53 protein-coding genes (1 of these 53 only partly in view) are annotated in these 56,649 nt (G+C 72.6%); 24 read left to right on the forward strand and 29 right to left on the reverse strand.

Features of this window, described 5'->3' with window-relative positions; genetic code table 11:
* Window positions 1-403, forward strand: a 403-nt coding sequence (locus EJK16_RS20065) for a sigma-70 family RNA polymerase sigma factor (RefSeq protein WP_240645822.1), incomplete at its 5' end; no start/stop codon positions are given.
* A 36-nt stretch (window positions 404-439) separates the two neighbouring features.
* On the opposite strand, the gene EJK16_RS06665 is transcribed toward EJK16_RS20065, so the two are convergent.
* The 3 genes from EJK16_RS06665 to EJK16_RS06675 form a co-directional block, all read right to left on the reverse strand.
* Entirely contained in the window at window positions 440-1,480 is a 1,041-nt protein-coding gene (locus tag EJK16_RS06665) for a GNAT family N-acetyltransferase (RefSeq protein WP_127127546.1), read from the reverse strand.
* Window positions 1,481-1,488: 8 nt separating this feature from the next.
* Complete coding sequence (locus tag EJK16_RS06670) at window positions 1,489-2,307, reverse strand: DUF1206 domain-containing protein (RefSeq protein ID WP_164737214.1); 819 nt, start codon at window positions 2,305-2,307, stop codon at window positions 1,489-1,491.
* 144 nt (window positions 2,308-2,451) lie between these two features.
* Window positions 2,452-2,667 (reverse strand): hypothetical protein, encoded by a 216-nt coding sequence (locus EJK16_RS06675; protein ID WP_127127550.1) that lies wholly within the window; start codon window positions 2,665-2,667, stop codon window positions 2,452-2,454.
* Between the two features lie 197 nt (window positions 2,668-2,864).
* Here EJK16_RS06675 and EJK16_RS06680 point away from each other — a divergent pair, with 197 nt between their 5' ends.
* The 3 genes from EJK16_RS06680 to EJK16_RS20505 all read left to right on the forward strand — a co-directional run bounded on the left by EJK16_RS06680 (window position 2,865) and on the right by EJK16_RS20505 (window position 7,347).
* Window positions 2,865-5,000 carry a type IIA DNA topoisomerase subunit B gene (locus EJK16_RS06680; RefSeq protein ID WP_127127552.1) on the forward strand — a complete coding sequence of 712 codons (2,136 nt, stop codon included), beginning with the start codon at window positions 2,865-2,867 and terminating at the stop codon, window positions 4,998-5,000.
* A 145-nt stretch (window positions 5,001-5,145) separates the two neighbouring features.
* Window positions 5,146-6,189: a GNAT family N-acetyltransferase gene (locus EJK16_RS06685; protein WP_127127554.1), complete on the forward strand. Its 1,044-nt coding sequence runs from the start codon at window positions 5,146-5,148 to the stop codon at window positions 6,187-6,189.
* 96 nt (window positions 6,190-6,285) lie between these two features.
* Complete coding sequence (locus EJK16_RS20505; RefSeq protein ID WP_127127556.1) at window positions 6,286-7,347, forward strand: GNAT family N-acetyltransferase; 1,062 nt, start codon at window positions 6,286-6,288, stop codon at window positions 7,345-7,347.
* Window positions 7,348-7,467: 120 nt separating this feature from the next.
* Here the strand turns inward: EJK16_RS20505 and EJK16_RS06695 are convergent, their stop codons facing one another.
* Window positions 7,468-9,939, reverse strand: coding sequence for a DNA topoisomerase (ATP-hydrolyzing) subunit A (locus tag EJK16_RS06695; protein WP_127127558.1), 2,472 nt, complete (start codon window positions 9,937-9,939; stop codon window positions 7,468-7,470).
* Window positions 9,940-10,056: 117 nt separating this feature from the next.
* Between EJK16_RS06695 and EJK16_RS06700 the strand changes: the two genes are divergently transcribed.
* From EJK16_RS06700 to EJK16_RS06715, 4 genes are read left to right on the forward strand one after another with little or no spacing between them, the layout of a single operon-like run.
* On the forward strand, window positions 10,057-12,897 hold the full coding sequence (locus EJK16_RS06700; RefSeq protein WP_127127560.1) for a GNAT family N-acetyltransferase: 2,841 nt from the start codon (window positions 10,057-10,059) through the stop codon (window positions 12,895-12,897).
* A gap of 4 nt (window positions 12,898-12,901) precedes the next feature.
* Window positions 12,902-13,483 (forward strand): DUF5998 family protein, encoded by a 582-nt coding sequence (locus EJK16_RS06705; RefSeq protein WP_127127562.1) that lies wholly within the window; start codon window positions 12,902-12,904, stop codon window positions 13,481-13,483.
* 50 nt (window positions 13,484-13,533) lie between these two features.
* Entirely contained in the window at window positions 13,534-14,649 is a 1,116-nt protein-coding gene (locus EJK16_RS06710) for an alkaline phosphatase family protein (RefSeq protein WP_127127564.1), read from the forward strand.
* A complete protein-coding gene (locus tag EJK16_RS06715; protein WP_127127566.1) occupies window positions 14,650-15,318 on the forward strand; it encodes a thymidine kinase in 669 nt (222 codons plus the stop codon).
* 69 nt (window positions 15,319-15,387) lie between these two features.
* Here the strand turns inward: EJK16_RS06715 and sepH are convergent, their stop codons facing one another.
* Entirely contained in the window at window positions 15,388-16,584 is a 1,197-nt protein-coding gene (gene sepH / locus EJK16_RS06720; RefSeq protein ID WP_127127568.1) for a septation protein SepH, read from the reverse strand.
* 150 nt (window positions 16,585-16,734) lie between these two features.
* Between sepH and EJK16_RS06725 the strand changes: the two genes are divergently transcribed.
* Together EJK16_RS06725 and EJK16_RS06730 are read left to right on the forward strand one after the other, a co-directional pair.
* Window positions 16,735-17,598 (forward strand): inositol monophosphatase family protein, encoded by an 864-nt coding sequence (locus EJK16_RS06725; RefSeq protein WP_240645823.1) that lies wholly within the window; start codon window positions 16,735-16,737, stop codon window positions 17,596-17,598.
* A gap of 174 nt (window positions 17,599-17,772) precedes the next feature.
* Window positions 17,773-18,072 carry a DUF4193 domain-containing protein gene (locus tag EJK16_RS06730; RefSeq protein WP_127127570.1) on the forward strand — a complete coding sequence of 100 codons (300 nt, stop codon included), beginning with the start codon at window positions 17,773-17,775 and terminating at the stop codon, window positions 18,070-18,072.
* An 18-nt stretch (window positions 18,073-18,090) separates the two neighbouring features.
* On the opposite strand, the gene EJK16_RS06735 is transcribed toward EJK16_RS06730, so the two are convergent.
* The gene (locus EJK16_RS06735; protein WP_240645824.1) at window positions 18,091-18,585 is read right to left on the reverse strand and encodes a DUF3093 domain-containing protein; all 495 of its coding nucleotides are present in this window, start codon (window positions 18,583-18,585) and stop codon (window positions 18,091-18,093) included.
* Window positions 18,586-18,771: 186 nt separating this feature from the next.
* Here EJK16_RS06735 and EJK16_RS06740 point away from each other — a divergent pair, with 186 nt between their 5' ends.
* The 3 genes from EJK16_RS06740 to EJK16_RS06750 are packed head-to-tail and all read left to right on the forward strand — an operon-like array spanning window position 18,772 to window position 20,689.
* Window positions 18,772-19,509, forward strand: coding sequence for a DUF3710 domain-containing protein (locus tag EJK16_RS06740; protein ID WP_127127572.1), 738 nt, complete (start codon window positions 18,772-18,774; stop codon window positions 19,507-19,509).
* Window positions 19,506-19,880 carry an OB-fold nucleic acid binding domain-containing protein gene (locus tag EJK16_RS06745; protein ID WP_127127574.1) on the forward strand — a complete coding sequence of 125 codons (375 nt, stop codon included), beginning with the start codon at window positions 19,506-19,508 and terminating at the stop codon, window positions 19,878-19,880. The genes EJK16_RS06740 and EJK16_RS06745 overlap by 4 nt, the downstream gene beginning before the upstream one ends.
* Window positions 19,877-20,689 carry a DUF3159 domain-containing protein gene (locus EJK16_RS06750; protein WP_127127576.1) on the forward strand — a complete coding sequence of 271 codons (813 nt, stop codon included), beginning with the start codon at window positions 19,877-19,879 and terminating at the stop codon, window positions 20,687-20,689. The genes EJK16_RS06745 and EJK16_RS06750 overlap by 4 nt, the downstream gene beginning before the upstream one ends.
* Here EJK16_RS06750 and EJK16_RS06755 read toward each other — a convergent pair.
* Both EJK16_RS06755 and EJK16_RS06760 read right to left on the reverse strand, forming a co-directional pair.
* Window positions 20,631-21,323, reverse strand: a complete 693-nt coding sequence (locus EJK16_RS06755) for a TrkA family potassium uptake protein (protein WP_127127578.1) — start codon at window positions 21,321-21,323, stop codon at window positions 20,631-20,633. The genes EJK16_RS06750 and EJK16_RS06755 overlap by 59 nt on opposite strands.
* The gene (locus EJK16_RS06760) at window positions 21,323-21,973 is read right to left on the reverse strand and encodes a TrkA family potassium uptake protein (RefSeq protein WP_127128019.1); all 651 of its coding nucleotides are present in this window, start codon (window positions 21,971-21,973) and stop codon (window positions 21,323-21,325) included. Before EJK16_RS06760 ends, EJK16_RS06755 begins: the two co-directional genes overlap by 1 nt.
* A 138-nt stretch (window positions 21,974-22,111) precedes the next feature.
* Between EJK16_RS06760 and EJK16_RS06765 the strand changes: the two genes are divergently transcribed.
* The 6 genes from EJK16_RS06765 (at window position 22,112) to EJK16_RS20580 (ending at window position 32,693) form a co-directional block, all read left to right on the forward strand.
* Window positions 22,112-24,097, forward strand: a complete 1,986-nt coding sequence (locus tag EJK16_RS06765) for an APC family permease (protein ID WP_205739653.1) — start codon at window positions 22,112-22,114, stop codon at window positions 24,095-24,097.
* Window positions 24,094-25,362 (forward strand): class I SAM-dependent RNA methyltransferase, encoded by a 1,269-nt coding sequence (locus EJK16_RS06770; RefSeq protein WP_127127580.1) that lies wholly within the window; start codon window positions 24,094-24,096, stop codon window positions 25,360-25,362. Before EJK16_RS06765 ends, EJK16_RS06770 begins: the two co-directional genes overlap by 4 nt.
* Window positions 25,363-25,700: 338 nt before the next feature.
* On the forward strand, window positions 25,701-28,502 hold the full coding sequence (gene acnA, locus EJK16_RS06775) for an aconitate hydratase AcnA (RefSeq protein WP_127127582.1): 2,802 nt from the start codon (window positions 25,701-25,703) through the stop codon (window positions 28,500-28,502).
* 656 nt (window positions 28,503-29,158) lie between these two features.
* The gene (locus EJK16_RS06780; protein WP_127127584.1) at window positions 29,159-31,153 is read left to right on the forward strand and encodes an HNH endonuclease signature motif containing protein; all 1,995 of its coding nucleotides are present in this window, start codon (window positions 29,159-29,161) and stop codon (window positions 31,151-31,153) included.
* 161 nt (window positions 31,154-31,314) lie between these two features.
* Window positions 31,315-32,217: an ornithine carbamoyltransferase gene (locus EJK16_RS06785; protein WP_127127586.1), complete on the forward strand. Its 903-nt coding sequence runs from the start codon at window positions 31,315-31,317 to the stop codon at window positions 32,215-32,217.
* Window positions 32,218-32,396: 179 nt separating this feature from the next.
* Window positions 32,397-32,693 carry a DUF2695 domain-containing protein gene (locus EJK16_RS20580; protein WP_370275986.1) on the forward strand — a complete coding sequence of 99 codons (297 nt, stop codon included), beginning with the start codon at window positions 32,397-32,399 and terminating at the stop codon, window positions 32,691-32,693.
* A gap of 826 nt (window positions 32,694-33,519) precedes the next feature.
* Here EJK16_RS20580 and EJK16_RS06795 read toward each other — a convergent pair.
* Window positions 33,520-34,098, reverse strand: coding sequence for a GrpB family protein (locus EJK16_RS06795; RefSeq protein WP_127127590.1), 579 nt, complete (start codon window positions 34,096-34,098; stop codon window positions 33,520-33,522).
* A gap of 246 nt (window positions 34,099-34,344) precedes the next feature.
* Here EJK16_RS06795 and EJK16_RS06800 point away from each other — a divergent pair, with 246 nt between their 5' ends.
* Together EJK16_RS06800 and EJK16_RS06805 are read left to right on the forward strand one after the other, a co-directional pair.
* Window positions 34,345-34,788, forward strand: a complete 444-nt coding sequence (locus tag EJK16_RS06800; protein WP_127127592.1) for a hypothetical protein — start codon at window positions 34,345-34,347, stop codon at window positions 34,786-34,788.
* A complete protein-coding gene (locus EJK16_RS06805) occupies window positions 34,778-35,143 on the forward strand; it encodes a transcriptional regulator (protein ID WP_127127597.1) in 366 nt (121 codons plus the stop codon). The genes EJK16_RS06800 and EJK16_RS06805 overlap by 11 nt, the downstream gene beginning before the upstream one ends.
* A gap of 262 nt (window positions 35,144-35,405) precedes the next feature.
* Here the strand turns inward: EJK16_RS06805 and EJK16_RS06810 are convergent, their stop codons facing one another.
* From EJK16_RS06810 to EJK16_RS06830, 5 genes are all read right to left on the reverse strand, one after another.
* Complete coding sequence (locus tag EJK16_RS06810; RefSeq protein ID WP_164737215.1) at window positions 35,406-35,675, reverse strand: hypothetical protein; 270 nt, start codon at window positions 35,673-35,675, stop codon at window positions 35,406-35,408.
* A 374-nt stretch (window positions 35,676-36,049) separates the two neighbouring features.
* Window positions 36,050-36,490, reverse strand: coding sequence for a VOC family protein (locus tag EJK16_RS06815; protein WP_205739625.1), 441 nt, complete (start codon window positions 36,488-36,490; stop codon window positions 36,050-36,052).
* Between the two features lie 174 nt (window positions 36,491-36,664).
* The gene (locus EJK16_RS06820) at window positions 36,665-37,057 is read right to left on the reverse strand and encodes a cupin domain-containing protein (protein ID WP_127127601.1); all 393 of its coding nucleotides are present in this window, start codon (window positions 37,055-37,057) and stop codon (window positions 36,665-36,667) included.
* Window positions 37,058-37,229: 172 nt separating this feature from the next.
* Window positions 37,230-37,661 (reverse strand): hypothetical protein, encoded by a 432-nt coding sequence (locus tag EJK16_RS06825; protein ID WP_127127603.1) that lies wholly within the window; start codon window positions 37,659-37,661, stop codon window positions 37,230-37,232.
* An 85-nt stretch (window positions 37,662-37,746) separates the two neighbouring features.
* Entirely contained in the window at window positions 37,747-38,220 is a 474-nt protein-coding gene (locus tag EJK16_RS06830; protein WP_127127605.1) for a hypothetical protein, read from the reverse strand.
* Window positions 38,221-38,345: 125 nt separating this feature from the next.
* Between EJK16_RS06830 and EJK16_RS06835 the strand changes: the two genes are divergently transcribed.
* Window positions 38,346-38,591, forward strand: a complete 246-nt coding sequence (locus EJK16_RS06835; RefSeq protein ID WP_127127607.1) for a helix-turn-helix transcriptional regulator — start codon at window positions 38,346-38,348, stop codon at window positions 38,589-38,591.
* Window positions 38,591-39,136, forward strand: coding sequence for a hypothetical protein (locus EJK16_RS06840; RefSeq protein ID WP_127127609.1), 546 nt, complete (start codon window positions 38,591-38,593; stop codon window positions 39,134-39,136). Before EJK16_RS06835 ends, EJK16_RS06840 begins: the two co-directional genes overlap by 1 nt.
* A gap of 41 nt (window positions 39,137-39,177) precedes the next feature.
* Here EJK16_RS06840 and EJK16_RS06845 read toward each other — a convergent pair whose 3' ends face one another.
* The 3 genes from EJK16_RS06845 to EJK16_RS06855 form a co-directional block, all read right to left on the reverse strand.
* Window positions 39,178-41,565 (reverse strand): excinuclease ABC subunit UvrA, encoded by a 2,388-nt coding sequence (locus EJK16_RS06845; RefSeq protein WP_127127611.1) that lies wholly within the window; start codon window positions 41,563-41,565, stop codon window positions 39,178-39,180.
* Window positions 41,566-42,025: 460 nt separating this feature from the next.
* On the reverse strand, window positions 42,026-42,427 hold the full coding sequence (locus EJK16_RS06850) for a VOC family protein (protein WP_127127613.1): 402 nt from the start codon (window positions 42,425-42,427) through the stop codon (window positions 42,026-42,028).
* A 60-nt stretch (window positions 42,428-42,487) separates the two neighbouring features.
* Window positions 42,488-43,066 (reverse strand): biotin transporter BioY, encoded by a 579-nt coding sequence (locus EJK16_RS06855; protein WP_240645826.1) that lies wholly within the window; start codon window positions 43,064-43,066, stop codon window positions 42,488-42,490.
* A 304-nt stretch (window positions 43,067-43,370) separates the two neighbouring features.
* Between EJK16_RS06855 and EJK16_RS06860 the strand changes: the two genes are divergently transcribed.
* Window positions 43,371-43,721 (forward strand): RNA polymerase-binding protein RbpA, encoded by a 351-nt coding sequence (locus tag EJK16_RS06860; RefSeq protein WP_127127617.1) that lies wholly within the window; start codon window positions 43,371-43,373, stop codon window positions 43,719-43,721.
* 160 nt (window positions 43,722-43,881) lie between these two features.
* Here EJK16_RS06860 and EJK16_RS06865 read toward each other — a convergent pair whose 3' ends face one another.
* From EJK16_RS06865 to EJK16_RS06920, 12 genes are all read right to left on the reverse strand, one after another.
* Window positions 43,882-44,655 carry a polyprenol monophosphomannose synthase gene (locus EJK16_RS06865; protein WP_127127619.1) on the reverse strand — a complete coding sequence of 258 codons (774 nt, stop codon included), beginning with the start codon at window positions 44,653-44,655 and terminating at the stop codon, window positions 43,882-43,884.
* A complete protein-coding gene (gene lnt / locus EJK16_RS06870) occupies window positions 44,652-46,352 on the reverse strand; it encodes an apolipoprotein N-acyltransferase (protein ID WP_127127621.1) in 1,701 nt (566 codons plus the stop codon). The genes EJK16_RS06865 and lnt overlap by 4 nt, the downstream gene beginning before the upstream one ends.
* Before the next feature lie 361 nt (window positions 46,353-46,713).
* Complete coding sequence (locus tag EJK16_RS06875) at window positions 46,714-49,587, reverse strand: RNA helicase (protein WP_127127623.1); 2,874 nt, start codon at window positions 49,585-49,587, stop codon at window positions 46,714-46,716.
* Complete coding sequence (locus EJK16_RS06880) at window positions 49,584-50,543, reverse strand: diacylglycerol kinase family protein (RefSeq protein ID WP_240645827.1); 960 nt, start codon at window positions 50,541-50,543, stop codon at window positions 49,584-49,586. The genes EJK16_RS06875 and EJK16_RS06880 overlap by 4 nt, the downstream gene beginning before the upstream one ends.
* Before the next feature lie 35 nt (window positions 50,544-50,578).
* Window positions 50,579-51,337: a twin-arginine translocase subunit TatC gene (gene tatC / locus EJK16_RS06885; protein WP_127127627.1), complete on the reverse strand. Its 759-nt coding sequence runs from the start codon at window positions 51,335-51,337 to the stop codon at window positions 50,579-50,581.
* Window positions 51,338-51,391: 54 nt separating this feature from the next.
* Window positions 51,392-51,826, reverse strand: coding sequence for a Sec-independent protein translocase subunit TatA (gene tatA / locus EJK16_RS06890; protein WP_127127629.1), 435 nt, complete (start codon window positions 51,824-51,826; stop codon window positions 51,392-51,394).
* Window positions 51,827-52,037: 211 nt separating this feature from the next.
* Window positions 52,038-52,364: a hypothetical protein gene (locus EJK16_RS06895; RefSeq protein ID WP_127127631.1), complete on the reverse strand. Its 327-nt coding sequence runs from the start codon at window positions 52,362-52,364 to the stop codon at window positions 52,038-52,040.
* Window positions 52,365-52,368: 4 nt separating this feature from the next.
* Entirely contained in the window at window positions 52,369-53,343 is a 975-nt protein-coding gene (locus EJK16_RS06900; protein ID WP_127127633.1) for a YafY family protein, read from the reverse strand.
* Window positions 53,336-54,340 (reverse strand): YafY family protein, encoded by a 1,005-nt coding sequence (locus tag EJK16_RS06905; protein ID WP_240645828.1) that lies wholly within the window; start codon window positions 54,338-54,340, stop codon window positions 53,336-53,338. The genes EJK16_RS06900 and EJK16_RS06905 overlap by 8 nt, the downstream gene beginning before the upstream one ends.
* 61 nt (window positions 54,341-54,401) lie before the next feature.
* Window positions 54,402-54,887, reverse strand: a complete 486-nt coding sequence (gene ribH / locus EJK16_RS06910) for a 6,7-dimethyl-8-ribityllumazine synthase (RefSeq protein ID WP_127127635.1) — start codon at window positions 54,885-54,887, stop codon at window positions 54,402-54,404.
* Entirely contained in the window at window positions 54,884-56,257 is a 1,374-nt protein-coding gene (ribA, locus tag EJK16_RS06915) for a GTP cyclohydrolase II (RefSeq protein ID WP_127127637.1), read from the reverse strand. Before ribA ends, ribH begins: the two co-directional genes overlap by 4 nt.
* Window positions 56,254-56,649, reverse strand: the 3' portion of a protein-coding gene (locus tag EJK16_RS06920) for a riboflavin synthase (RefSeq protein WP_127127639.1). It continues 204 nt past the right edge of the window; only the last 396 of its 600 coding nucleotides appear in the window; the start codon falls outside the window, past its right edge; it ends in the stop codon at window positions 56,254-56,256. The genes ribA and EJK16_RS06920 overlap by 4 nt, the downstream gene beginning before the upstream one ends.

Raw genomic sequence — 56,649 nt, forward strand, 5'->3', positions numbered from 1 at the left:
CCCGGAGGAGCTGGCCAAGGAGCTGGACATGACGCCCGAGAAGGTCGTCGAGGTCCAGAAGTACGGCCGCGAGCCCATCTCCCTGCACACCCCCCTCGGCGAGGACGGCGACAGCGAGTTCGGCGACCTCATCGAGGACTCCGAGGCCGTGGTCCCGGCGGACGCGGTGAGCTTCACCCTGCTCCAGGAGCAGCTCCACGCCGTGCTGGACACCCTCTCCGAGCGGGAGGCCGGCGTCGTCTCGATGCGCTTCGGCCTGACCGACGGCCAGCCCAAGACCCTGGACGAGATCGGCAAGGTCTACGGCGTCACCCGCGAGCGGATCCGCCAGATCGAGTCCAAGACCATGTCCAAGCTGCGCCACCCCAGCCGCTCCCAGGTCCTGCGCGACTACCTGGACTGATCGGCGAGCGCGGCCGCGCGCCGGGCTGGCGCGCCCTCAGCGCCGCAGGTCCCGGTGCCAGGACTGCGTGACGTAGGCGGTGTCCCAGCCGAGCGCGCGGTACAGGCCGTCGGCGTGGGTGGGGGAGTCGGCGTCGACCTCCAGGCCGAGGCGGTGGCGGCCGCGCGCGGCGGTGTCCGCGATGACCGTGCCGAGCAGCGTCTTGGCCACCCCGCGGCCACGGGCGCGGCGGTGGACGCCCAGGTAGTCGACGTAGCTGCCCGCCACGCCGTCGGCGTCCGGCGGGAGCACCGTGCTCACCAGCGCGCCGCCGGGCAGCTGCGCGCCGTCGACCTCGACGAACGCCAGCCACCAGTGGTCCCAGGTGTGCCCGGGGTTCTCCATGAGCCGGTGGACGAACTCCGGGAAGCTCTCACGGTAGGAGTTGAAGTGGTCCGCGAACGACTCCTCGAGGACCCGGTGCGCCAGCTGCACGTCCCGGGCCACGGGCAGCCCGTTCGCGCGGCGCTCCACGCGCCGGACGCTGACACCCGGACGCGGCGCGGGCAGCGCCCCGGGCTCCAGGTCCCGGGCGGTGACGGGGCGTCGCATCTGCAGCCAGCGGCGCGCGAGCACGTACCCCGCGGCCGCGAGCCACCGGGACTGGCGCGGGTCGTCGGCGTAGGCGCCGGCGTCGAGCTGGGTGACGTCCAGGTGCCGGACGGCGAGGATGCCGTGGCTGACCTCCTCGACCCAGGTCAGCAGGGCGGCGGCGACGGCGTCCGCGTCGCCGTCGTCCAGCGCGGGGTCGACGGTGAGCTGCACCAGGGCGCGGCCCGCGGCGCGGTCGTGCGCGGACGCCCACGCCCGCACCCGGCCCGACGGGTCCAGGGCCACGCGCTGCCGACGCGTCCACGAGCCGGCCTCGGTGACCTCCGAGAGGACCGGCGCGACGTCAACCGCGCCGAGGCCGGTGGCGCGCCGCGTCACGGCGGCCCGGAGCTCCGCGAGGACGGCGATGTCGCGCTCGTCGGGCACGCGCGACGCCCACCCACCGGTGAGGCGGACCTCGGGGTCGAACGTTGCCTCCGCGGCCATGCCGCCGCTCACCCCTCCACGAGGTGGCGGGCGGCCAGGACCTGGAAGACGCCGAAGAGCATCAGACCGAGCGCCACGGCGCCGAGCAGCAGCTGGCCGGCGGGAAGGGCCAGCAGCGCGGTGAGCGCGGCGTCGATACCGCCCGCCTCCTGGGGGTCGTGGCGCACGGCCGCGAGGATGACCAGGACGCCCAGGACCCCCACGGCGAACCCCTTGGCCACGTGCCCCACGCGGCCGAAACCGATGACCCGGCGGTCGACGCCCGGCTCGAGCTTCTCGCGGAACGACGCCGTGACCCCTTTGGTGACCCAGTACCCGCCGAGGACCACCAGCACCACGCCCGCCGCGCCGACGAGCAGCGCACCGCCGGGGGCGCCGAGCACGCGCGCGGTCACGTCCTCCTCCGCGCCGCCGCCGGCATGGTGGCTCGACAGCAGCTGGACGGCGGTGGCGGCGAAGCCGGCGGCCACGAGGGCCTTGACGAAGGAGCCCACCCGCTTGCCGACGCGCCGGCGCCCCTCCTTGCCGCGGTGGCCCCAGATCGCCTCCACGAGCTGCCACAGGGCGTAGGCGACCAGGCCGACGACCATGACGACGAGCAGCACCCGGCCGGGCCCGCTCGCGGCCAGCTTGCCGAGCGCGCCGCGCTGGTTCGGTTCCGCCCCGCCCGAGGAGCCGAGCGCCAGCTGGAGGGCGATCCAGCCGAGCAGGAACCACAGGACGCCCTGGGCGGCGTAGCCCGCCTTGCCGAGGGTGTGCAGCCACCCGCCGCTGGCCGAGGCGCGCGCCCGGTCCGCGGCCCCGCGGGCCGTCGGTGCTGGTGTCATGGGTTCACGGAACCATGCCGACGCCCGGTCGGCACGTGCAGGGCGTGGCAGGAGCATGCCGGCGCCCGGTCGGCACGTGCGGGCGCCGTGGCGCACAAGGAAGGCCGCCACCCGGTGGGGTGGCGGCCTTCCTCGCTGAGGCGGTCAGCGCGTCTCGCTGACCTTGTCCTCGTACAGTCGGTCGGTCTCGTCCTGGATGGACGTGGCCACCCCGGCGAGAGCCTCGGCGTGCTTGCGGGCGTGGTGGGCGCAGAACAGCAGCTCGCCGGACTCGAGCTGCACGCGCACGTACGCCTGGGCGCCGCACGCGTCACATCGGTCTTGGGCGGTCAGGGTCGGGGCAGCAGTCGTAGCAGTCACATCAGCATGTAACCATCCCGAGCGCGAATCGGTACCACGAGGGACGCCCGGTTCGCTGCCGGCGTAGTTTCGGGCCCGCCCGGACAAGGGCCCAACGTCCCGTCCCCGGCGCCCCGGGAGTGCGGATCTTGCCCACATTTTCCCCAGGGAGCGGGTCGGTGCACGAGACGGAGCCCGAAGAAACCTAAGATCGCCGGGTGTCGACTGCTACCGCGAACGCCGCATCGAGCTACACCGCCCGCCACCTCTCCGTGCTGGAGGGGCTGGAGGCGGTGCGGAAGCGCCCCGGCATGTACATCGGCTCGACGGACTCCCGCGGCCTCATGCACTGCCTGTGGGAGATCATCGACAACGCCGTCGACGAGTCGCTCGAGGGGCACGCCAGCACCATCGACATCGTCCTGCACCCGGACAGCTCGGTCGAGGTGCGCGACGACGGTCGCGGCATCCCCGTGGACACGGTGGCGTCCGTGGGCCTGAGCGGCGTCGAGGTGGTCTTCACCAAGCTGCACGCCGGCGGGAAGTTCGGCGGCGGCTCCTACGCCGCCTCCGGTGGCCTGCACGGCGTGGGCGCCTCGGTGGTCAACGCCCTCTCCGCCCGGCTCGACGTCGAGGTGGACCGCGGCGGCAAGACCTACCGGATGACGTTCATGCGGGGCGAGCCCGGCACGTTCGACGACCGTAAGGGCATCTCCCCGGACGCCCCGTTCGAGGCCTTCGAGAACGCCTCCGAGCTCGCCGTCGCCGGGAAGGTCCCGCGCACCCGCACCGGCACACGGGTGCGCTACTGGGCGGACCGGCAGATCTTCCCGGCGTCGGCCCAGTTCTCCTACGACGACCTGATCGACCGGGCCCGCCAGACCTCCTTCCTCGTCCCGGGACTCACGCTGCGCGTCCGTGACGAGCGCCGCCTGCCCGGCACGCCGGGGGAGCAGGGCACCGTCGAGGAGGTGTTCCGCCACGACGGCGGGGTCGCCGACTTCGCCGACTTCCTGGCCATGGACGCCTCCGTGACGGACACCTGGCGCCTGCGCGGCACCGAGACCTTCACCGAGGTCGTCCAGCAGCTCGACGGCAAGGGCCACCTGCGCCCGCAGGAGGTCCTTCGCAGCTGCGACGTCGAGGTGGCCCTGCGGTGGGGGATCGGGTACGACACCACCGTCCGCTCCTTCGTCAACATCATCGCCACCCCCAAGGGCGGCACCCATCTCGCCGGCTTCGAGCAGGGTCTCCTCAAGACGCTGCGCAAGCAGATCGAGACCAACGCGCGCCGGCTCAAGGTCTCCGCCAAGGAACCGAAGATCGAGAAGGACGACGTGCTGGCCGGCCTGACCGCCGTCGTCACGGTCCGGTTCCCCGAGCCTCAGTTCGAGGGGCAGACGAAGGAGGTGCTGGGGACCGCGCCCGTGCGCGGCATCGTCGCCAAGGTCGTCGAGCGGGAGCTCACGGCGCTGCTGACGTCCGCGAAGCGGTCGGAGAAGACCCAGGCCGCCGCCGTCCTGGAGAAGGTCATCGGTGAGATGCGCGCCCGCGTCTCCGCGCGCCTGCACAAGGAGATCTCGCGCCGCAAGAACGCGCTGGAGACCTCGACGCTGCCGGCCAAGCTCGCCGACTGCCGCAGCGAGGCCGTCGAGCACACCGAGCTGTTCATCGTCGAGGGGGACAGCGCCCTGGGCACGGCGAAGCTCGCGCGCTCCAGCGACTACCAGGCCCTGCTGCCCATCCGGGGCAAGATCCTCAACGTCCAGAAGGCCTCGCCCGGCGACATCCTCAAGAACGTCGAGGTGGCCTCGATCATCCAGGTCATCGGGGCGGGCTCCGGGCGGACCTTCGACGTCGAGGCAGCGCGCTACGGCAAGGTCGTGCTCATGACCGACGCCGACGTCGACGGCGCCCACATCCGCACGCTGCTGCTCACCCTCTTCTTCCGGTACATGCGGCCCCTCGTCGAGGCCGGCCGGGTCTTCGCCGCTGTCCCGCCGCTGCACCGCGTCGAGATGGCCGGCTCGGGCGGGAAGAAGGGGGAGGTCGTCTACACCTACTCCGAGGCGGAGCTGAACGCCCTGCTCAAGAAGCTCGAGCGCAGCGGCCGGCGCTACAAGGAGCCGATCCAGCGGTACAAGGGCCTGGGGGAGATGGACGCCAACCAGCTCGCCGAGACGACCATGGACCCGTCCCGGCGGACGCTGCGCCGGATCTCCATGGCCGACGAGGCCTCCCTCCTCGAGGCGGAGCGCGTCTTCGAGCTGCTCATGGGCAACGACGTCGCCCCCCGCAAGGACTTCATCGTCGCCGGCGCCGACCACATCGACCGCGACCGCATCGACGCCTGACAGGGACGCTGGTGGGTGGCGGTTCCCGGTCCGCGCCTGCCTTACCGCCTGACCCCGCAGCGTTCCGGGCCGGGGCGAGAAGGTTCACACCCGGCGGCGTCCGCGGACACGGAGGCCGCCTGGGTCGGGCCCCTAGGATCGGGTCATGCCCACCCCCGTCAGACCACAGGGGCCGCTCGCCGAGCGACTCCATGTCCCGGCCACCGCGGAGCTGCCCGCCCCCCACCTGGGCCTGACCTGGCGCGCCCTGACGCCGGCGGACGCGCCCGCCGTGCTGGCCCTCGCGGAGCGCAGCGCCGCGGTCGACCGGCCCGTGACCGAGCTCAACCCTGCCAAGGTCGCCGACGTCCTGGGGGACGAGCGCGAGAGGGTCACCGACTCCCTCGGGGGTTTCGCCGTCGACGGCGAGCTGAGGGCGATGGCGGTCGTCTACCTGCCCCAGGGCGACGTCGACATCCTGCGCGCCTTCCTCACCGCGTCCATCGACCCCGCCTGGCGCGGCCGGGGCATCGGCCGGGCGCTGCTCGACTGGCAGGACGCCCGGGCACGCCAGCTGCTGGCGGCGGACGGTCGCGACCTGCCCGCCCGCATCGGCGCCTACGTGGACGAGCACCTCACCGACCGGCGCAAGCTCTACGTCGCCGCCGGGTTCAGCCCCAAGCGGGTCTTCCAGGAGATGCGCCGCCCGGTCGCCGCGCCGCTGCCCGAGACCGCGGTGCCCGAGGGCGTGCGCATCGTGGACTGGGCCCCGGACCTCGACGACGCCGTCCGGCACGCCCACAACGAGGCCTTCGCGGACCACTGGGGCTCGCAGCCGCTGACGCCCGAGAGCTGGGCGATCCTGCACCGCGAGCTCGCACCGACCTGGTCGAAGGTCGCGCTGGCCACCGGGCCCGACGGCGACGTCGACGTCGCCGGCTACGCCATGACCTGCCGGCACGAGCACGCCTGGGCCCGGCTCGGATTCACCGAGGGCTACACGGAGGTGCTCGGTGTGCGGCGGCCGTACCGGGGGCAGGGGCTGGCCCGGGCGCTGCTCGTCGCCGTCATCGAGTCGCTCGCGACAGACGGGATCGAGTCCGCGGGCCTGGACGTGGACACGGTCAACCCCTCCGGCGCGAACCACTTCTACGAGCGGCTCGGCTACGAGCACCACGGCGCCCAGATCCTCTACACCATCGAGATCTGAGGTGCCGGCCACCCGCCACACGCGCGGCGCGCCCTCGCCGTGCACCCGGCCGGGCCGACGTGACGCCCGCGCCGGCGACCACGTAGGGTCACAGCCATGTCCACCCCCGCCCCCCGGCCTGACGGCGCCGCGCCCTCCGGGGCCCGCGGCCCGCTGGCCGAACGGGCCCAGGTGCCCCTGACGGTGCCCGTGCCGGACGGCGTCGCCGGGCTCCGGTGGCGCGCCCTGGGGGAGGAGGACCGGCGGGGGCTCACCGCGCTGGTGGACCGCATCGAGGAGGCTGACAACCCGCCGTACCGAACCTCGGCGGAGGAGGTGCTCGAGTACTTCGACACGAGCCACGCCTGGAGCGCGATGGGCGCCTGGGACGCGGACGGCGTCCTGCGGGCCTTCGGGTTCGTGCGCATCCCCCACGGGGACGTGACGCTGCTGCGCGCCTTCTGCTCCGGGGGCGTGGACCCCGGCTGGCGCCGGCACGGCGCCGGCTCAGCCCTGATGGACTGGCAGGTGGCCCGGGCCCGCACCATGCTCGTCGAGACCGGCAAGGAGGCCCCCGCCCGCATCGTCGTGCACGTCGACGACGGCATGGACACCCTGGAGGCGCTCCTCACCGCGCGGGGGTTCAGCCCGCGCCGCTGGTACATGGAGATGCGCCGGGACCTCAGCGTGCCGATCCCGCAGGTCTCCCTCGACGGTCAGCTGAGCATCGTGCCGTGGTCCCCGGACCTCGACGACGCGGTCCGGCGCGCGCACAACAAGGCCTTCGGCGAGGAGTGGGGCTCGCAGCCGCACACCATCGAGAGCTGGCAGCAGGGCCGCACCCACTTCGCCCCGTCCTGGAGCTTCGTGGCGCTGGACCGCAGCTCTGACCGCGCCCGGGTGGCCGGTTACCTCATCTCCGGGCGCTACGCGCAGGACTGGCCGGCGCTGGGCTGGTCGGAGGGCTACACGGAGATGATGGGCGTGCTGCGGGAGTGGCGTGGCCGGCACCTGGCCACGGCGCTCCTGACGGAGGCCATGCGCGCCTACGCCGCCGACGGCATGCAGTACGCCGGCCTCGACGTGGACACCGACAACCCCACCGGCGCGGTGCCCCTGTACGCCCACCTCGGGTACGAGCGCACCCGGGGATCGGCGATGTACACCATCGAGATCTAACGCGGCGAGCGGTCAAGTCCTCGCACCCTTGGGCTCGAGCGGTCAAGTCCTCGCAGCTCCAGCGGAGGCGGAGGCGGGTTTGCTAGGACTTGACCGCTCACCGGCTTTGGGTGGGGCCGGTCAGCCGATCGCGGCGACGGGGACCGGCAGCGCGTGCCCGGAGCCGTCGCGACGCTCGTCGATCGCCGGCAGGGAGACCGCCTGGCCGCCGGAGCCCACGGCGCGGGCCGGCTCCGTGCCCACCCAGGCGAGCTGGAGGCAGTCCTCGCCGCGCACGAAGCGGTGCGCGCGCACCCCGCCTGTCGCCCGGCCCTTGGCGGGATAGCGGTCCAGCGGGGTGACCTTGGCGCTGCCTGGGACGGTGCCGGGCAGGGCGCCGGAGGTGCCGGCGACCGTGACGACGACGGAGGCCGAGACCTCGTCGGCCGGGATGACACCGAGGTAGATCACCGCGGCCCCCTCGGCGAGGCGCACGCCCGCGACGCCCTGGCCGGCGCGCCCCTGCGGGCGCACGGCGTCGGCGTCGAACCGGAGCAGCTGGGCGTCGGAGGTGACGAGGACGAGCTTGTCGGTGTCGTCCGCGTGACCCGCGCCCACGAGCCGGTCGCCGTCGCGCAGCGCGATCACGTCCCAGGCGTCCTTGTTGCCCGGGTGCTCGCCGCCCACGCGCTTGACGACGCCCTGCGCGGTCGCGAGCACCAACGGGGGCGCGGCGGCGTCGAGCCGGGCCAGGCCCACGACCTGCTCGTCCCGCTCGAGGGTGACGAGCTCGGTGACCGGCACCCCGCCGGACAGGCCGGGTGCGGCGCCGGTGGACGGCAGGGCGGGAGCGTCGAGGACGTCCAGGCGCACGAGGCGCCCCGCGGACGTGACGACCGCGACCTGTCCCCGCGCGGTGGCCGGCACGGCGTGGGTGATCGCGTCGTGGGCGGAGCGCGGTCCGCTGCGCAGTGGGGCGTCGCCGTCGGACGTGCGGGCGAGCAGGCCGGTGCCCGAGAGGAGGACCCAGGACGGGTCGTCGGAGACCTCCAGGGGCAGCGCACCGCCGGAGCGCCCGGTGGGCTGGCCCGCGGTGGCGCTGGTGGCCGGGCCGCCGGCGTGCTCGAGCAGGACGGTGCGGCGCGGGGTGCCGAACTGCGCCGAGACGTCCGCGAGCTCGTCCGAGACCACGCCGCGCAGCCGCTCCTCGGAGTCGAGGATGGCCTGCATCTGGAGGATCTGCGCGGCCAGCTCGTCCCGCTCGGTCTCGAGCTCGAGGCGGGAGAACTTCGTCAGGCGGCGCAGGCGCAGGGCGAGGATGTACTCGGCCTGCGGCTCGGACAGGTCGAACACCGACATCAACCGGGACCGGGCCTCCTCCGCGTCGTCCGAGGAGCGGATGACGGCGATGACCTCGTCGATGTCCGCGATCGCGATGAGCAGGCCGGCGACGAGGTGGGCGCGCTCGGTGGCCCTGGCCAGGCGGTGCTCGGTGCGGCGGCGCACGACGACGAGGCGGTGGTCGACGTAGACGACCAGCATCTCGCGCAGGCCGAGCGTCCGCGGCTGCCCCTCGACGAGGGCGACGTTGTTGATCCCGAAGGACTCTTCCATCGGCGTGTACCGGTAGAGCTGCTCGAGGACCGCCTCGGGGTTGAACGCGTTCTTGATCTCGATGACCAGGCGGAGGCCGTGGTGGCGGTCGGTGAGGTTCTGCACGTTGGCGATGCCCTGGAGCTTCTTCGCCTGGACGGCGTCCTTGAGCTTCTCGATCACCCGCTCGGGCCCGACCATGTAGGGCAGCTCGGTGACGACGATGCCCTTCTTCCGAGGGGTGATGTTCTCGATCCGCGCGGTCGCGCGGGTGCGGAAGCTCCCGCGCCCGGTGGCGTAGGCGTCGCGCACGCCCTCCAGCCCGATGATCTTTCCGCCCTCGGGGAAGTCGGGGCCGGGGACGAAGCGGACGAGGTCCTCGAGCGTGGCGTCCGGGTGGGCGATGAGGTGCCGGGCCGCGGCGACGACCTCGATGAGGTTGTGCGGCGGCATGTTCGTGGCCATGCCCACCGCGATGCCGGTGGCGCCGTTGACGAGCAGGTTCGGGATGGCCGCGGGCAGGACCGAGGGCTGGGTGAGCTGGTTGTCGTAGTTCGGGACGAAGTCGACGACGTCCTCGCCCAGGTCCGCCGTCATCGCCAGCGCCGCCGGGGCCATCCGGGCCTCGGTGTACCGCGGCGCCGCGGGGCCGTCGTCGAGCGAGCCGAAGTTGCCGTGGCCGTCCACCAGCGGCAGGCGCAGCGAGAACGGCTGCGCCAGGCGCACCATCGCGTCGTAGATCGCGGTGTCGCCGTGCGGGTGCAGCTTGCCCATCACGTCGCCGACGACGCGGGCGGACTTCACGTGCCCGCGGTCCGGCCGCAGGCCCATCTGGTCCATCTGGAAGAGGATGCGCCGCTGCACCGGCTTGAGGCCGTCCCGGGCGTCGGGCAGCGCCCGCGAGTAGATGACGGAGTAGGCGTACTCCAGGAACGAGCCCTGCATCTCCGCGGACACGTCGATGTCGACGATCTTCTCGTGGACGAGGGCAGGTGGTGTCGTCGGGGTCTTCCGGGCCATGGGGGCGATTGTCCCCGATTTTCGGCCCGTCGCGGACCAGTGGCGCGCGTGTTGTTGGCCTCGTCGCCGGGGATGCCCCCGCCGGCCTGTGGGACCGTGCCGCTAGGCTCGGCGGGTATGGAGGCCGGCGCGGTGGGCACGGACGAGCACTACCCCTGGAGCTGGGTGGCGGACGTGGCGCTGCGCGACGGCGCCACGATGCAGATCCGGCCGATCCGGCCGGACGATGCCGATGCATTGCAGCGCATGCACCTGGGCCAGTCGGAGCAGTCGGTGTACTTCCGTTTCTTCGCCCCGCTCAAGCGGCTCGCCGAGAAGGACCTTTACCGATTCACCCACGTGGACCACCACGACCGCGTGGCCCTCGTGCTCGTGCACGGCAGCGAGATCCGCGCGGTGGGCCGCTTCGACGTCGTCACGCCGGGTGAGGCCGAGGTGGCGTTCTACGTGGCGGACACCGAGCAGGGCCGCGGGCTGGGGTCGGTGCTCCTGGAGCACCTGGCCGCCGCCGGCCGCGAGATCGGTGTCGACCGCTTCGTCGCGGACGTGCTGCCGTCCAACGCCCGGATGATCCGCGTCTTCTCCGACGCCGGTTACGACGTCGAGCAGCGCCTCGAGGACGGCGTCATCCGCGTCGAGTTCAGCATCGAGGAGACCGAGCGGTCCTGGCGCGTCATGGCGGAGCGCGAGCGCCACGCCGAGGCCCGGAGCATGCGCGGGCTCATGCAGGCCGGGTCGGTGCTGCTCCTGGCCCTGGGGGAGCCCGGCGGGGAGGGGCAGGTGCTCGCCCGGCAGGTGGCCCGCTCGCTCTCCGGCGGCTCGTTCTCCGGGCCCGTCCACCTCGTGGGGCTGGCCGAGGACCCCGGCCCCCACGACGCCGGTCCCCACGACGCCGGTCCCCACGCCGCGGCGGCCGTGCGCCGTCACGCCGCGCTCCCCGACGTGCCCGGTCCCGTCGACCTGGCCGTGGTGGCAGGGCCGCCCGACGACGTCGTCGGGTCCGTGGCCGGCCTCGCCGCGCTGGGCGTGCGCGCCCTCGTCGTCCTCTCGCACGGCTTCGGCGAGTCCGGGGCCGCGGGCATGGCGCGGCAGCGCGAGCTGCTGACCCGCACCCGTGCCGCGGGGATGCGGCTGGTCGGGCCGGCGTCCTTTGGGGTCGTGGGCCACGGCCCGCACGGGCGCTACAACGCCTCGCTGTGGACGGAGCAGGACGACCCCGTCGTGCCGAGCCCGCCCGGCCGGGGCCTCGGCCTGTTCGCGCAGTCCATGGCCGCCGGGCTCTCCCTGCGCTCGACGGCGGCCCGCCGCGGGCTCCCGGTGGCCACGTTCCTCTCCTCCGGCAACCGCGTGGACGTCTCGGGCAACGACACGCTGCAGTTCTGGTCCACCGACGACGCGACCGCCGTCGGCGCCGTCTACCTGGAGTCCATCGGCAACCCGCGCAAGTTCTCCCGGGTGGCCCGACGGCTCTCGGCGAGCAGGCCCGTCGTCGCCCTGATCTCCGGCCAGACGGGGCAGGCGACGCCACCGGGCCATGCCGTGCGCACCTCCCGCCAGCCGCAGCGGGTGCTCACCGAGATGCTGCGGCAGGCCGGGCTGGTCCGCGCCCGCACCGTCCGCGAGATGCTGGACGTCGCCGCCCTGCTCGTCACCCAGCCGCTGCCGGCCGGCCCGCGCACGGCCATCGTGTCCTCCTCGCCGTCGTTGGCCGCCCTCGTCGCCGAGGTGCTGCGCGCCCACGGCCTTGAGATCGCCGGCGCGCCGGTCACCCTGACCCCGCTGGCCGGCGCCGCCGAGTACACCGAGGCGCTGGGTGACCTGGCCGCCCGCGACGACTTCGACTCGGTGATCGTGGCCCACACCTCACCGCTCGGCGTGACCGACGCGGGCGTCGCGGCCGCCGTCGCCCGGGCGGCCGCCGCGGACGGGCGCACCTGGGTGGCCAGCATCTACGGCCTGCACGGCCTCACCGAGGAGCTGGCCTCCGGCAGCGCGGTCGTGCCGTCGATGGCCACGGTCGAGGACGCGGCCTCGGCGCTGGCCGGCGCGGTGCGCTACGCCACCTGGCGCACCGGAGCGGGTGACCCGCTCGTCAACCCGTCCGGTATCGACCCGGCCGCCGCCCGCCGGGTGCTGTCCGACCCGCTCGCCGCCCTGCCCCCCGGTGAGCGGCGCAGGCTCGACGCCGCCACCGCGATCGCGCTGCTGGGCTGCTACGGCATCGACGTGCTGCCCGCCACCCCCGTCACCGACGAGGACGAGGCGGTCGCGGCCGCCGAGGAGATCGGCTGGCCGGTGGCGCTGAAGACCTCCGACGAGGTGCTGCGGCACCGGGCCGACCTCGGTGGTGTCCGCCTGGACCTCGCCGACGCCAGGGAGCTGCGCGACGCCATGGAGCACATGCGCCAGCGCGCGCTGCACGTGCTCGGTCGCGCCACGACGTTCGAGGTCCAGGCGCTCGCGCAGCCGGGCGTGGCCTGCGTGGTCCGGGCCACGGAGGACGACCTCTACGGGCCGGTGGTGGCCTTCGGGCTGGGCGGCGACGCCACCGAGCTCCTCGGTGACGTGTCCTACCGCATCCCGCCGCTGACGGCCCGTGACGTGCACGAGATGGTCCGTTCGGTCCGGGCCGCCCCGCGGCTCCTCGGGCACCGCGGCCTGCCGAGCGTCGACGTGGCCGCGCTGGAGGACGTCGTCGCCCGGGTCTCCATGCTCACCGACGACCTGCCCGAGGTGGCCGAGGTGCTCCTCAACCCCGTGATCGTGGGCGAGCAGGGCGTGAACATCGCGTCCGTCGTCGTCACGCTGGGGCATCCGCTTCGCCAGGACGCGGGGCGTCGCACGCTCCCGGCGCCCGCGACGGAGGCCGCGCCGGCGGGCGAGGAGCCGTCCAGCGTGCCCGCGGGCGAGGCCGCCGGGGCGGCTGGGGACGCCGGCGCCCGGCGGGTGGGAGAATAGCCGGGTGCCGGACCTCAACCTTGCCCAGAAGCTGCGCGCCGAGCTCGATCTGGCGGGCTACTACCCCGACCTCGTCGCCCGTGTCATCGACGTCGCCCTCGCCGACGAACCCGTCGTCTCCTACCTGGTGCACCCGGAGACCACCTTCGACGAGGCGGAGGTCTTCCGGCACCTGACCACGCTCGTGCTGACCCCCACGCGCCTCGTCTTCGCGCACGTCGACGACGGCCCCGGCCCGGACGGCCGCCCCTCGGCCCTCGCGACGACGGAGTCGGTCCCGCTCCACCAGGTCCGCTCGGTGGCGCTCACCCACGGCGTCAGCGACCCGGCCCGGACCCGCAGCATGCGCACCCAGGAGCTCACCGTCGCGGTGAGCTGGGGCACCGCGGACAGCGTCGATCTCAAGCCCGACCACTGCGACGACCCCGAGTGCGAGGCCGACCACGGCTACATCGGCACCATCACCCCCGAGGGCCTCGAGGTGCGCGTGAGCGCCCAGGCCGAGGGCGCGGACGCGCTCACCGGCGCGCTCGACTTCGCCAGGGCGCTGTCCGCCGCCACGGCCGGGAGCGCGGGCCGGGCGTGACCCCGGACCTGTGTCCACCGGCCCCGGACGGTCTCCATCTGCGCGGCGTGATGCCCGCCGCGCTGGACGCGGTGGGGCTGAGCACCACCTCCTCGGGGCGCCCGAGCGCCGCCGACCGCGAGGTCCTCGGCCTGCCCACCGCGGCCAAGGTGTGCGTGGTGCTCGTGGACGGCCTGGGCGCCCGCATGCTCGCGGAGCGGGGCGGGCACGCCCCGTTCCTGCGCTCCCACCTGCCTGACTCCCTCACCCTGACGAGCACCTTCCCATCCACGACCGCCGCGGCGATCACCGCCGTCGGCACGGGCGAGCTCCCCGGGGTCACGGGCATGCTCGGGTACTCGGTGCGCGACCCCTCCTCGGGCGGGGTCCTCAACCTCATCCGCTGGGACGGCACGAGCCTGAGCCCGCGGGCGTGGCAGCGCCACGACACCCTGTTCGAGCAGCTCACCGCCCGGCGCGCGGCGGGGGAGGAGCTCCCCGACGTCGTGAGCGTCGGCCCCGCCCGCTTCGTCGGCTCGGGCCTGACCGAGGCGGCGCTGCGCGGCATGCGCAACGTCTCCGCGGAGTCCCTCGCCGAGCGGGTGGACGCCGCGGCCGCGCAGCTGCGCCGCCCGGACGTCGCCGCGGTCTACCTCTACTGGGGCGACGTGGACCACGTCGGCCACGAGCACGGGTGGGGCTCGTGGCAGTGGGGCGAGGAGGTCACGGCGGCCGACGGCGAGCTGGCCCGGCTGGCGCGGTCGCTGCCCAGGGGCACGCTGCTGATCATCACCGCCGACCACGGCATGGTGGACGTCACGGACCGGGTCGACGTCGCGCACACGCCCGCGCTGGCCCAGGACGTCGACCTGGTGGCCGGCGAGCCCCGCGCCAACCACGTCTACACGGCGGCGGGCACGGCGTCCGCCGTCGCCGCGCGGTGGCGCGAGGAGCTGGGGGAGACCGCCTGGGTGCTGGAGCGCGACGAGCTGGTCGCACGCGGGCTCCTCGGCGACGTCGCCCCCGACCGGCTCGACGCCGTCGGCGACGTCGTCGCCCTCATGCGCGGGCGCCACGCCGTGGTCGACTCACGGACCCAGTCCCCGGCCTCCCTGACGATGGTGGGCATGCACGGGTCCCTGACACGCGAGGAGATGCTGGTCCCGCTCGTCAGGACGGTGGTCTAGGTGGCCCAGCTCGTCTTCTTCTCCGGGACGATGGACTCCGGCAAGTCCACCCTCGCCCTGCAGATGGATCACAACCACGCCGCCCGCGGCCGCGAGGGGCTCATCTTCTCCCGCAACGACCGCGCCGGGACCGCCGTGATCTCCTCCCGCCTCGGCCTGGCCGTGCCGGCCGTCGAGGTCACCGACGGCACCGACTTCTGGGACGAGGTCGTGCGACGGCGCACCAGGGGCGGGCGCGTGGACTACCTCATCTGCGACGAGGTGCAGTTCTACACCGAGGCGCAGGTCGAGCAGCTCGCCCGGCTCGTCGACGAGATGGGCGTGGACGTCTTCGCGTTCGGCATCACGACCGACTTCCGGACCCGGTTGTTCCCGGGCTCGGCCCGCATGCTCGAGCTCGCCGACCGGGTGGAGCGCCTGCAGGTCGAGGCGCTGTGCTGGTGCGGCGCCCGCGCCACGCACAACGCACGCACAGTCGGCGGGGTGATGGTCACCGAGGGCGAGCAGGTCGTCGTCGGGGACACCTCCGAGATGGGCGAGGCGCCCGCGCAGGCCGCGGGCGAGGTCGGCTACGAGGTGCTGTGCCGCCTGCACCACCTGCGCCGCGTGACCTCCGCCCGCGCCCAGGCGGCGAGCCTGAGCCCGCTCACGCTCCCGCTGGACGCCTGAGGGGGGCCGCCGAGAGCGGCGGCGCGCCGCGAACACCCGCGCGGGCGCGCATGGCCTCCGCGGCCTCCCTTACTCCGGCTTGGCGCCGAAGACGATCTCGTCCCAGCTCGGCACGCTGCGCCGCCCGCTGCTGCGCTGACGCCGGCGCGGGGGCGGCTCGGCCGCCGTGCCCGGCCCGGCGTCGTCCTCGGCGCGGGAGGCCGGCGCGCGGTCGTCCTCGTCGTGCGGGGAGGCGTCGTGGGTGCCCTCGATCGCCTCCCGCACCCCGGGGGGCGCCTGCTCGGCGGGCAGGGCGGGGGTGGTGCCGGGGGCGTCGGGCCCGGGCTCCGCGCCGCCGAGCTCGCGCCGCGGCAGCGAGAGCACGTGCGCGTCGGTGGCCTCCTCGGGCCTGGAGGCGGCCGGGTGCGCACCGTGGGCGTCCCGCCAGAGCTCCGTGTCGTCCTCGTCGTCGTCGACCTCGTGCAGGAGCACGCGCGTGCCGCGGTGCGCGGAGAGCTCGGCGAGCAGCGCGTCCGTCGTCGGGTCCGACTGGCCGTCCCCGACGTCCGGAGGCGTGGCGGCCGTCGTGAGGGGCGAGAGGGCGGACGGGCTCGACGTGCCGCCACCGGGCAGCGGCCGGAAGTCGTCGGCCTCGGCGTCGTAGACCCGCGGCCGGACGGACCCGACGGGCGTGAGGTGGCGGCGCGGCTGCGCCATCGGGCCGACCTCGGTCTCGGAGAGCCAGCGGGACTCGTCGTCCAGGGCGTGGAGCGTCCTGGCGGCCAGGTCGGCCTGCCACCGCGCCTCACGCTCGCGGCCACCGGCCACGAAGGTCACGATCACCTCCCAGGGGTGCCCCTGACGGCGCACGGCATCCCACTCCAGCGCGTCGCTGTCGACGCCGCGGGCCGCGAGCCGGTCGACGACGAGCTCGCCCAGGTGCGGGGCGTCCGGCTCGTGCCCGAGCTGCTGCGCCTGGGCCTGCTGCACCGCCCACGCGCGCTCCGCCAGCACCGGGCCCTCGTAGCGGCGGATGTGCTCCACCGTGAGGCCGGACCGCTCCGCCACCTCCTCCACGCTCGCGCCGGCGCGGATGAGGGACTGGATCTCCTTGGGGCGCAGGGCGGACTCCCCGGCGGCTCGCAGGGCCTCGAGGCCCGGGCGGTCGCGGCGCACGGCGGCGCGCAGGGCGTCGTCGATCGCGAGGCGGTAGCGCCGACCGTCACCGTCGGTGAGGGTGAGGTGTTCGCCGTCGCCGTGCAGCCCGAGCAGTTCGAGCTCAACCATGGGGGTCCTCCTTCGAGGTTCTCCCCACGAGGGTGCCATCCGCACCGCCGCGCGGCGAGGATTGGCGGCGGTGTGTTCGGTGTGGGGTGCTTGACAATGGTCACCAGGGCGCCGGTCGCGGCGTCACCGAGATGGAGCGAGAGGCACGAAGTGAATTCTCACAGCACGTCGGCACAGTCCCAGGGCGCGGCCGGCCAGTCGCCGGACGGCATTGAGGAGCTGATGGCGCTGTGCGAACGGCTCGCCCGCGAGGCGGGCGACCACGTCAGGGCGGCGGGCAGCGGCGTGGCGGTCGCCGGCACGAAGACGTCCGTCAACGACGTCGTCACCGCCGTGGACCGCGAGGTCGAGCAGCTCCTGCGCACCCGCATCGCGCAGGCCCGGCCCGGTGACGCCTTCCTCGGCGAGGAGGACGGCGCGGTCGCCGGCACCACCGGGCTCACCTGGGTGGTCGACCCGATCGACGGGACGGTCAACTTCCTCTACGGCATCCCCTCGTACTCGGTCTCCGTCGCCGTCGTGAGCGGCGCGCCCGACCCCCGCACCTGGACCGTGCTGGCCGGCTGCGTCCACGCGGTCACCGCCGGGACCACCTGGTCGGCCGGGCGCGGCCTCGGCGCGTGGCGCGACGGCGAGCGGCTGCGCATCAAGGACGCCGTCCCGCTCGGGCAGGCGCTGGTGAGCACTGGGTTCGGGTACACCGAGGAGCGCCGGCGCGAGCAGGCCGGGATCGTGGCCCAGATCCTCCCGCAGGTGCGGGACATCCGCCGGATCGGGTCGGTGGCGATCGACCTGTGCCTCGTGGCGGACGGCCGCCTCGACGCGCACTACGAGCGGGGCCTCAACGCGTGGGACGTGGCCGCGGGCACCCTCGTCGTCACCGAGGCCGGCGGCACGGTGGAGGGCCTGTCGGGCCTGCCGGCGTCCAAGGCGATGACGGTCGCCGGGGCCGCGCCGCTCGTCGCCGAGCTCACCGCGGCCCTCGAGGCGGCCGGGGCGCCCGCCACCATGTGAGGTCTCTCACCAACCAGGGCGAGAGCGGCCGGACCATTAGCAGTTCGGCTGCCGATGGTGCACAATCCGGTGACCCCGGGAACAAAGACGCCCCCAGGACGTTTCTCGGGGTGCGGCAGAAGTGCCACAGACCTGACTCACACACCCCCGAAAGAACCGGAGCGTGACGCCGAGATGGCGACCGACTACGACGCACCGCGCAAGAACGAAGAGGACTCCACCGAGGACTCGATCGAAGAGCTGAAGGCCCGACGCGCCGAGAAGAACTCGGCGGTCGTGGACGAGGACGAGACCGAGGCCGCCGAGGGGTTCGAGCTCCCCGGCGCCGACCTGTCCGGGGAGGAGCTCTCCGTGCGGGTGCTGCCCCGCCAGGCGGACGAGTTCACCTGCGCGAAGTGCTTCCTGGTGCATCACCGCAGCCAGCTGGCCTACGAGGACAACGGGCAGCTCGTCTGCTCGGAGTGCGCGGCCTGACCCCACCCACGAGCAACCTCAGCGCCGGCCCAGCGCAGCGATCAGCTGTGTGGGCCGGCGCGTGCATATCAGCCAGTAGGGCGTGGCGTCCCGGGGGTCGGTGACCGGGACCCGCACGGCGGTGCGGACCCAGGGCCGGTGGCACACCCAGGCGCGCACGTCCGCCTCCGGACCGAGCGCCCGCGTGAGCGCGTCGGCGTCCAGCACCTCGGGGTCGCCGAGGGCGTCCACCGGGATCACGGCCCGCCCGGCCCGCAGCCGTGGTGCGCCCTCCGCCCCGCCGTCGCCGGGCTCGCCGCCACGGACCACCGCCACGACCGGCGACGTGGCGACCAGGAGCACCGAGACCGCCACGGCCACCACGACGCCGAGGACGACCGCCGCGGTCACGTCGACCGGCGTGAACGCCAGCGCGGTCCCGACCCCGGCGACGACCGGGATGACGGCGAGGCCGGCCGACGGCCGCAGCCGTTCGCGATAGAGGGCGGTCCGGGTCACGGGGGAGGTCTCCACCCCTCCACTCTGCCAGCCCGCGCGGCCCGGCCGGCATGGGCAACCCTCCGCCGCATCGCGGACCTGGCGAGCGGCGTCGCGGGCGCGCGGCGTGGGCAGCCATCCGCGGCACCCTGCGGTCGCGGGTAAAGTCGACCCCGCCCGCAGGCGCCGACCGTGGGCACGGAGCACCCGAGGAGATCCCTGATGAGCCTGTTCACGCGCCGCAAGCGCCCCGCCACCGCCGGCGAGCCCACGGCGCCCGACGGCGGCGCGGTCGCGCCAGCCGCCGACGAGGCCCCCGCCGCGGGCGTCGACGCCGACGCCCAGCCGCCCGCGCACGGCCCGCACGATGCCGTCGACGAGCCCGAGCTCGGCGCCCGGCTCGACCTGGGCGCACTGCGCATCCCGGCACGCCCCGGGATGCAGCTGCGCCTGGAGGTGGAGAAGAAGTCCCAGACCATCGTCGCGGTCACCCTCGGCCTGGCCGGCTCCGCCATGCAGCTGCAGGTGTTCGCCGCACCGCGGACCCTGGGCATCTGGGACGAGCTGCGCGGGGAGATCGCCGAGTCGGTGGCGAAGCAGGGCGGGACGGCGGGGGAGACCGACGGGACCTTCGGCCGCGAGCTGCTCACCCGCCTGCCCGTCAAGGGCGAGGACGGGCAGACGACGCACCGTCCGGCCCGCTTCATCGGCGTCGACGGACCCCGCTGGTTCCTCCGCGCGGTCCTGACCGGCAAGGCCGCAGTCGACGCCGAGGCCGCCGCCGAGCTCGAGCAGGTCCTCGCCGACGTGGTGGTCGTGCGCGGGGCCGAGGCCCGCGCGCCCCGCGACGTGCTGGTGCTGCACGCCCCGGGGCAGGCCCCCGCGCCCCAGGCGCCGGCCCAGGCCGGGCCCGGTCCCGACGTCCTGCGCCGCGGCCCGGAGATCACGGAAGTGCGATGAGCAGCCGCCTCGGTCAGCTGTTGCACGGGCTGACCGCCTCCCGCGAGGAGCTCCACGCCGACGACGAGCGGCAGACGAGCGCCGCCCACGGCGCGACGCCGGTGGCCGAGCTGGTCCCGCGCCGGCGCGCGGTCGTGGCCGGTGCGATCTCGGCCCTGACGTACCGACCGCGGGGACAGTCCCCCGCGCTGGTCGCGCGCCTCTTCGACGGCTCGGGAAGCATCGACCTGGTGTTCCTGGGCCGGCACGACATCCCCGGGATCGAGCCCGGGCGGCGCCTCGTGGCTGAGGGCATGGTCTACGAGGACGCCGGTCACCGCACCATCTTCAACCCCTCCTACGAGCTGATCCCACGGGGGCAGAACGCATGACCATTCCCCGCGCCGTCCCCGACGACGCAGCCCGCGACGACGCAGGCCCCGACGGCGCAGCACGGGGGCGAGACCTCCCCGACACCGCGCCGCAGCCAGGCGCCCCCCACACCGCGCAGCCAGGCGCCCCCGACGCCCCGTTGCAGCCAGGCGCCCCCGCCGCGGCCGCGGTGAAGCGTTCCGGCCTCAGCCAGGTGATGGGGGAGGACTTCTCGCTCGCCGAGGCCATCGGCGGGGTGCGTGGCCTCGTGGAGTCCATGGCGCCCGGCCTCGTGTTCGTCGTCGTCTTCATCGCCACGAGGGAGCTGCTCCCGCCCCTGATCGCCTCGCTCGCCGTCGCGGTCCTCGCGATGGTGCTGCGCCTCGTGGCCCGCACCCCGCTGACCCAGGCGGCGGGCGGCCTGATCGGCGTCCTCGTCGGCGTCGTGTGGGCGTGGCGCTCGGGCGAGGCGGCGAACTACTTCGCCATGGGGCTGTGGACGAACGGCGCCTACGCCGTCGGCCTGACCCTTGCGCTCCTGCTCGGCTGGCCGGCCGTCGGCGTCGTCGTCTCGCTGCTGAAGGGCCAGGACATGTCCTGGCGCACCGACCCCGCGCGGCGCGCGCTCCGCGGGCGCTACGCCCTGGCGACGTGGCTGTGGGTCGGGATGTTCCTCGTCCGCCTCGCGGTGCAGGTCCCGCTGTACGTCAGCGCCGAGGTGGCGTGGCTCGGCACCGCCCGCCTGGCGATGGGCCTGCCCCTGTGGGGGCTCACTCTGTGGGCAACATGGGTGTTGGTGAAGGGTTCAACAGCTCCTGCAGAACGCTGAGCTCCGACTCGGCCTCAGCCGAGACGACGATCAGGAGCTCGTCCCCGACCTCGAGGGTGTCGTCCGGGCTGGGCGCGATGGGGCGGTCCGCCCGGATGATCGCGGCCAGCACCGTCTCGGGCGGCCAGACGATCTGACCGACGCGCCGCCCCACCACGGGGGAGTGCGGCGGCAGGGTCATCTCGTGGATGCTCGCGCCGGACTGGTGGAACCGGAAGATGCGGACGAGGTCCCCGACGCTCACGGCCTCCTCGACCAGGGACGTCATGATCCGCGGTGTCGAGACCTGCACGTCCACGCCCCACGCCTCGTCGAACATCCACTCGTTCTTCGGGTTGTTGACGCGGGCGACGACCCTGGGCACGCCGAACTCGGTCTTCGCCAGCAACGAGACGACGAGGTTGACCTTGTCGTCGCCCGTGGCCGCGACGACGACGTCGCTCTCGGACACCTGCGCCTCGACCATCGCGGCGGGCTCGCAGGCGTCGGCCAGGAGCCACTCCGCCTGGGCGACGCTGGCGACGCGCATGGCGGCGGGCTGGCGGTCGATGAGCGTGACCTGGTGTCCGTGCCCCAGCAGCTCACGGGCGATGGAGCGGCCCACGGACCCTGCTCCGGCGATGACGACGCGCATCACTCCTCCTTCGCCGGCGGTGCCGCCAGCACGCGCTGGACCACGCCGATCCGTTCGGTGGCCACCATGAGGTGGACCAGGTCGTTCTCCTGCACGATCGTGCGGGACTCGGGCACCAGGCCCCGGCCGCGCCGGGTGAGGTACGCCACGCGGGCGGAGGTCAGGTGCTCGAGGCGGGTGACCTCCTGCCCCACCCAGGCGGTGTGGAGGTCGCACTCGACGAGCGACACCGTCGAGGAGGCGTCCTGGTACTCGGAGACCACCCCCATCGGGAGCAGCCGCCGCAGCACCTGGTCCGCCGTCCAGCGCACGGTCGCCACGGTGGGGATGCCCAGGCGCTGGTAGACCTCGGCGCGGCGGGGGTCGTAGATGCGGGCGACGACGTTCTGGACCCCGAACGTCTCGCGGACCACCCGCGCGGCGATGATGTTGGAGTTGTCACCCGAGGACACGGCCGCGAAGGCGTAGGCGTCCTCGATGCCCGCCTGCGCCAGGGCGTCGCGGTCGAAGCCGAGCCCGGTGACGCGGCGTCCCTCGAAGTCCGCCGGGAGACGGCGGAAGGCCTCGGGGTTCTGGTCGACCACCGCCACGGAGTGGCCATGATCCTCGAGCTGCTCGGCCAGGGAGGCTCCCACCCGGCCGCAGCCCATGATGACGAAGTGCACGAGGCCTGACGCTACCGCCCGCGCGTCGTCGCTGGTAACGGTGTCGGTCGCCGTGGCGGCGGGTCCGCCGGAGCGGGCCTAACATGGTGCTTCGTGCCGGACATCGCAGGCTTCTCCAAGCGCATGCTGGTCGGGCGGCCGATGCGCAGCGACCGGCTGGGCGCCACGCTGCTCCCCAAGCGGATCGCCCTCCCGGTGTTCGCCTCCGACGCGCTGTCGTCGGTCGCGTACGCCCCCGACGAGATCCTCCTCACCCTCTCGCTCGCGGGCTTCGCCGCGATCACCCTCTCGCCGTGGGTCGGCCTCGCGGTCATCGTCGTCATGATCACGGTGGTCGCGTCCTACCGCCAGACCGTGCACGCGTACCCCTCCGGCGGTGGGGACTACGAGGTCGCCACCGAGAACCTCGGGCCGCGCGCGGGCCTGACCGTGGCCAGCGCGCTGCTCGTCGACTACGTCCTGACCGTGGCGGTCTCGATGTCGTCCGGCGTGCAGTACCTCGCGGCCGCCCTGCCGGCGGCGGCCGGGCACGAGACCACGATCGCCGTGACGCTGGTCGTCGTCCTCGCCATGCTGAACCTGCGGGGCATCCGCGAGTCCGGCACCGCGTTCGCCATCCCGGTGTACCTCTACATGGGCAGCATCGGCCTGATGGCGATCGTCGGCTTCATCCAGGAGGCCGCCGGCACGCTGCGGCCCGCGGCGTCCGCGGCGTTCGAGCTGGCGCCGGACGCCGCCTACGACCAGGGCCTGGTGGGGCTCGCCGGCGCATTCCTGGTGCTGCGCGCCTTCTCCTCCGGCGCGGCCGCACTCACCGGCGTCGAGGCCATCAGCAACGGCGTGCCCTCCTTCCGGCGTCCGAAGTCCAAGAACGCGGCGACGACCCTCCTCCTGCTGGGCACCATCTCCGCCACGATGCTCATGTCGATCCTGCTCCTGGCGGGCGCCACGAACATCCACTTCGCCCAGGACCCCGCCAAGCAGCTCCTCGTGGACGGCCGGCCGGTCGGCGACAGCTACCTGCAGGACCCGGTGATCGGGCAGATCGCGGCCGCCGTCTTCCATGACGTGCCGGTCCTGTTCGTGCTCGTCACCGTCGTCACCGGCCTCATCCTCCTGCTCGCCGCGAACACCGCCTTCAACGGCTTCCCGGTGCTCGGCTCGATCCTCGCCCGCGACGGCTTCCTGCCGCGGCAGCTGCACACCCGCGGCGACCGGTTGGCCTACTCCAACGGCATCATCGCCCTGGCCGTCGCCGCGAGCGTGCTCATCGTGGCGTTCGACGCCGAGGTCACCCGCCTGATCCAGCTGTACATCGTCGGCGTGTTCGTCTCCTTCACCGTCAGCCAGCTGGGCATGGTGCGGCACTGGACGAGGCACCTGCGCACCGAGACCGACCCGAAGGAGCGCACGCGCATGCGGCGCTCCCGGGTCGTCAACGGCTTCGGGCTCGGGATGACCGGCGTCGTGCTCGCCATCGTCCTGGTCACCAAGTTCACCCACGGCGCCTGGATCACGCTCGTCCTCATGGCGGTGCTGTTCGTCACCATGGGCGCGATCCGCAGGCACTACGACCAGGTCTCCCGCGACCTCGCCGTCCCCGACCTCGCGGAGGCGCGGGCGCTGCCGTCCCGGGTGCACGGCATCGTGCTCGTTTCCAAGCTGCACCAGCCCACGATGCGGGCCGTGGCCTACGCGCGGGCCACCCGGCCCTCGACGCTCGAGGCCGTGACCGTCAACGTCGACCCGAACGAGACGGAGGCGCTCCGGAGGGCGTGGGAGGCCGCGGAGATCCCCGTGCCGCTGACCGTCCTGGACTCCCCGTTCCGCGAGATCACCCGTCCGGTCGTCGAGCACGTGCGCGCGGTGCGCAGAGAGTCTCCGCGGGATCTCGTGGTCGTGTTCGTCCCCGAGTACGTCGTCCGTCACTGGTGGGAGCAGGTCTTGCACAACCAGAGCGCGCTGCGGCTCAAGGGCCGCCTCCTCTTCACCCCGGGCGTCGTCATGGCCTCGGTGCCCTTCCAGCTCTACGACGTCGACCACCTCGACGCCCCGGCCGACCTCAGCCGGTCCACCGACGACGCGATCCGTCCGCCGGTGCAGCGATGACCGCGCCCGGCGCCGACGCGCCCGTCGTCACCGTGGGGCCGCCCGCCCACGGCGGTCACTGCGTGGCCCGGCTCGACGACGGACGCGTCGCCTTCGTGCGCCACGCCCTCCCGGGCGAGCGCGTACGCCTGCGGATCACCGAGCAGCGCTCGAAGTACTGGCGCGCCGACGCAGTCGAGGTCCTCGAGGCGTCGGCCGACCGCGTCGAGTCGCCCTGGCCCGAGGCCGGCCCCGGCGGCGTGGGCGGCGGGGAGCTCGCGCACGTCGCGCTGGGCGCCCAGCGCGGCTGGAAGACGCAGGTCCTTGCGGACACGCTCCGGCGCATCGGTGGCGAGCAGGTGGCCGACGACGTCGCCGCGGTCGCCGGGACCGTGCCGGTCGAGGGCCTGCCCGGCGACGACGAGAGCCGCGGGCTCGGCACGCGCACCCGGATCGACCTCACCGTCGATGCCCAGGGCGTCGCCGGCATGCACCGCTTCCGCAGCCACGACGTCGTCGCGCTGCGCGAGATGCCGCTGGCCGACGAGGCGCTGCTGGCGCTCGAGCTCCTCGGGGAGTCCTCGCCGTGGCGGCGCGCCTGGCGCCCGGGCTCCCGCGTCGAGGCCGTGGCCCCGAGCGTGGGCGAGCCGATGGTTCTCGTCGACGGCGAGCCCGTCACGCTGCGTCGGCGCAGCGGACCGCCGCGCCGCAGCGTTCGTGAGCGCGTCACGTCGCCCGTGGGGGACCTCGACTACCGGGTCAGCGCCGCCGGGTTCTGGCAGGTGCACCGTCGTGCGCCCGCCACGCTCGTCGAGGCTGTCCTCGGCGCGGCCGCGCCCGCCGCGGGGCAGCGCGTGCTCGAGCTCTTCTCCGGCGCGGGACTGCTCACGCTGCCGCTGGCCCGGGTCGTGGGGGAGGAGGGCTCCGTCGTCAGCCTCGAGGGCGCCGACGCCGCCGTCCGGGATGCCCGGCGCAACCTGCACGACCACCCGGCGGTCCGCCTCGGGGCCGGTCGCGTGGACGCCGCCGCCGTCCGGGAGATCGGTCCGGGCAGCGACATCGTCGTGCTCGACCCGCCCCGGGTGGGTGCGGGCAAGGAGGTCATGGCCGCGGTGGCCGGGGTGGGCGCCGAGACGATCGTGCACGTCGCCTGCGACCCGGCGGCGCTGGCGCGGGACCTGCGCGCAGCCCGGGAGCACGGCTACGTCGTCCGGACCATCAAGGCCTTCGACCTGTTCCCGCACACGCACCACTTCGAGGTCGTCGCGGCGCTCGGCCGGGCGTAGGAGCGCACGGCCCGCCGGCTCCGGGCAGCCCGTCCAGGTGAGCTGCGCCGTCGCGCCCGGCTGGGCTGCGCCGTCGCGCCCGGCTGGGCTGCGCCGTCGCGCCCGGCTGGGCTGCGCCGTCGCGCCTCCTGCCCTGCTGGCTGCCCTGCCCCACCCCGTTCCGCCGTCGGCCCCGCCTGCAACGCCGTCGCCCGGGCGTGTCGGTGGACACACTCACGCGTCCGAAGTATCTTGATGTCGAGATATCAGTGGTGTGGCTGGCGTGGGACGATGGATCCGGTCGCGCAGGGTGGCGCGAGCCGCCGGCGCCGCACGCCAGCACGAGCCGAGGAGCAGATGTGAGCACAGACAGCTTCAAGTCCAGGGGCACCCTGGAGGCCGCCGGGAAGAGCTACGAGATCTTCCGGCTCTCGGCCGTCGAGGGACTCGAGCGCCTCCCGTACAGCCTGAAGATCCTCGCGGAGAACCTGCTCCGCACCGAGGACGGCAAGAACGTCACCGCGGACCACGTCCGCGCCCTGGCCGAGTGGGACCCGCAGGCGGACCCCAGCACGGAGATCCAGTTCACCCCGGCCCGCGTGGTCATGCAGGACTTCACCGGCGTGCCCTGCGTGGTCGACCTCGCCACGATGCGTGAGGCCGTCACCGAGCTCGGCGGCGACGCCGCCCGCATCAACCCGCTCGCGCCCGCTGAGCTGGTCATCGACCACTCGGTCGTCATCGACGTCTTCGGCCGCGCGGACGCCTTTGAGCGTAACGTCGAGCTCGAGTACGGCCGCAACAAGGAGCGCTACCAGTTCCTTCGCTGGGGCCAGACGGCGTTCGACGACTTCAAGGTCGTGCCCCCGGGCACCGGCATCGTCCACCAGGTCAACCTGGAGTACCTCGCCCGTGTCGTCATGACCCGCGAGGTCGACGGCGTCCTGCGCGCCTACCCCGACACCTGCGTGGGCACCGACTCCCACACCACCATGGTCAACGGCCTCGGTGTGCTGGGCTGGGGCGTCGGCGGCATCGAGGCGGAGGCCGCGATGCTCGGCCAGCCGGTCTCCATGCTCATCCCGCGCGTGGTGGGCTTCAAGCTCTCCGGCTCGATCCCGGCCGGTGCCACGGCCACCGACGTCGTGCTGACGATCACCGAGCTGCTCCGTCAGCACGGCGTGGTCGGCAAGTTCGTCGAGTTCTACGGCGAGGGCGTCGCCGAGGTGCCGCTGGCCAACCGCGCCACCATCGGCAACATGAGCCCCGAGTTCGGCTCCACCGCCGCGATCTTCCCGATCGACCAGGTCACCATCGACTACCTGCACCTCACCGGCCGCACCGACGAGCAGGTCGCCCTCGTGGAGGCCTACGCCAAGGAGCAGGGCCTGTGGCACGACCCGTCCACCGAACCGGCGTTCTCGGAGTACCTCCAGCTCGACCTCTCCACGGTGGTCCCCTCCATCGCGGGCCCCAAGCGCCCCCAGGACCGCATCGCGCTGTCCGACGCCAAGGAGGCGTTCGCCGACGTCCTGCCGCACTACGTCGGTGAGGAGGCTCCCCTCCAGGAGAACAAGCTCGACGAGGCAGTCGAGGACACCTTCCCGGCGTCCGACCCGATCGCCGCCGGCGCCGACGGCATGGACGAGGCCCCGGTCGGTCACCACCTCGGCATCGGCCGCGCCTCGAAGCGGGTCCCGGTCACCATGGCCGACGGCCGTGAGACCGAGCTCGACCACGGCGCCGTGGTGATCTCCTCGATCACCTCCTGCACCAACACGTCCAACCCCTCGGTCATGCTCGCGGCCGGCCTGCTGGCGAAGAAGGCCGTCGAGAAGGGCCTGCAGGTCAAGCCGTGGGTCAAGACGTCGATGGCGCCGGGGTCGAAGGTCGTCTCCGACTACTACGACAAGGCCGGCCTCTGGCCCTACCTGGAGAACCTGGGCTACCACCTCGTCGGGTACGGCTGCACCACCTGCATCGGCAACTCCGGACCGCTGCCCGAGGAGGTCTCGGCGGCCGTCAACGAGAACGACCTCTCGGTCGCGTCGGTCCTGTCCGGCAACCGGAACTTCGAGGGCCGCATCAACGCCGACGTGAAGATGAACTACCTCGCGTCGCCGCCGCTGGTCATCGCCTACGGCCTTGCCGGGACGATGGACTTCGACTTCTCCAACGAGCCGCTGGGGCAGGACAAGGACGGCTCCGACGTCTACCTCAAGGACATCTGGCCCTCCGCCGCCGAGGTGGACGCGACGATCGCCAGCTCCATCGACCGCGACATGTTCACCAACGACTACGCCGACGTCTTCGCCGGCGACGACCGGTGGCGCGCCCTGGAGACCCCGGAGGGGAGCACGTTCGACTGGCAGAGCGACTCCACCTACGTGCGCAAGCCCCCGTACTTCGACGGCATGCAGGCCGAGCCGTCGCCCGTGCAGGACATCACTGGTGCGCGCGTGCTGGCCAAGCTGGGCGACTCGGTCACGACCGACCACATCTCCCCGGCCGGCGCGATCAAGCCGGACAGCCCGGCCGGGAAGTACCTCGCCGAGCACGGCGTCGCGCGCCGCGACTTCAACTCCTACGGCTCGCGCCGCGGGAACCACGAGGTCATGATCCGCGGCACGTTCGCCAACATCCGCCTGCGCAACCAGCTCCTGGAGGGTGTGGAGGGCGGTTTCACGAAGAACCTCCTGACCGGCGAGCAGGAGACCATCTTCGACGCCGCGCAGGCCTACGCCGAGGCAGGCGTGCCGCTCGTGGTCCTTGGTGGCAAGGAGTACGGCTCGGGCTCGTCGCGCGACTGGGCGGCCAAGGGCACGTCCCTCCTCGGCGTCAAGGCCGTCATCACCGAGAGCTTCGAGCGCATCCACCGCTCGAACCTCATCGGCATGGGTGTGCTCCCGCTGCAGTACCCGGCGGGGGAGAGCGCCGAGTCGCTGGGCCTGGACGGGACCGAGACCTTCGACATCGCCGGCGTGACGGCCCTGAACGAGGGCACCACGCCGAAGACCGTCAAGGTCACCGCCACGAAGCAGGACGGCGGAGTCGTCGAGTTCGACGCCGTCGTGCGCATCGACACCCCCGGAGAGGCGGACTACTTCCGCAACGGCGGCATCCTGCAGTACGTGCTGCGCCAGCTCGTCGCCACCGCCTGAGATAACGCTGTGAGCCCGGCCGTTAGCGGCCGGGCAACCAGGGCAGCTGGCCCCGTCCCGGGAATCCGGGGCGGGGCCGGTTGCGTCTTGGCGCCGGGATGGGGAGCGCTCGCTGGATCTCCGGTTTCTGGTCTCCGGATCTGGCCTTGGGATCGAGCCGTGCCGCGCCCCGCCTCGGCCGGGGCGGGACATCGCCCAGTCCCGCCACGGCCGGTGCCGAACATCGCCCAATCCCGTGACACCGGTCGGTATGCCCCCGGCCTGACAGGGCCTGTGCGCGCCGTGCCCCTTCATGGCTCGATGTCGGTGGTCACCGATAGGTTGCACATATGTTCGATAGAGCGAGTTCCAAGGCCCCGGCGGTCGACGGCGCCGTCTCGCTCCGTCCTGGCTCCGGCGCGTTTGCGGTGCTCGGCACGCAGCCGTGCTGTGCAGCCGCCGACTTCGGACGCGGATGCGAGCACCTCGCATCATGGCTGGCCGAGCAGATCGCCGCGGACCGGGAAGTAGAGACCGCGCGACTCGACGAGCTCCGGCCGCTCGGGCACTGGGACCTGGTGGAGCGGGCCGCCGACGGCGACACCGACGCCCGGGCCCTCCTCGGGTGGGACGACGACGGCAACGACGTCGACGACGAGCCGGCCGAGTATGCCGGGATGAGCCTGCGCGACCTTGACGAGGTCTCGACCATCGCACCTCTCCTTGTGCCGGGGCGGTCAGCCCCGCTCGGGGAAGCCATTTCCGGTGGCCTGCTCGCGGAGATGGCACCCGGCGCCGGCCTCGCCGCGATCCTGGACGGCGTCGACGTGGGGGAGGTCGATGCGTTCACGGCTGTCGAGGTCGTCGCAGCACTCAAGCGCCTCGAGTCATGGGCAGGCGCGGGCGCCGCTATGGCGGCCGCAAAGTTGGCGACGAAGCCGGAGATGAGCAGCGACGGACACCCGGCCAACCCGATGAACACCATCATCAACGGGACCGCCGAGGAGCTCGCCATGCGGTTGGGCGTCACCCGCGGCGAGGGGGCACGCATGGTTCAGGTTGGGCAAGGCCTGCAGACCACGTTTACCGACACGGCGGCGGCGGTGCAGGCTGGCGTCATCGACCTTCGCAAGGCCACCACGATCGTGACGACGCTGTGGGACTACCCGGACGCCGTCGCCTGGTGCGCGGAGCAGGAGGTCCTTGAACGCGCGGCCGGCCGCACGGGCAACCAGCTGACCCGAGACTTGGTGAAGGCGTTGATCGCTGTGGATCCAGACGAGGCCGCCCGCCGGCACAAGAAGGCACTGCGCCGTCAGCACGTGACGCACCCCAGGGCCCTGCCGGACGGGATGTCCACGATGTACGTGGTTGGCGGCGCCGAAGACACCGTCCCTTTGGACCTGACCCTCACCGCCTACGCCCAGGCGGCCAAGACCGCCGGCGACTCGCGCAGCACCGACGAGCTTCGCGCCGAGGCTTTGTTCACGCTGGCGGCCGGCGCGCTGACCACCGGGTGGGTCGGCCCGGTGCCCGGCACCACCAGCGGAGCGTGCACGTGCACCGCCGACGACCACGCCCACCGCGCGCCGACCAGCTCCGACGGCACCGCCGCCACGGCTGCCACCGGGGCCACGGCAGGAGCAGCGGGCACCGACATGGACGCAGACACGCACGAAGGCGTCGAGGTCGCTGCCGAGGAGGCCGACCCGGACGGTGACGACGACACACCCGACCGTCTCGCCGCGGGCGTTCACAGTCGTCAGGGAGCAGGGCAGGGCAAGGCGCCGGACCATCGGTCGCGGGCTGGGGCATCGCCGAACGTCGACCCGGGTGGCTCCGATGACCACGACGTCCCCGATCAGCCGCCCGACTCCGTCCATGAGGACCAGCCTCCGGGCACGAGTGTGACCCCTGTCCCAGCCCCCGAACGGTCACTCGCCACGCCAGGTGGCGCAACGAGCGCGGTGGAATCCGGCCATGCCGACATCTCCTGCACGTGCACCGGTGACCTCGGCGATGACCGTCTGCCTCCCCTCCACCTCCTGGTTCGTCCCCGCAAGGGCATGCGTCTCGGTAACCCGACCACGAACCGCACGCAGGTCCGACTCACGTTGCCGCTGAGCGTGGCGATGCCACCGGCTCCCCAGTCACCCGGCGCCGATGCTGCGGGGGCTGACACGACGTCCGCGGTGTACGACGTACCACCGGCCGAGGTCGCCGAACTCTCGGGGTATGGACCCATCACGCCCGACGTCGCTCGGGCGATCGCCCTGGGCGGCACATGGCGCCGAATCGTGACCGACGCGCTCACCGGGGCGGTGCTTGATGTAGGCCGCACCCGCTACAGACCGCCGGATGAGCTCGCCGAGCATGTGCGCCAGCGTGACCGCACCTGCGTGCAGCCGACCTGCTCCGTCCCGGCTGAGCGCTGCCAGCTCGACCACAACCTTTCGTGGTCCCTCGGCGGGGAGACAGCGGACGTCAACCTCGGGCCGCTGTGCGTACGTGACCATCAGCTGAAGTCGTCGGGTCTCTTCCACCTCACGCAGCCCAGCCCGGGCGTCTTCGAGTGGACCACGCCCTCGGGCCACGCCTACCACCGGGCCATCGACGGCACCGTCACCCCGCTGACCAGCAGTCGCCGCGGTCACGACGTACCACCCTTCTAGCGCAAAGGTCCGATCGCACCCACGGCGCCGATGCCGAGGCGCATCCCGCCCGTCACGGTCCCCGAGAGCGGACGCGCGCTCCGCACGCACCGTCATCCCGTCCGAAGTGTCACGGATCGTGCGTGAGGGGAGCGCCGCAGGCCCTGAGGTAGGTTGGCTCGGTGCCGCATGCCCGGACCCTGCTTTCGCTCCTTGACCTCCAACGCTCAGACATCGAACGGCTCTGGCTCGCCGCTGCCGGATGGAGCGACCAGCGTTCGCGACGCCGTTCTCGGTTCACCGATCGGCGCGTCGCCACCATCTTCGACGGCCCGGCGCTACGCACCCGCCTCGCGTACGACACGGCGATCGACGCCGTGGGCGCCCACCGCGTCGATCTGCCGTTGGTGCTGGGGGAGCGCGAGCCGATCAGCGACACGGCGTCCATCCTGTCCGACGCCGTGGATGCCGTCGTCGTCCGTGCGCGCGATCACGAGGCTGTAGTGGCGCTGGCCGAGGCCTGTGACGTTCCGGTCATCAATGCCATGACCGACGCCGGTCATCCGGTCGAGGTCTTTTCGGAGGCGTACAGCGTGCTCGAGCGGCGCGGCCCGATCGATGACGTCACCCTCACTTTCGTCGGCGAGGCGTCTAACATGCTTCGCTCCTGGTGTGAGCTCACGGTCGGGTTCGAGCTCCAGGTCCGTCAGGTCTGCCCGCCCGGGCACGGGCTCGACGAGGAGTTCTTGGCCGACCTGGCGAAGCGCGGTCAGCGGGGGAGTGTTGTCGTGAGCCACGACCTCACCGCAGCCGTCGAAGGGGCCGACGTCCTCTACACCGACGCATGGCCGAAGTCTGCTCAGCGACCAGGCCGGCGCCGCACGACCTTCGAGCCGTACCGCATCACGACGACCGTGCTCGATGCCGGCGGCCCGGATCTCCTCCTCATGCATGCCATGCCGGTACGTCGCGGAGACGAGATCACCGCTGACGCATTCTCCGATCCTCGCTCCATCACCCTCGCGGCCAAACGGAACCTCGCTCCCACCCACGCCGCCGTAGTGGAGCGTGCGTTGTCCGCGTAAGCCGCCACCCGATGTCAGCACCCCATGGCACGCTCTAGAACAAGCGTTCGAGAATTGATTCTCGGATCCGGAGCTCGGGGGAGGACGGCATGTCTGCCGACGACGGTATGCGTGTGCTGGACAGTGAGTTTGCGGGGCTGGCGGAGTGGTTGACGGCGCCGCGACTGGGCGAGTGCGTCATGTGCTTCACCAGCCGCATGCTCGCCGAGAACGAGTGCGACTGGACCCTGCGGTGGGCACTGCGATGGCAGGAAGCCAGGGCTCCACGGGCGACGGCGCTGCGACGCCGCCTGGCGGATCATGGCGCCTACTGCGACTGCGAGATCTTCACCAACGGGTGGCGGATGACGCTCACGCCGAGTGTCGGAACGCTTGCGAGCGATACGCCTCTCGACGGAAACGAGTGCCGCGGCGTGCGTCCGGGGTCGACCCAGCCGTGCGCTCGTTGGGAGCCTCGTCGCCGGCCAGCTTGGTGAACCAAGCGATGCGACCGCGAGAGTGGCGTGGCGGCGGCGGCTCTGCGACGCAACGTCTCGCGTAGCTGGATCCGGTCTGGGCTCGGGTCACATCACTCTCGGCGACGGTGCTCAAAGGTGTGCCGATCACCGAGGCGCATGGTCGTCGCTAGGTCAATCGATGGCGAGCGAGTCCACAGCCTGTGCTGCCCTGTCCGCGTTATCCAGAATTCGCCGTCCGGACGGCGGGTGGACCGGCTGAGCACGCCGACGCGCCTTCTCGTGAGATCAGCTGCGCAGCGTCGCGTTGAGCCGAGCCCCCTGTCGGGCCAGGTGGTCGCGATCAGGGAGGCTGGGCCCCGCTCCTGCTGGTCGCTTGCGAGAACGGGCGAGAACTGATCGGTCATGCTCCGCGAGTTCATGTACGACCCAGAGAGCTAGCCCACACGGCCCCCGAACTCGAGGGCTCCTCGCCGCGCGGAACGGCCAGCACGACTGGAGCCCCAACGCCAGGGGAGGGTGAGAGGGCACGGCGATGCTGATGCATCCACCGTATGCGCAGGCTTACTTCTGACATAATGTGCATTATCGGATTGCAAGGGTGCGAGAGCTCCGGTCGGAAACGTTGAGCACATCCCCGCAGGCCAGGCCGCAAATGCGGGAAGCTCACGATGGCGCTGTGGGCCGACCCGCCGGGTAGAGCCTCGCCAAGTCGCGCGACGGCACGAACGCTCTTTCACGCGAGCGGTCTCGCACTCATGGCGCAGGAGACGTTGGCGTGGCGCAGCGAGAACCCACATCTCAGGCGACGATGCGTCCTGGTGAGCGCCCTGAAGCCCTGAGCGAACTAGCCCGTGGCGAGCCGAGAACGGGCGCGTCCCTTGATCGTCTCGATGACCGCAGTCTTGGCATCGGCGTACGCGTTCATGTCGGGCCAATCGCGTCTCGTCAGATCCCGCTTGGTGGCCTCGTAGAGCTGGCGGTCCGCCTGGTCGATCCGCAGGTGGTCCCGCAGAAGGAGATAGTCACCAGCTGCGGGGTCGTCGAGCTCGAGGATGTGAATGTGCACATCGCGCTGCTCGGTACGAACCATTCGATGACCCGGCTCACGAACGCGCAGCACATAACCTGATGCGACCAACGGTTCGAGATAATCCTCTTCCGCGGTGATGTCGGCCACCGTGACCAAGATGTCGATGATCGGCTTGGCGGCGAGACCAGGGACCGACGTCGATCCGATGTGGTCGACTGCGACCGCGGTGCTCCCAACCGCATCTCGCACACGAGCCTCATGCACGGCGTACTGGCTCCCCCACGTTGGATCGTATTCGGCGAGGAACAGCTCGCGCTTCTCCACGCCGCCAACAAATTCAACTGCGGTCACGTCGTCCCGACGCCGCATGCGGATCTTGCGAGGCTCGCCCATTGGCACGAGGTTACTCAGCCGACTCCCGGCTGACGAACTCCCGTCGCTGCCAGTTAAAGAGGACGGGTTCAAACAGATGCGAGAACTTGTCCCAGTGGTCGCGGAACGGACCACTTGGCGAGGCCCGGCTACTCGTCCTAGTTCAACACCTGAGAGGAGGTCAGGCAGGCGCTCTTGCGCCTTCGCAGCGCTTCGTCGATCCGCAGTTGGTTGCCGGATCGGCAACTGATGCGTACCGTCATCCACATGAAAACTGATTACGGCGCGGACTCGCACCCGTTCGACACTCTGGCAGCAGACCGAGCTGCCCTGAGTGAGCGCGCGCGGATGCCCTCATGGCTGTCGCCGGCACTAGGACTCATCACAGGTGCATGGGTCGCTTCGCCGGCACTCTTCGGCCGGAGCGACGACTCCTTCGGGTTGTTCCTCTACGTCGCGGCTCTCGTCCTCGTCCTGGGGGCAACGCGCGCAACCGGCGTGCGGCTCCACAGCGTAGGCGCCCGGGGCCGGATCGCGTTTGGCGTGCTGGTTCCCGCCGGACTCCTCCTCTACAGCGCCTCGCTCGCTCTGGTCTCGCTCGAGTTGACGTGGTGGAGCCTGGTCCCCTCGCTCCTCATGGCCGCCGTCACGTTCGGCGCGGTCCGGATGATCGACCACTCGAGGCGGAGCAAGCTGCAAAGTGGCCACTGAACCCCTGTTCGACGAGCTCGTGCATAACCCTGTGCGCCTTCGGATCTGCGCCTTGTTGAGGCAGGTGGACGCATTGTTGTTCTCCACGATGCGGGAGACGTTGGATGTCAGCAAACCAACCCTTTCCAAGCATCTGAGAACCTTGGCGGAAGCGGGCTACCTCACGATGAACAAGGTGCCGTCGGGCGAGAGGGAAGACCGTCGGAGAGTCGGCTGGATCCGGTTGTCCCCTGCGGGGCGTGACGCCTTCGACGGGCACATCGCCGCCCTCCAGCAGATCACCACATCATCGCTTGCCCAGGGGGTAACGGCCGGCACCTCGAATCAGAGCCGCCCGGTGCGGCCGCGGACCTAGCCGTACGGGTTCACCGCCCGTAACGAGCTTTTTGCCGGTGCCTTCACTATTGCGTTCTACGGAAGATCTACTCGCCGCTCATCCTCCGTCAACATATCTCGCTGCCAGTGAACCAACGGGAGTTGCATTGCGTGCGAGCGCTCCTGGCCTAGTCGATCCTGACCGCCCCGTCGCAGGTCGGCAGGCCGCACAGCACCCCTGCGCGGTGGAGAGCCGCCCAGGCGGCCGGGGCGGTCCGTGCGGCGTTCGACCGTGGGAGGGGTTAGTTGTAGTTGTCCTCGGTTCCATGGCGCCACCTCCGGAGGAGGGTCTCGATGACAATCGCAGCCCCGATAAACGTGGTGCCAAGTGGGACCACGACCCACTGAACTATGGTCGAGAGGAGATCGAGAGCCACCATGCCGACTTCAGCGCCGGCGCCAAGGCCCCCGGTCACGGCGAAGTAGAGATCTGGCGTGTATCGAATAAGCGGCGCGCCAACTATGCACAGGATGATGCCGACGATCAAGCACTTCTTCGAGGTCGGGTCCACAGTCGTAAGTAGAGCACGTCCCGCTTCGTTCGCCGGCGACACCGAAGGCCTCCTTTCGTCGAGCCGTTGCTGGTCTTGACCGGAAGGTAGAGCGGTGGAGATTGCGGACATCGCCTGGGCTCCGGATGAACGGCGGTATCGCCGATGGAGCCTCGCGGGACGGGGACGTCGGCCGTCCCTCCCCCGGCTACCTCAATCGGTCAACCGCCAATAGGGAAGGGACGGTAGTCCGGAGTTGCGGATTTCCGACGCGCCTTTCGTCTCGACCAGTGGGGGCACTCGGCGCCGTCGATGACATCGCTTCGCCCGCACCATGGGACCCGCGACAGTTGCGGGAACTCCGTTCTGGGTCGATCAGACCGTCCGACGGGCCGCTAGCTGAGCTGCTCGGCCAACGCGACGATGATCCCCTCAGGGCCGCGCACATAGCAGAGCCGGTAGCTGTCCTGGTACCGCACCACCTCCCCAACGAGTTCCGCGCCGCGGGCACGCAGACCGGCAACCGTGGCGTCGAGGTCGTCGACGGCGAACATGACGCTCCGCAGGCCCAGCGTGTTCCCCGGTGCGTTCTCCGGCTCGGCCGCCACCGCCGTCGGCGTGTAAAACTTGGTCAGCTCGAGCCGACCGTGGCCGTCCGCAGTCCGCATCATCGCGATGTCCACTCGGACGCCCTCGAGCCCAGCGACACGGTCCACCCAACGTCCCTCGATCGGCGCCTGCCCCTCCAGCTCCATCCCGAGCTCGACAAAGAACGCGATAGCAGCCTTGAGGTCGTCGACGACGACGCCCACGTGGTCCATCCGCTGAATCGCCATGGTGGTCCTTCTCCTTCGTCGCACTCCCCCGTTGTGACCACTCGTGTACTCAAGACGGAACGAGCGCCTGCCCTTCGGTTGGGCCCGAGCCGCAGCCGCGGCGAATGGCATGGAGGGCGAACACGAGTGCACCTGCGCAAAGAAGCGACGACGGCCGCCGCACCGAAGGCGTCCTCACCGGGAGGACGGCGCCGGCCCGTCGACGTTTGTCGTGAGCGGACCGGTGCCGGAGCGAGTGATCACCTCTTGGGAAGCGGCCGGTCCAGGATTCACTTCTCGGTGCACGACGTGTTTGGGGATGTAGACGAAATCACCCGGTCCGGCGTCGACGGCTTTGGCTCCCCCGGGGCCGAACTCGATGCGCACGGTGCCCTCGACGACGTAGACGGAGGTGTCGTGGTCGCCGTGGTGGTGCCAGCCGGACGACACGCCGGGTTCAGAGCGTACGAACCCAGACCAGAGCCCGGGGACCGCGATCGCCTCCTCGCGCACCTTGCCCGGCGTCGGGTCAGCGACGCGACGGTCCGCGCTATGGATACAGGTGACGGCCTCGGCAGCGTCGCTCATGGCGCTTTCCCTCCCTTACGCGGGGCTTGCTCAGGCTATGCCGCTCGCGCCGGCGGTGGAAGGGAGCACCGGCCGGGATCCACGGAGCAGGAGAAGTCGGTTCCAGGAATGCCGGCGCACTACCCGTCATCGTTGTATGCGCGGCCTTGCCGTACGGGCACGGAAGTGTCGCCTATGCCTCGTCGCCAAAATTCTCAGGCCGGTGCGGCCGGAATATCTCTCCGCTCAGCGGTGTGTGGGCATACCAGCCGTAGTTCCCTCCAGTCTCGAGCTTTCGCTCCAGCGGCAACGCCTCGTCGATGTCGCCGTCCGGCGTGTAGATGACTTCGATGCCGAGCTCGTCACGAAGTTCTCGGGCCAAGGCCGACCCCGTCGCGATGAATTCCGATTCCGTGCTGGCATCCGGCCATTGGTAGTCATTTGCCGACAGGACCCGGTCCGCGAGGGCGTTCCACGCCTCCAGGCGATCCCGCAGACCGGCGGTGATCGGAAGGCCGGCCAGGTCCACGTCACCGACGTCCCCGGGAGTGCGATACCAGACCGGTGACCGCGCCCACCCGAAGAACAGCGCTACTCGTGCTGGCACCCCCTGTCGCGCTTCCACGCGGTCCATTCTCGCTTCGACGGCGACTCCCGTCCCAAGTTCGGCGCCTCATGTCGGCCGGCGGGGAACTGCGGGGCAGCGCGCCTCAGCTGCCGGGCCGCGGACGCGGTGTCTGCTGGAGGGGTGAAAGGCTCCAGCGCGACGCCAGCCCCACCGCGACTGCCGCAAGCGTCACCGCACCGCCGACGATGACGACGGACCGCCACGCGGACCCGTGAGTGACTCCCGCCATCCAGACCGACGAGGCGGCGACGGCGACGAGCGGGACCACGGCGGCCACAACGAGGCCAGGGGTGCCGCTCGCGAACGGCCTCACCCGTCGGACGCCGAGGACGAGTGCAAGGGTGACGGCCTGGGTGATCAGCCCGAGCAGGGCGCCCACGCCGATCCCCACGGACACCCCCGCGTCCCAGTAGTCGGGGGCGCCCGGCGACCACAAGGCCGCGCCGCCGACGAAGCCCCCGATCGCTCCCCCGGCGACAGTCCCCACGAGCAGCAGCCGCCCGAGCGTGCGGTGCCCCACCATCGGGTCGGGAGCGGCGTCGGAAGTGGTGTGCACGCGCACCAGCCTTCCACGCACCGTGCCGGGCTGACGGAGCGTCGCTGTCGAGGTCCGGACCCCGAGCGTAGAATATGTCAACAGAACTTGACATCTAGATGTCAAGTATCGCTAACATCGTGCACATGGCACCGAGGCAGGCCGCGCAGGCGGCGGGCACACACAGCCCCGTGCGGCTGCGACGCAAGGCACAAGGGCTGACGCAGGCCGAGCTCGCGGAGCTGGCAGGGGTGAGCAGGCAGACGGTCATCGCGATCGAGCAAGGTGCCTACGCGCCCTCTGTCTACCTCGCCCTGAGGATCGCTCGGGCGTTGCACGAGACGGTGGAGAACCTCTTCATCGAGGCAGACGAGACGGCAGGAGCACGTTGATGAACAAGCGCGACCACGGTGCCCTCGACAAGGCCGCCAGCCGCCTGATGGCGCTGGACAGCCCCACCTACGGCGACGAGCGCGAACGTGCTGTCTTCATGGAGGCCAGTACCTTCGGTCTCACCCTCGGGATCTACGTCAGCATCACGGCGGCCGTCGTCGCCGCCGTCCTGGGGCAGCTTCTTCTGCCCGTCGTGCTGCTCGTCGTCATGGCGGTACCGAACTGGTCCACGCTCTGGTACGCCCGCCGAAAGGGAGTCGACATCGGCGAGATGGCGTCGCGGGCGGACCTCAGGTCGCGGCTCAGGGTCACCGTCACCATCATCGGCGGCCTCATCCTGGTCGCCGCGGCCATGCTCTACACGGTCGTGTCCAGTCATGGCCTCATCACCGCTCCGGAGGTCGACCTCACCGGCGGCGCGGCCCTCGCAATGCTCAAGGGAGCCCTCGTGGGCGCCGTCGTCGGCGGCGTCCCCGCCGCAGTCGCAGGGGCACGCAAGGCCAGGCGAGGGCGCTCGCACTCCACCGAGGTCGACGAGGAGTAACCCGACAGGGTCGGCGCGATGTCTTGGTCAGCCGGAGCCGGTCAGGCTCCGACGTAGGCCGCGAGGTGTTCGCCAGTAAGGGTCGGGCGGGTGGCGATGAGGTCGGCGGGCGTGCCTTCGAAGACGACGCGGCCGCCGTCGTGGCCGGCACCGGGGCCAAGGTCGATGATCCAGTCGGCGTGCGCCATGACCGCCTGGTGGTGCTCGATGACGATGACCGACTTGCCGGCGTCGACGAGCCGGTCGAGCAGGCCGAGCAGCTGCTCGACGTCGGCGAGGTGGAGGCCGGTGGTCGGCTCGTCGAGGACGTAGACGGCGCCCTTCTCCGCCATCTGGCTGGCGAGCTTGAGCCGCTGCCGCTCGCCGCCGGAGAGCGTGGTGAGCGGCTGGCCGAGGGTGAGGTAGCCGAGACCGACGTCTGCGAGCCGAGAGAGGATGGTGTGCGCGGCCGGGATCCGCGCCTCGCCGTCGCCGAAGAACTCCTCGGCCGCGGTCACGGACATCGCGAGCACCTCGGCGATGTTCCGGCCGCCCAGCGCATACTCCAGCACCGACGCCTGGAACCGCTTCCCCTCACACTCCTCGCAGGTCGACTCGACGGTGGCCATGACGCCCAGGTCGGTGTAGATGACGCCGGCGCCGTTGCAGGTGGGGCACGCGCCCTCGGAGTTGGAGCTGAAGAGCGCCGGCTTCACGCCGTTTGCCTTCGCGAACGCCTTGCGGATCGGGTCGAGCAGCCCGGTGTACGTCGCCGGGTTGCTGCGCCGCGAGCCGCGGATCGCGCCCTGGTCGATCACCACCACGCCGTCGCGGCCGGCGACCGAGCCCTGGATGAGCGAGCTCTTGCCGGAGCCGGCGACGCCGGTGACGACGCAGAGCACCCCGAGCGGGACGTCGACGTCCACGTCCTTGAGGTTGTGCGTCGACGCGCCCCGGACGGCCAGCGCGCCGGTGGGCGTCCGCACCGTCTCCTTGAGCGTGGCCCTATCGTCGAAGTGGCGGCCGGTGGTGGTGCCGCTCCCCCGCAGCCCCTCGACGGTGCCCTCGAAGCAGACGGTGCCGCCCTCCGTGCCGGCGCCGGGGCCGAGATCGACGACGTGGTCGGCGATCGTGATCGTCTCGGGCTTGTGCTCCACGACGAGGACGGTGTTGCCCTTGTCCCGCAGCTGCAGCAGCAAGTCGTTCATCCGTTGGATGTCGTGCGGGTGCAGGCCGATCGTCGGCTCGTCGAACACGTACGTGACGTCTGTGAGGGACGAGCCGAGATGCCGGATCATCTTCGTGCGCTGCGCCTCTCCCCCGGACAGGGTGCCGGCCGGCCGGTCGAGCGAGAGATAACCCAGACCGATCTCCGCGAACGCGTTAAGGAGGTGCCGCAGCCCGGTGAGCAACGGGGCCACCGACGGCTCGTCGAGGTTGCCGACCCAGTCGGCGAGGTCGCTGATCTGCATGGCGCAGAGGTCGGCGATGCTCTTCCCGTCGATCTTCGAGGAGCGCGCCTCCGGGCCGAGCCGGGTGCCGTCGCACTCGGGACAGGTCGTGAACGTCACCGCCCGCTCCACGAAGGCACGGACGTGCGGTTGCATGGCGTCGACGTCCTTGGAGAGCATCGACTTCTGGATCTTGGGGATCAGCCCCTCATAGGTGAGGTTGATGCCCTCGACCTTGATCTTGGTCGGCTCGGCGTAGAGCAGCTTGTGCAGGTCCTTCTTGCTGAACTTCTCGATCGGCTTGTCCATGTCGAGGCCGGCACCGCTGAAGATGCGGCCGTACCAGCCGTCCATGCTGTAGCCGGGGACCGTCAGTGCACCCTCGCTGAGCGACTTCGTCTCGTCGTACAGCGCAGACAGGTCGAAGTCGGTGACCGAACCCATGCCCTCGCACCGCGGGCACATGCCACCGAGACGGTTGAACGTCGCCTTCTCGGCCTTCGTCCTGTTGCCCCGCTCGACGGTGATCGCACCGCTCGCGCGCACGGTGGGGATGTTGAAGGAGTACGCGTTGGGCGAGCCGATGTGCGGGTCTCCCAGACGGCTGAAGAGGATGCGAAGCAGGGCGTTGGCGTCGGTGGCGGTGCCTACCGTGGAGCGGGGGTTGGCCCCCATCCGCTCCTGGTCGACGATGATAGCCGTCGTCAACCCGTCGAGGGCGTCGACGTCGGGCCGCGCCAGCGTCGGCATGAAGCCCTGCACAAACGCGCTGTAGGTCTCGTTGATCAGGCGCTGCGACTCCGCGGCGATCGTGCCGAACACCAGCGAGCTCTTGCCCGAGCCGGAGACACCGGTGAACACCGTCAGCCGGCGCTTGGGGATCTCGACGCTGACGTCCTTGAGGTTGTTCTCGCGCGCGCCCTGCACACGGATCAGACCGTGGCTGTCGGCGACATGCAGCGCAGGCGACTGCGTGTCCGTCCTCGTGGCCGGGCTCATCGTGTCTCCCTCGGTTTCGCGGGGATCGCCTCTGCGGTCCCCGTCGGCGTCGCCTGGCTCGGTCTCACCAGGTTGGTGCAGCACGTCTGGTCCTGCTTCGTGGCCGCGAATGCGGCAACGAGTCCGCTGCGTACCTTATCTGCGGCCGGCCGAGGCGGCAGACCGCACCCCGGCCAGCGCGTCCGTGGTGACACTGAGGGAAGCCCGGTGCACAGTGCTGGGCCGGGCCGGGCCGGGGCAAGGTCTCACCACACATCCACGTCCACGACGCGCTTGTCCGTCACGACGAGGCGGAGGCACGGGGCGCGGCGGCGATCGCGGCGGGCGGTCACCTGGTCAGCGACGCGCACGCGCCGGCGTGATGGACCCTCGCCGACGCCGAGGGCAACGAGGTCGACGTGGCCACCGAGAGGGGCCGCGGCTAGCGCGGTGGCCCCTCCGGTCGCACCGGTGCCCCCTCCTACCGATCAGCACGGCCGGCCGGGGGCTCGATCACGTCCCACCGATTCCCGTAGAGGTCCGCCAGGATGATCACGCGTCCGTGTGCCTCGTGGCGAGGCTCCTCGCAGGCCACCGCGCCGTGGGCCAGCGCCCGCTCGAGCGTCGCCTCGAAGTCTTCGACATGGAGGAAGAAGCCGACGCTCTCACCGCTCTGGTTGCCCACGCGGGCCAGCTGCGACTCGCTCGTGGCCAGGGCCAGCCGGAGGCCGGCGCCGGCCGCGCGGGAACCGACGACGACCCACCGCTTCGTCGGTCCCTGGGGCGTGTCCTCGAGCAGCTCGAGGCCGAAGGCGTTCGTGAAGAAGGCGATGGCCTCGTCGTACTCGCGGACAAGGAGATTGACCATGGCAAGTTGCGGCACGGAAGTCACTTTCGCCGTCGGGACTGACAGGTGGTGGCGGGACGGGCCCACGCCCGGTGGTTAGGACTTGACCTGTCGAGCCTTGGAGGGGGTGGGGCGCTCCCCCACCAGGCGCCAGGTGCCGGGCAGGAGCAGGGCCGCGGCCGCGGCCTTGACCGCATCGCCGACGAGGAACGGCACGACGCCGAGGGCGAGGGCCTCGGGCAGTCCGATCCCGAGGTACGCCATGAGCCACGGAACGCCGACGGCGTACACGAGCGTCGTCGCGCCCACGGCGCTGACGACGGTGCGCCACGGCGAACGGTCCGCGCCGCGCCGGGCCAGCCATCCGATGAGCGCCGCCGCGGGCAGGTAGCCGACGGCGTAGCCGAATGAGGCGAAGGCCCAGCCGGCCGTCCCGTCGGCGAACACCGGCACGCCGGCAAGCCCGGCCAGCACGAGCGCCACGATGCTCAGCGCGCCTCGCACGGGCCCGAGCGCGGCGCCCACGAGCAGCACGCCGAACGTCCCCAGGGTGAGAGGGACGGGCGTGAAGGGCAGCGGGACGACGGCCTGACCGACGACGGCGACGAATGCCGCTCCCCCGAGCACCAGGGTGACGTCACGCACACGCGCACCCGGCAGGGCATCGGCGAGCACCGGCCGTAGAATAGACGCTGCGGTAGCGGCGTTGGACATCGCGATCTCCCTCATCGGTTCGGATGGACTGGGTCAGGATGCCTCACCCGACCGTTGTTCCCCAATCCGGTGCTCGAGTCTGAGATAGACGAACTTCACACGACCGTCACCCCGTGTCTGGAACACGACGGCGGGCCACGACGTTACTTCAGGTGGAACAAGGACGGCGGCGGGCCCTTCGCGGGTCTACGCGCTCCCGGCCGGCGCGAACACAGGACGCTGGACCACTGACGAGCACAACCATTGACGAGCGAGGGAGATGCACATGGCGGAACGCTCACTGCGCGGCATGAAGATCGGCGCCAACAGTATGGAGTCGGACGAGGGCGTCGATTTCGCTCCGCGGATCGAAGCGCAGTACACCTGCCCCGACGGGCACACCTTCCACCTGCCGTTCTCGGTCGACGCCGAGGTCCCGGCCGTGTGGGAGTGCAAGTGCGGCAAGGAGGCGCTCCTCCTGGACGCCACCAAGCCCGAGCCCAAGAAGGCGGTCAAGCCGCCGCGTACTCACTGGGACATGCTCCTCGAACGACGCTCCATCCCCGAGCTGGAAACGCTCCTGGAGGAGCGCCTCGCCCTGCTTCGCAGCGGTGAGCTCCGGCGTCGCAGCGCCTGACGGGCGCAGCGCACCCACACGGCGGCCCGCCCGGTCCTTGGACCGGGCGGGCCGCCGTTCGTTGTGGCTGAGGTGACGCCGGTCGGCCCATGACGCCGGTCGCCCACGAGCCGCTCGCCCACGAGGAGGCGGCGCTCGGCCATACGTGGGGAGGCAGGTCTCAGCCCACGCGACGACGGCGGTCGGCGCATAGGACGCGTCGCAGGCCCTGACGCAGCTGGCCGCCGCGGTGCGCCAGCCCCCACACCGTCGTGCGCCACAGTGCCTCGAGCACGATGTCCCGGCTCATCTTCGACTCGCCCTCGGCGCGCTCGACGAAGCTGATCGGCGTCTCGACGATGCGACCCCCGAGGCGGTGCACGCGCCAGGTCATGTCCACCTGGAAGCAGTACCCCTGCGACTCGATCTCGCCCAGCGGGAGGCGGCGCAGCGTGTCGGCCCGATAGACCCGGAAGCCGCCCGTCGCGTCCTCGACCGGCAGCCCCAGGGCCAGGCGGACGTAGAGGTTCCCGCCGCGGGAGAGCAGCTGGCGGTGGGCCGGCCAGTTGACCACCTCGCCGCCGGGCACCCACCGCGAGCCCAGCACGAGGTCCGGCGCGTCGGGCCTCGCGGCGCGCTCGAGCATCGCCGGCAGCTGCTCGGGGCGGTGGGAGCCGTCGGCGTCCATCTCCACCACGAGGTCGTACCCGCGCTCGAGGGCCCAGCCAAACCCGGCCACGTACGCGCGCCCGAGCCCGTCCTTGGCCGTCCTGTGCAGGACGTTGACGTGGTCGTCCGACGCGGCCGCCGCATCGGCGATCTCCCCGGTGCCGTCGGGGCTCCCGTCGTCGACGATGAGCAGGTCCGCCTCTGGGACCGCCGCGCGGGTGCGCGAGATGGCGGTCGGGAGGGCGGCACTCTCGTTGTAGGTCGGGATGATGACGAGTGTCCTCACCGGCGCGCTCCGCCCGCGGTACGGGGGCGCCCGCCGGGCTGCGCGCCCTGCCCGCGCGGCGCCGCTTGCCCGCCGCGCTGCCCGCCCTGCCCGCCGCGCCGGGACGCCCGCCCGGCTCCCGCCGCGGCCTCGGCGGCACGGCGTTCGCCGCGGGCCCGGGAGGCGCTGACGAAGCCGCCCACGAGGGCGAGGACCGCGAGGAGGCCGACGGCGCGCGAGGGCCACTGCCCGAGCCGGTCGGCCAGGGTGATCGAGGTGCGCAGCGGCAGCCCTTCGATCATCTGCTCGGCGGTGAACAGGCCCGTCCTGTGCTGGACGACTCCGTTCGGGCTGACGATGCCGCTGACGCCGACGGTGGACACCTGCACCACCGCCCGCCCGTGCTCCACCGCGCGGAACCGGGACATCGCGAACTGCTGCGTCGACTCCTGGGTCATCCCGAACGAGGCGTTGTTGGTGGGGATCACGATGAGCTCCCCGCCGGCCATGACCGACTCTCGGATGAGGTCGTCGTAGGCCACCTCGAAGCAGATCGCCGTGGTGATGGGCACCGTCCGGCCCAGTCGCGCGATCGGCACCGGCAGCAGCGCCATCTTGGTCCCGGCCGCCATGTCCGTGCCCACGAGGTCGACGGCGGTCGTGATCTGGCGGAAGAAGTCGCGGTGCGGGATGTACTCGCCGAAGGGCACGGGATGCTGCTTGGTGTAGCTCACCTCGTTGCCCTGGCCCGGCTTCTGACCCGGCTCCCACAGGATGTAGTCGTTGTAGCGCACCTCAGGGAAGAACCGCTGGGTGCCGAGCAGGATGGGCGCCCTCACGGCCTGCGCGGCGGCGTCGACGGTCGCGCGCACCTCGGCGTCGACCCGGGGGTCGATGTCCGCCGAGCTCTCCGGCCAGAGCACGAGGTCGAGGTCGCCGGGCGCGACGTGGTCGAGCAGCGCGCGGGTGCCGTCGGCGTGGTTGGCGGTGACGGCGCGCGCCTGCGAGACCGCCTCCGCCCCCCGGGTGGGCACGTTGCCCTGGACCGCCCCCACGCGCAGCGTGCCGCTCTCTGCCCGCGTGCCCAGCGGCACGAACATGGGCGCGAAGATCAGTGCGACGGCGACCACGACCGCCGCGCTGGCGGAGCCGACCTGCAGCCGGCGCACCCGCGCCAGCGCGATGGCGAGCAGGGCCCCGAGCACGACGACGACGCCGCTGACCAGCGTCGTGCCGCCCACGGAGGCGAGGCGCAGCAGCGGCCCGTCCGTCTGGGAGAAGGCCAGCGCCCCCCACGGGAACCCGCCGAAGGGCCATCGCCCACGCAGCTGTTCCACCGCCACCCAGAGCGCGGCGACCGCGAGGACCTGCAGCCAGAGGCGGTCTTGGAGCCACGCGCCGCGCCGGGCCCACGCCCACATGGCGCCGAAGGCGCCGATCGCGCCCGCCTCGGCGACCGAGAGTGCGATCCAGCCGATCGGCTCCCCCACGGCGTGGTTGGCCCACCACAGGTGCGGCAGGAAGAATGCTAGGCCCCAGAGGAAGCCGACGACGAAGCCCCAGCGTGCGGAGTCTCGGCGCAGGGCGAGCAGGAGGAGCGCAAGGCCGACGAAGGCCATCGGCCACCAGGACCGGGACGGGAACGCCGTCTCCGCGGCCAGCCCGCCCGCGGCGGCGAGCAGGGCGGTCCACCGGCGGGAGGGGAAGGGGTGACGCACCAGGTCAGTCTAGGTGCGGCCGGACCAGCGCAGACGCCGCGGCCCCTGGGCGGACGACAGACCCGCGTACCCTTCGGACCGGATGGGCCGCCTCGCGGCGGACCAGCCGTTTTCTAACGGGTACGCGGGCCTGGTCACTGCTTGCCCACCGGCCGCCCACGCGCCGCGGAGACCGCTGCGGTGGCCTGCTCGGTGGGGGACAGAGCACGAACCTAGCGCGCCCCTTGGGGCGACCACAACCCGGCGTCCGCGCAGGTCACGGCGAAGGACGCAGGTCAGGGAGGATCACAGATTGCGCCGCTTGCCAACGTCTCCGGCGTGTCGCCGGTGTGTCGCTGATCAGCTGTCGATCCGGTCCCGATCACACGCTCGACCACGCCACGACCCCGCGGCGCACGAGGGACATCGCGTCGTGCGCGCGGGCCGCCACGCGCGCGCTGGGAGCGGCCACCCCGATCTGGTCGAGGACGTCCAGAACCTGCTTGCACCAGCGCACGAAATCGCCGGCACCCAGGTCCGCCACGAGGAGCGTGTCGGCCAGCGGCGCCCCCGTGGCCCACAGGTGCACGGCCCCCACGAGGCCGAGGTCGACGGGCTCCCCCACCGGCAGCCCGTGCCGGCGCTCGAGCTCGGCGAGCCGCTCACCGATCGTGCCGGTCGCCGTGATGGCCTGCCCGAGCCTGCCGTGCCGTCCGCCCGGCACCGCCCCGGGACCGCGCAGCTCGGCCGTGCGCGCGGAGTACACGGTGGTGGACACGATGGCGGCGAGCTCGGCCGGCGTGAGCAGGTCCCACGCCCCCGTTCGCAGGCACTCCGCGAGCAGCAGGTCCTTCTCCGCGTACAGGCGGGCCAGCCACCTGCCGTCCTCCCCGACCTTGAGGTCGTCCGCGGCCCGGCCGGGGACGAGGTAGCCGAGCTCTGTGAGCACCGCGCAGACCTTGTCGAAGTCCTCGGCGATCGACCCGGTGCGCTCCTGGATGCGCCGCAGGAGCTGCTCCTGCTCCTCCTTGGCCCGCATCCAGCGCTGGGACCACCGGGCGTGCTCCTCGCGCTCGGAGCAGCCGTGGCACGGGTGGGCCCGGAGCTGCTGGCGCAGCCGGGTCAGCTCGGCGTCGGTGCTGGCGGCCGACGGCACCTGGGCTCGCCCGCGCGGGCCGTCCAGGTCGGCGCCGAGACGTCCCTCGACGAGCGCGTTGCGCAAGGATGACGCGAGGTCGCGGCGCTGGGCCGGGTTGCGGGGGTTGAACCCCTTGGGCACGCGCACGCTGCCGACCTCCGTCACGCCGCGCGGCAGCTCGAGGGTGGTGAGGGTGCGCACCTGCTTCTCGTCGGTGAGGACCCGCAGCTGCGGGCCGTCGAAGCCGCCGTCGTCGCTCTCCAGGACCACGGCGTGGGCGGTGTGGCGCCCGCGGGAGTACGCCACGACCGTGCCGCGCCGCAGCCCCGTCAGGGAGCGGCGCGCCTCCTGGCGCTGGGCGACGGACCGGCCGCGGGAGAGGTCGGCCTCGCGGTCCTTGATCTGGCGCCGCAGCTCGGCGTACTCGGCGAAGTCCCCGAGGTGGCAGGTCATCGCCTCGGCGTAGCCGGCGAGGGCGTCGGCGTGCTTGCGCGCCTGCCGGGCGAGGCCGACCACCCCGCGGTCGGCCTGGAACTGGGCGAAGGAGGTCTCGAGGACCTCGCGGGCGTCCGCGTACGGCATGGTCCCGAGCAGGTTGACCGCCATGTTGTACGTGGGGTGGAACGCCGAGCGGAGCGGGTACGTGCGCCGGGACGCGAGGCCGGCGACGGCGACGGGGTCGATCTCGTCGGAGTAGAGCACGACCGCGTGGCCCTCGATGTCGATCCCGCGGCGCCCTGCGCGCCCCGTCAGCTGGGTGTACTCCCCCGGCGTGAGCTGCACGTGCGCGCTGCCGTTCCACTTCACCAGCGACTCGAGCACCACCGACCGGGCCGGCATGTTGATGCCCAGCGCCAGCGTCTCGGTGGCGTACACGACCTTGACGTAGCCGGCCGCGAAGAGCTGCTCGACGGTCTCCTTGAACACCGGCAGCAGGCCGGCGTGGTGGGCCGCGACACCCCGCTCCAGGGCGAGCGCCCAGGAGTCGTAGCCGAGCACCGCGAGGTCCTCCGGCGGGACGGCGGCGCACGCCGCCTCCACGACGGTGCGGATCGTCGCGGCCTCCGCCGCGGTGGTCAGCCGGATCCCGGCGTTGACCGTCTGGTGCACGGCCGCCTCGCACCCGGCGCGGGAGAAGATGAACACGATCGCGGGCAGCAGGCCCTCCCTGTCGAGCGCCTCGACCACGACCGGCCGCGGGGCCGGCCGGATCCGCGCGGGGAAGTGCGCCCCGCGGCCGGGCTGCCGGTGGCCGCCGCGCGCGCCGGAGCCGTGGCCCGCGGGCGCCCCCCGCCCGACGGCGCCGCGCCCCTTCCGTCCCGACGGCGGATGCGCGCTGCCCGCCCGCTGCGCGCGCCGGATGGCGTCGACGAGGTGCGGGTTCAGCGGCGGGTCCGCGCGCACGTCGGTGGGGTCGACGTGGGCGGAGTACAGGTCGAGGAGCCGGCTGCCCACCATCATGTGCTGCCACAGGGGCACGGGGCGCCGCTCGGAGACGATCACCTCGGTGTTGCCGCGCACCATCGTCAGCCACTCGCCGAACTCCTCGGCGTTGGAGACGGTGGCCGAGAGGGACACCACCTGCACCGCCTGGTCCAGGTGGATGATGACCTCCTCCCACACCGGCCCCCGGAACCGGTCCGCGAGGTAGTGGACCTCGTCCATCACGACGAAGCCGAGACCGGCCAGCGCCGAGGAGCCCGCGTAGAGCATGTTGCGCAGCACCTCGGTGGTCATCACCACCACGGGCGCGTCCCCGTTGATCGTGGTGTCCCCGGTCAGCAGCCCCACGCTGGCCTTGCCGTGCACCGCGACGAGGTCGAGGTACTTCTGGTTGCTCAGCGCCTTGATGGGCGTGGTGTAGAACGTCTTGCGCCCGGTGGCGACGCCGAGGTGGACGGCGAACTCGCCCACCACGGTCTTGCCCGCGCCTGTCGGGGCCGCGACCAGCACGCCGTGGCCGGACTCCAGCGCCTCGCAGGCGCGCACCTGGAAGTCGTCGAGCTCGAACTCCAGAGAGCCGCGGAACCGGGCGAGCTCGGTGCGTGCGGCCTGCTGACGGCGCCGGGACGCGGCGTACCGCTCCGCAGGGGAGGCCGTCTCATCTGCCGAGGTCATGATCCGAGCGTACGTGCCAGCACCCTCACAGCGCCCGGGTGCAGGTCGCACTGCAGCGGGAGCGCGTCGAGGCGCTCGCCGTCGGCGAACGCCACCGGCGGCAGAGCCCCGTGGCTGACGAGGGGCTCGAGCAGCACGCTGCGCGCGCGCCGGACCTGCACCGCGGGATGGGACACGTGGGTGCCGTTGTACAGGCGCGGGAAGAGACGCAGGAGGGCGGTGCGGCTCAGCCCGTCGGCGATCACGACGTCCAGCAAGCCGTCGTCGGGCTCGGCGTCCGGCGCGATGCGCATCCCGCCGCCGAAGCTGCGCGTGTTCGCCACGGCCACCAGCGTGCCGTTGCCTTCCCACACCTCGCCGTCCATCGTCACCCGGTAGCCGAAGGGCTCGAAGGCGCTCAGCTCCGTCGTCAGCGCGCGCACGTAGCGGCCCGCCCCCGCCGGCCAGGCCAGCTTGTTGGCGCGGTCGTTCACGGCGGCGTCGATGCCGCACGAGAGCACCGCCATGTACCAGTGCTCGGCCGGTTCTCCCGGGCGGGAGACGGCGACGGCGTCCAGGGCCCGGATCCCCGCGGGGGCCGGCGCGGCGTCGTCCGGCGCGGCGGCCGGGCCGTCGAGCGCCTCACGGATCAGCGCCACGGAGGCTCCGACGTCGTGCACGGGCAGCGCGAGGTCACGGGCGACGTCGTTGCCGGAGCCGACCGCGACGATGCCGAGGGGGACGCCGGTCCCGGCGACGACGTTCACGCCCAGGTGGACCATGCCGTCGCCGCCGACGACGACGAGGGCGTCGATCCCCCGGGACAGACCGACGCGGGCACGCGACGTCGCGACGTCGAGGTCCGGCCCGGACAGGTCGAGGGTGTCCAGGCCCGCGGCCGCCAGGCCCGCACGCACCTGTCGGGCGACCCTCTGACCGCGTCCCTTGCCGGCGCTGGGGTTGACCACAAGCCCCACCCGTCCGGAGCGTGGGCGTGCGCCGCCCGCCGGGGTCACAGGCCGTTCGCCGCGTCGGCCGCGGCGGTCGCGGCGCGGCGCTTGGCCACCCTGCGGTCGCGCAGCATCGAGACGGCGACGGCGCCGAAGAAGAGGAAGCAGATCGGCAGCGCGAGGGCGATCATCGACCACGCGTCGGGCAGCGGGTTCGCGAAGGCGGCGAAGGTGAAGGCGCCGATGACGGCCCAGCGCCAGGCTTTCAGGTAGGTGCGCCCGGAGACCACGCCGAGGAAGTTGACGCCGACCATGATGACGGGCAGGAGGAAGGCGACCCCGAAGACGAGGATCACCCGCATGAAGAAGTTGAAGTAGGTCCGCGCGTCCATGAGGTTGAGCGCCGACACCGGGGTGAAGGAGGTCAGCGCCTCCACGGCGTGCGGGAGGACCCACCACGCCAGGGCGCCGCCCGCGATGAACAGCACGGCCCCGGAGAGGATGAACGAGAGCGAGTAGAGCCGCTCCTTGCGGGTCAGCCCCGGGGTCACGAACATCCACAGCTGCCCGATCCACCACGGGCTGGACAGGAACAGGCCGAGGAAGACCGCGATCTGGACCTTGAGGTCGAACGCCGAGCCGACGGTGCCGAAGTTCAGCGCCGCCTCACGGCCGTCCTGCGAGATCACGGCCAGCGGGGCCGTCATCGCCCCGATCAACGGGTCGTAGAGGAACCATCCGGCGACCGCGCCGATGACGATGCCCACGGCCGCCCAGAGGATGCGTCTGCGCAGCTCACGCAGATGATCTCCCAGCGGCATCCGCCCTTCGGGGTCGCGCCTGCGTGGGCGTGCGCGGGTCTTCCCGCTCACCGGTCAGGACTGCTGCGGCGGCTGCGGCGGGTACTGGCCCGTCTGCGGGTCGACCGGCTGGTCCGTGTGCGGCGGGTTCGCCGGCGGGTAGGGCTGGTTCGCCGGCGGGTAGGGCTGGCCGCCCGTGGGGTAGGGCTGGTTCGCCGGCGGGTAGGCGGTGCCCGCGGGAGGTGGGGTGCCGGGCGGCACGGGTCCGCCGGCCGGGTTCTGCGTCCCGGGGTACGGCGGGTACGTCGTCTGCGGGGGCGTTCCGCCGGTGGCGGTGTAGGACGACGTGGTGTCGTCGTCCTCGCGCAGCTCCTTCACCTCCTTCTTGAACACCTTGAGCGACTTGCCGATGCTGCCGGCGATGTCGGGGAGCTTCGAGGCGCCGAAGACGAGCAGGATCACCACCACCAGGACGATGATGTGCCAGGGCTGGAGGCCGGAACGTAACATCGGTGCACCTTCGGTCGTGGGTCGGACTTGTCTGCAGAATACCCGCACGTCACGCACCTTCCGCGCGGCCCTCCGGGACGACGCCGGAGCGTCACTCGGCGGTCGACGCCGGACCTTGCGCCGGTCATCTGCCGGACACCTGGCGGGCGCGCGGGTGCCGGCGAGCGGCGGCGGTGCGAGTACTTGACCGCTCGGCGCGGGGGGGGTGGGGCTACGCCAGGCCGTGTGCGCGCCAGCGCGCCTGGACGCGGTCGAGGCGGGCGGCGCGCAGAGCCGCGCGGCGCGCCTTGATGCGGGCGCGGTCCGCCCGCGCCCGGCGCAGCGTGGCCTCGTCCCCCGCCGGGCCGGGCACGTGCGGGGCGTCCGCGCCGCCGACCGGGCCGGGACCCGGCCCGGTCGGCTCGAGGCGGCTCATCAGCTGCGCGGCGCCGCTCGCCTCGCGGCCCAGCGCCTTGACCTGGCGCCACAGCCGCAGCCCGAGCAGGGCCGCGGTGCCGAGCGCACCGAGGACGAGGACCACCCACACGAGCCACCACATGGGCTCAGGATAGGCGGTCGTAGGCGGCGAGGGCCGCGCGCGCCCGCGCGGCGACCTGGCGGGCGAGCTCGGGCGGCTCCACCGAGCGCACGGACTCGCCGAGCGAGAGCAGGAGGTTGGTGACCCAGGCGGGGTCCCCGGCGCGCAGGCGCACGCGCAGCCCGCCGTCGGGGAGGTCCGTGACCTCCTCGACGGGCGTGTGCTCCGCCACCCAACGGGCCTGGGACGCCAGCTCGAGGGTGACGAGGCGGCCGTCCCCGGACCAGGCCCCGGGCTCCTCGCGGGTCATCCCCGGGTGCTCGGCGACCGGCGCACCCAGCACCCGGACGGCGAGCATGCGGTCCAGCCGGAACGTCCGGCCGCCCTCGGCGCGGTAGCACCACGCCCGCAGCGACCACGTCACCCCGTCGGAGCGCAGCTCCACCGGGTCAACGTCGCGCTCCGTGACGACGTCGGCCGCGGAGACGTAGCGCAGGTGCAGGCGGCGGCGCTGGTCCACGGCCCGCCGCACCGTGTCGAGAATGGCGGTCGGCACGTCCGCGCGCACGTGCACCTGGACGGCGGCGGCCTGCTCGACGGCGTGACCGGTCGCCCGGGCGAGCTTCTCCGTCGCCGACGCGAGGGCGTCCTGCTCCGCGGCGAGACCAGGCGCCGCACCGGCCAGCTCGGCGAGCGAGCGCAGCGCCACGAGGAGGGACAGCGCCTCGGAGGAGCTCAGGCGCAGGGGCCGGTCCATCCCGCGGGGGTCGGTGAGCGTGAGCTCGCCGTGGTCGAGCGCCTCGGCGGAGAAGTCGATGAGGTCGTCGGGGAGGTATCCGGGCGTGCCGGAGACCCACAGGAGGTTGACGTCCGCGAGCACCTGGGCCTCGGTGGTCCGGAACTGCGCGGCCACCTCGGCGACCGGCACGCCGGGGTGCTCGCGCAGGTACGTCACGAGGGACAGCAGCCGGGTCACCCGGTCGGCGGTGGTCTCAGCCATCGGCCCGATCCCCCGTGTCCAGCGCCGCGATGGCGCGCAACCGGCGCAGGACCGACTCGCGCAGCTCGGGCGGGCCGAGCACCAGGACGGACTCGGCGTAGCCGGCGATGTCCTCCGCCAGTACCTCGAGGTCGGCGAAGGGCACCGTGACGAGGTCCCGGTCGGTCAGGGGGCCGCCGCCGGGCGAGGCGGTGTCCGTCCCGCCGTCGGCCGCCCGGACCCGCAGGGCGGCGGCCCGGTCCGGGAGGATGGCCAGGTGCGCGGTGCCCGAGCGCGGCCGCGCCCGCGCGAGCAGCGACTCCACGTCGACGTCGGGCGGCACCGTGAAGGCACCCGGCGCTCCGGTGGCGCGCACCCGCCCGGAGATGCGGGAGAGGCGGAACGCGCGGGGCGCGCCCCGGTCCGTGTCCATCCCGACGAGGTACCAGCCGTGGTCCCGGCTGAGGATCCGCCACGGCTGGACGGTGCGCCGGGCCACCTGGCCCGTGGAGGCCGCGCGGTAGGTGAACGTGACCGTCTGGCGCGCGTCGATGGCCTCCAGCAGCGGCGCGAAGGCTGCCTCCGGCCCACGCACGCGCAGCGCGAGGCCCGCGTGGGCATCCGGGTCGGCCGCCGGCCCCACGGCGCGCAGCTTGGTCATCGCCCGGCCCGCGAAGGAACGCAGCGACGCGTCCTGCCACAGCTCGGCCGCCAGGGACAGCACACCGACCTCGGCCGGGGTGAAGGAGACCGGCGGCAGGGTGTAGCCCTCGGTGTCGATGCGGTAGCCGACGTCGTCCTCGTGCGCCGCGTCGTGCTCGACGACGATCGGCACGCCCATCTCGCGCAGCAGGTCCTTGTCGCGCTCGAACATGCGCTCGAAGGCGTCGTCGCTGACCGCATCGGCGTAACCGTTCACCTGCGTGCGGATCTGCCTCTTGGTCATCCACCGCGTGGTGTGCGTCAGGGCGATCACCAGGTCGAGCAGCCGTTCCGCCGCCTCCACGCGCTGTGCCACGGCGCTCACGCTACCGGCAGCCGGGTCCCCCGATTTCCACGCTGTGGTCGGCCGGCGCCTGTCAGGCGTCCACAGCCGCCCCCCGCAGCGCGCGCAGGGCCACCGCGGTGGCCACCGCCGCCTCCGCCGCCTCGGCCCCCTTGTCCTCGCTCGAGCCGGGCAGGCCGGCCCTATCGAGCGCCTGGCGCTCGTCGTCGGTGGTGAGCACCCCGAAGCCCACCGGCACCCCGGTGCGCACGCTGACCTCGGTGAGCCCCGACGTCGCCGCCTGGCACACGTAGTCGAAGTGCGGGGTGCCGCCGCGGATGACCACGCCGAGGGCGACGACGGCGTCCGCGCCGCCGCGGGCCGCCTCGGCGGCGACCACGGGCAGCTCGAACGAGCCGGGCACGCGCACCACGGTGACGCTCGCGCGCGCGTCCTCGAGCGCCCGCCGGGCGCCGGCCAGGAGGCCGTCCATGACCTCGGTGTGCCACTGCGCCGCGACCACCACGACCCTGAGGCCGCTCCCGTCGACCCGCAGCCTCGGTGCTCCCGCTCCGCTCATCGTTCTTCCCTCTCGAAGGTTTCGGCACCCGGCGCGCCGAGGCCGGGCAGGTGGTGCCCCATGGCCGTCCTCTTGGTCATGAGGTAGTCCCGGTTGTGCTCCGTCAGGCCGACCTCGAGGCCGACGACCTCGCTGACGGCGATGCCGCCGGCGCAGAGCCCGTCGACCTTGTCGGGGTTGTTGGTCATGAGCCGCACCGCGCCGAGGCCCAGGTCGGCCAGGATCGCCGCGGCGGCGCCGAACTCGCGGCCGTCCACCGGCCAGCCGAGCCGCAGGTTGGCCTCGACGGTATCCAGCCCGGTGTCCTGCAGGCCGTAGGCGCTGATCTTCTCCAGCAGCCCGATGCCGCGACCCTCGTGCCCGCCGAGGTAGACCACGACCCCGCCCTCGTCGGCCGCGCGCCGCATGGCGGCGTGCAGCTGGGGGCCGCAGTCGCACCGCAAGGAGGCGAAGGCGTCCCCGGTCAGGCACTCGGAGTGCACGCGCACGAGCGGCGGCCGGTCCGCGGCCCCGGCGGGCGGGTCGGCGACGATCGCCAGGTGCTCGGCGCCCGTGCGCAGGTCCCGGTAGCCGTGCGCGGCGAACGTGCCGAACGCGGTGGGCAGCGTGGCGGTGCCGGTCGCGTGGACGCGCGCGGTGGCGGCCACGCGCGCAGAGACCGCGGCAGTCGCGGCGCCCGGGCCGTCGTGGCCAGGGTCGTCGTGTTCGCGTCGCCACGCCACGAGGTCCGCGATCGTCAGCAGCACCAGCCCCTCGGCCCTCGCGAGGGCGCCCGCGTCCTCGTGCCGCATCATCGTGCCGTCGTCGTTCACGAGCTCGGCGATGGCGGCCACCGGCCCGACACCGGCCAGCCGGCAGAGGTCGACGGCGGCCTCCGTGTGGCCCGCGCGGTCCAGGACCCCGCCGGGGACCGCTCGCAGGGGCAGCACGTGCCCGGGGCGGATGAGGTCGCCCGGACCCGAGGCCGGGTCGGCCAGGGCCTTGAGGGTCCGGGTGCGGTCGGCCGCGGAGATCCCGGTGGTCACGCCGCGGGCGGCGTCGACGGAGACGGTGTAGGCGGTGCGCCGGGGGTCCTGGGAGTCGGGCACCATGAGGGGCAGCGCGAGGGCGTCGGCGCGGGCGGCCGGCATCGGGGCGCAGAGGTATCCCGAGGTGTGGCGGATGGTCCACGCGACCCACCGTTCGTCCGTGGCGGACGCGGCGAGGATCACGTCGGCCTCGTTCTCGCGGTCGGGGTCGTCGACCACAAGCACCGGCCTGCCGCGGCGCAGCGCCTCCAGGGCGGCCTCGACCCGGCCGGCCGCCCGGCCCTCCGGGACTTGGGCGCCGGCGCCCGCGGCGCGCTGCTCCTGGCCGGTCGCCGCGCTCATCGGAGCGCCCCGGCGGTCAGGAGGCGTTCGACGTACTTCGCCACGACGTCCACCTCGAGGTTGACCGCGGCGCCCACGGCCAGGGCGCCCAGGGTGGTCCCGGCCAGCGTCGTCGGGATGAGGGAGACGCCGAACGTGGACGCGGTGACGTGCGTGACCGTGAGGGACACCCCCTCCACGGCCACCGAGCCCTTCTCGGCCACGTACCGCGCCAGCGCCGGGGGCAGCTCGACCTCGACCTCGTCCCAGCGCGGCCCGGGCTCGCGGCGCACGACGGTGCCCACGCCGTCGACGTGCCCCTGCACGATGTGCCCGCCGAGGCGGGCGCCGACCCGGGTGGCGCGCTCAAGGTTGACCGGGTCGCCCGGCGCCAGGCGGCCGAGGCTGGTGCG

This window comes from Georgenia sp. SYP-B2076 (genome assembly GCF_003991205.1).
Lineage (GTDB): Bacteria > Actinomycetota > Actinomycetes > Actinomycetales > Actinomycetaceae > Georgenia.

What these genes read in the sequence shown, in the direction of transcription:
- EJK16_RS06860 (WP_127127617.1), top strand. Translation starts at nt 43,371, where the DNA reads ATGGCGGAACGCTCACTGCGCGGCATGAAGATCGGCGCCAACAGTATG.
- tatA (WP_127127629.1), bottom strand. Translation starts at nt 51,826, where the DNA reads ATGTTACGTTCCGGCCTCCAGCCCTGGCACATCATCGTCCTGGTGGTG.
- EJK16_RS06695 (WP_127127558.1), bottom strand. Translation starts at nt 9,939, where the DNA reads ATGGCCCGGAAGACCCCGACGACACCACCTGCCCTCGTCCACGAGAAG.
- EJK16_RS06670 (WP_164737214.1), bottom strand. Translation starts at nt 2,307, where the DNA reads ATGACACCAGCACCGACGGCCCGCGGGGCCGCGGACCGGGCGCGCGCC.
- EJK16_RS20580 (WP_370275986.1), top strand. Translation starts at nt 32,397, where the DNA reads ATGTGCTTCACCAGCCGCATGCTCGCCGAGAACGAGTGCGACTGGACC.
- EJK16_RS06780 (WP_127127584.1), top strand. Translation starts at nt 29,159, where the DNA reads ATGAGCCTGCGCGACCTTGACGAGGTCTCGACCATCGCACCTCTCCTT.
- EJK16_RS06770 (WP_127127580.1), top strand. Translation starts at nt 24,094, where the DNA reads ATGACCGCGCCCGGCGCCGACGCGCCCGTCGTCACCGTGGGGCCGCCC.
- EJK16_RS06800 (WP_127127592.1), top strand. Translation starts at nt 34,345, where the DNA reads ATGAAAACTGATTACGGCGCGGACTCGCACCCGTTCGACACTCTGGCA.
- EJK16_RS06745 (WP_127127574.1), top strand. Translation starts at nt 19,506, where the DNA reads ATGAGCAGCCGCCTCGGTCAGCTGTTGCACGGGCTGACCGCCTCCCGC.
- EJK16_RS06730 (WP_127127570.1), top strand. Translation starts at nt 17,773, where the DNA reads ATGGCGACCGACTACGACGCACCGCGCAAGAACGAAGAGGACTCCACC.
- sepH (WP_127127568.1), bottom strand. Translation starts at nt 16,584, where the DNA reads ATGGTTGAGCTCGAACTGCTCGGGCTGCACGGCGACGGCGAACACCTC.
- ribA (WP_127127637.1), bottom strand. Translation starts at nt 56,257, where the DNA reads ATGAGCGCGGCGACCGGCCAGGAGCAGCGCGCCGCGGGCGCCGGCGCC.
- EJK16_RS06875 (WP_127127623.1), bottom strand. Translation starts at nt 49,587, where the DNA reads ATGACCTCGGCAGATGAGACGGCCTCCCCTGCGGAGCGGTACGCCGCG.
- EJK16_RS06710 (WP_127127564.1), top strand. Translation starts at nt 13,534, where the DNA reads ATGCCCGCCGCGCTGGACGCGGTGGGGCTGAGCACCACCTCCTCGGGG.
- EJK16_RS06895 (WP_127127631.1), bottom strand. Translation starts at nt 52,364, where the DNA reads ATGTGGTGGCTCGTGTGGGTGGTCCTCGTCCTCGGTGCGCTCGGCACC.
- ribH (WP_127127635.1), bottom strand. Translation starts at nt 54,887, where the DNA reads ATGAGCGGAGCGGGAGCACCGAGGCTGCGGGTCGACGGGAGCGGCCTC.
- EJK16_RS06900 (WP_127127633.1), bottom strand. Translation starts at nt 53,343, where the DNA reads ATGGCTGAGACCACCGCCGACCGGGTGACCCGGCTGCTGTCCCTCGTG.
- EJK16_RS06840 (WP_127127609.1), top strand. Translation starts at nt 38,591, where the DNA reads ATGAACAAGCGCGACCACGGTGCCCTCGACAAGGCCGCCAGCCGCCTG.
- EJK16_RS06740 (WP_127127572.1), top strand. Translation starts at nt 18,772, where the DNA reads ATGAGCCTGTTCACGCGCCGCAAGCGCCCCGCCACCGCCGGCGAGCCC.
- EJK16_RS06835 (WP_127127607.1), top strand. Translation starts at nt 38,346, where the DNA reads ATGGCACCGAGGCAGGCCGCGCAGGCGGCGGGCACACACAGCCCCGTG.
- EJK16_RS06750 (WP_127127576.1), top strand. Translation starts at nt 19,877, where the DNA reads ATGACCATTCCCCGCGCCGTCCCCGACGACGCAGCCCGCGACGACGCA.
- EJK16_RS06700 (WP_127127560.1), top strand. Translation starts at nt 10,057, where the DNA reads ATGGAGGCCGGCGCGGTGGGCACGGACGAGCACTACCCCTGGAGCTGG.
- EJK16_RS06820 (WP_127127601.1), bottom strand. Translation starts at nt 37,057, where the DNA reads ATGAGCGACGCTGCCGAGGCCGTCACCTGTATCCATAGCGCGGACCGT.
- EJK16_RS06795 (WP_127127590.1), bottom strand. Translation starts at nt 34,098, where the DNA reads ATGGGCGAGCCTCGCAAGATCCGCATGCGGCGTCGGGACGACGTGACC.
- EJK16_RS06665 (WP_127127546.1), bottom strand. Translation starts at nt 1,480, where the DNA reads ATGGCCGCGGAGGCAACGTTCGACCCCGAGGTCCGCCTCACCGGTGGG.
- EJK16_RS06765 (WP_205739653.1), top strand. Translation starts at nt 22,112, where the DNA reads ATGCTGGTCGGGCGGCCGATGCGCAGCGACCGGCTGGGCGCCACGCTG.
- tatC (WP_127127627.1), bottom strand. Translation starts at nt 51,337, where the DNA reads ATGCCGCTGGGAGATCATCTGCGTGAGCTGCGCAGACGCATCCTCTGG.
- EJK16_RS20505 (WP_127127556.1), top strand. Translation starts at nt 6,286, where the DNA reads ATGTCCACCCCCGCCCCCCGGCCTGACGGCGCCGCGCCCTCCGGGGCC.
- EJK16_RS06685 (WP_127127554.1), top strand. Translation starts at nt 5,146, where the DNA reads ATGCCCACCCCCGTCAGACCACAGGGGCCGCTCGCCGAGCGACTCCAT.
- EJK16_RS06755 (WP_127127578.1), bottom strand. Translation starts at nt 21,323, where the DNA reads ATGCGCGTCGTCATCGCCGGAGCAGGGTCCGTGGGCCGCTCCATCGCC.
- EJK16_RS06760 (WP_127128019.1), bottom strand. Translation starts at nt 21,973, where the DNA reads ATGGGCTGCGGCCGGGTGGGAGCCTCCCTGGCCGAGCAGCTCGAGGAT.
- EJK16_RS06845 (WP_127127611.1), bottom strand. Translation starts at nt 41,565, where the DNA reads ATGAGCCCGGCCACGAGGACGGACACGCAGTCGCCTGCGCTGCATGTC.
- EJK16_RS06815 (WP_205739625.1), bottom strand. Translation starts at nt 36,490, where the DNA reads ATGGCGATTCAGCGGATGGACCACGTGGGCGTCGTCGTCGACGACCTC.